Below are 57,671 nucleotides of genomic sequence, written 5' to 3'. Positions count from 1 at the left end.
CTAAATATCTTACATAACCATTATCTAATCCATTTCCTAAAGATGTTGGTGAGGCATGACCCGAAAATGCAAATGCATAATTGTTTCCATCTCCTCGAACAAACCTTCTTAAACTTGCCCCATTATCATTTGCAGCTGAAGCTGTATATGAATTATATCCCAATGAATTAAGGATAGAATTAATGTTAGATGCTGAACTAGTAAAATATTTTGTGTTTTTACCCTTATGTGTTCCATAATATGAAGCACCATCTTTTGATGCTGCAAATTCATCCCCGCCTATTATTTCACCAGTATAAGCATCAATCAAAACTGACAAATTATCAAATGTAACAACATATGAACAGTGCAGCGGTCTTTCTAACTGTCTATCGGCATATATTTCTAACTCATCATCGTTTAATACTTCAAGCGAATTATTTTCAAAATAGTCATTTTCTTTTCTAACTTCCAATTCTGTTGAAGGAGTCACAGAATAATCGCATTTTATATTATTATTTTCACAATAGTTAATTGCTATTTCCATTGCCTCATTGTTATTAATCTTTGGAAGACCATTCACAACATACTCATGGCACTGATTAAACCCTAAAACGGTATGCGTTTTAAAATCTACAGTTATTTTATATGCATCATAATAATTTGTTATATCGTATTGATTGTTTTTCAAACAGATAATCTGATGGAACCCGTCCATAATAGGTTTTACTTCAATTATATTGTAATCATTAGGTACATATTTAGATACTAATAAATTAACATATTCTTTATCTGTGTCAATAAAATACTTCTCACTTTCATCTGTTACAGATAAACTATCCGCAATATCATATTGATCGACAGAAACTACATCCAAACTTTCTGTTAAAGTAATTTCTCTTTTCCCTTGATCATGATATAAGACCATCATTTTCACTTATTTCTATATTTTCATCATTAATATCATTAGGATTTATACTAAAAAATTTTATATTAGTCTCTTGTGTTTTAAAATTAAAATCATTCAATATTTCATCTATTTTTGTTTCAATATCATTATCTAAATTGCTTTCCGCAAATGCAACAGTTGGTGCTGAAAGCGATATCAACACTAATAAGCATCCAATTAAATTTTTAATCTTTTTCATATTAACCTCTTGTAAATTATTTATTTATATATTTTATCCTTGTAATTTATGCACTGCAGTCTACATCTCCATTCTTATACCTCTGCGGATTTAAATATATCATTTAATTACCTCCTGACTCTAGCTCACAACGCTCACACTCAAACTTGTCAAAACCAAATAGTGTATAAATACACGTGTTTAGTTTATCTGCAATTTCTATTCCAACTGAAATCGTAGGTTGAGCCTCTCCTCGTTCTAAAAGACTAATGTATTGTCTTGTTACACTAAGTTCCTCAGCTAACTCTTGTTGAGTTAATCCTTTTTCTTTTCTGATCTGTTTTATTATATTTTCCAAATTATTTTAAACCCACCTATCTAACTTTCTTAATTTAATTTAAGTATAACATATTGTTTTTTACATTGCAAGTATATTTGCATAGATTGGCTGTTAAAAATATAAAACATATTCTACATGTATTGATATTTCTACATTTTTTACAAATTCTATATTTATATATTACTCAATGTGCTATAATGTTAGTATATTAGAAAAAAAGGTGAGGGATGAGATTACAGATTTCTAAGTCAAAAAATTCCGAGCCTTTTTTTATTATGGATTTGATTTATGTTGAATGTAAGATGAATAATAAAGAAATTGTGAATCTTGGCACTTCGGAGAATATTAAGAAAAATCATAAAAAAAGAAAATATTTTAGAAAATTTAAAGTCAAATACAAAGTATTGTAGCTTTGTTATTGTAGGTTTTACGGGACTTTTTATGTTGCTTCACTATTCAATTTGAGATTTTTATAGTTATAGAAATCTATATGTTTTTATTTGGGTCTTATTTTAAAAATTTAGGTTATAATAAAAATGGAACTGTTGCAAATTAATAGATAATTATCCTTCCATCTTTGGAGTGATTAGATGATTTGTTTAGGAATGATTTATCCATTTTACAACAGTTCCATATATTGTTAAATACTTACCTAGTTTATCCTCTCTGTAGTATTTCCATCAAAGAAGTGTAGGGCTTCTGGGTCTAGGGTGAAGTTGTGAGTTTCGCCTATGTTATATTCGAAATAGCCTGGTTGGCTTATTACTAGGTTTTGGCCGGCGCTTGTTTTGCCGTAGATTAGTTGTTCCTTGCCTAGCATTTCTATGACATCTATCTTGATTGTCGCAAGATTATAGTCTCTTTTTTCTGCTATAAATCTTTCCGATCTAATACCTAGGTAGACTTTTTTGCCTTCGTAGTTCTTTATTGCGGCTAGGTCTTTTTCTGCTGGTTTTATTACCACTTCTCCCTTATCGCTTACAAAGTTGGCATTTTCTATCTTTCCTTCTATGATATTCATGGTTGGAGATCCGATAAAGCCTGCTACAAAGAGGTTTTCTGGTCTCTCGTAGAATTCTGTTGGAGCTCCTACTTGTTGGATGACTCCCTTATCTAGGAGGACTATCTTTGTCGCCATGGTCATGGCTTCTGTTTGGTCGTGGGTTACATATATACTTGTGGTGTCTAGTTGGTTATGGAGTCTTACTATTTCCACACGCATGGACTCACGAAGTTTCGCATCTAGGTTTGATAGTGGTTCGTCCATGAGGAAAACTGCTGGATTTCTCACTATGGCTCGGCCTAGGGCTACCCTTTGTCTTTGACCACCGGATATGTCTGATGGCCTGTTGTAGAGGTAGTCTTCAAGTTGCAAGACATGGGCAGCGTTTTTTACTCGCTTGTCTATGACCTCTTTACTTTCGTTTTTCATATTTAGGGAAAAGGCCATATTATCATATACTGTCATATGTGGATATAGGGCATATGATTGGAATACCATGGCTATGTCCCTGTCCTTTGGTTCTACTTTATTCATTATCTTATCGTCAAAATAAAGTGTACCTTCTGTTATTGAGTTTAGCCCTGCTATCATTCGGATAAGGGTTGATTTACCACATCCTGATGGGCCAAGGATGACACAAAAGTCCTTATCATCTATGTCAAGGTCTATGTTTCTAAGGGTAAAGTTTTCTCTACCCTCGTATTTTTTACCAATATTTTCTAATTTTACTCTCATTTTCTTCTCCTATCCCTTAACTGCACCTGATGATAGTCCTGATACTAGCTCATCTTGTAGCATAAGGAATAACAACATTACTGGAACTGCTGAAAGGAAACCACCTGCTGCGAAGGCTGGTTGGTTCATATTTCTCATATCGTTGATTAGTGTAAACAAGCCTGTTGCCAATGTGTAGTCCATAGGGTTTGTCAAGAGGATTTTTGGCATCATATAGTCCAAAAATGGTCCTATGAAACATTGGAGTGCTATGATTGCTAGCATTGGACGGGCTAGGGGCATTATTATAAGCTTATAAACTTGGAAGTTGCTACAGCCGTCAATTCTTGCCGCCTCGTCAAGTTCTGGGGATATGCTATCTAGGTAACCTTTTAAGATAAAGGTATTGGTTGCTATAGCTCCACCAGAATAGATTAATATAAGCATGGCCGAACGGGAGAATGCTGGTATTATCCCAGATACTATGGAGTGAATTGCATAGTAGGCTGTGATTCCTGCAAAGGCTGGAATGATTTGCACTAGCATGATTGTTATAAGACTTGCTTTTTTGCCCTTAAATCTGAAACGTGAGTAGGCAAAGCCTGTAAATGACACGAAAATCAGAGTCAATATTGTAGTTGCTGCGGCAATCTTTAGGGTGTTTAGGACCCATCTTACAAAGTGAGTTTCTTCAAATAAATACTTAAAATTGTCAAAGCCAAAGACAAATTGTCCACTCATGGAAATGTATTGGCCTTGGTTGTTGTTAAAGGAACTAATAACCATAATCAGTAGTGGTAATAAGATTACAGCTGCCCACACCAAAAGAAGTATATATACTAAGCCAAGAGCAATCTTACCTCCAGTTGATAGGGGTTGGAGATCTGATAAGTATAGGTTATTATCTTTTTTATTTTTTCTCTTAAACATATTAATACTCCTTAAAGGCAGATGACTTTCTGTAGCCTAGGTAGCTTATAATTATAAGTATTATTGATATAAATACTGTAATTGCAGCTCCTATAGCCTGGTACTGACTTTCCATGGTCAACTTATATATATATGATATTAGGATATCAGAACTTCCCGCCAAGTTTCCATAAATCTCTGGGTTAAATGGTCCACCTTGGTTGTAGAGGTAGATGATGGAGAAGTTGTTAAAGTTAAATGTGTATTGGTTGATAAGCATAGGCGCAATTTGAAAAAGCACTAGTGGAATAGTGATTTTAAATGTTTGTTTCAAACCATTTGCCCCATCTATGCTTGCTGCTTCGTATAGGTCCTTTGGAATAGCCTGGAGTACTCCTGTAGTTAGTAGGAAAATATAGGAATGTCCCAGCCAACCTTGGATTAGTATGAGGGCAAGTCTAGTTTGGATAGTGTTATTTTTTATATCCAAACTTCTTCCTAGGATATTTGAGAAGAAATCTGCCAAAATTCCGCCACGGCTTGTCATAATTGAGAAAAACATGATGGTGATAAAGGCTGGTATTGCCCATGGTAATAGGTAAACTGTCCTAAAGAATTTCTTTCCTCGAACTCTCTCGTTATTTACAAGAAGAGCAAATACAAAGCCTAGAACTATGGCAAGGGTTGATGCTGCCAAGGTCCAAATTACTGTCCATCCAAATATAGACCAGAAGGCCTGGCCAGCTATACCCTCACCACGAGCTATAGTTACGTAGTTGTGGACGCCTATCCATTGGAACTTGTTTTGGTTTTGTGGATCCATATTTGTAAATGAAATCAAAACCGCGGTTATAATTGGTACCATTACTATGAAAATGATCACTAGCAAAGGTAGGATTGTGATAATGTATGGGAATCCATCAGTGCGCATAAATTTGCGTGTTTCAAACCAATTGTTTGGTCTGATGCCTAGTATTTCAGCTTTTTCAGTTTTTCTAGCATCTTTAAAGGCAGATACATAGATGAAAATTGAAATTAGAACAAAGACTACAGCCAAAATACCTTCGATCATAAATAGTATGGACCTATCAAGCCTACGTCCACCTTGGGCAAGGCTAATAAGACCAGATATACCCTCTCCTTGGTAATTGCCATAACCTAGAGCGTATGGGATAGCTATTAGGTAGATGAACAAGGTTCCTAGGAAAAATAGGAGGGCTTTTTGCCACTGGCCATTTAATAATTGTCCAAGACCTGGTATAGGAAGACCTACTATAGACCTCCATGCCGCTTTCTTTTCTGTTTCGACAGGAGTCCTACGTCTTACTTCTGCTATGTCTGAATCAAGGATTTTCATTGAATTCTTATAGTCTTGTTTTATCTTATAATTTATTGCTTTAATCTCTTCTTCTAAAGATTTTTTTGGATTTTTAAACTCGGCGGCTATAGAAGAGTCCTCAAAGCGTTTTTTGTATTTTTCTTTTTCACTCTTGTAAGCTTTCTTTGAGATTAGACCCTTGTTAAAGGATTCTTTGAGATTGGCTAAATCTTTGTCGTATTTTTCCTTAAGAAGGCCTTTGTCTTTTTCAACTTCTGCCTGGCCTTTTTTAATCTGATCATCACTTAGAGCTTCAAGCTTTGTGCTTTTAGCTTCCAGTTGGTTTTTTAGTGCCAAATCGTGCTCTATAATCTCTGGAATTTCTTTGATATATAAGTTTGCTTCTTTGTATTTTAGCTCTGCTTCATATGATAGGTCTTTGTTCTCTTCATAAAAGCTAAGCATCTTGTTTGCTATGTGATGTTTTTTGTTAAGATCTGCAAATTTCTTATCGGTTTGATGAGTATTTGCCCACTCATCTGCTTCTTTGCTAGCTAAATCTAAGAGTTCTTTTTCTTTTTTTTCATATTGGCTAAGTTTTTTGATGTATGGGTGGGAGTTTCTATCGGGATTTTTGCCAGCAATTTGATCTATAATATACTGGTTTTTCCTTGGATAAAGGTTGCCACGGTCATCAGCCAATTCTTTTTGGTATGCCATAAGCTAGTCGGTCCTTTCTTTTTTTACTATCACTATAAATAAAATTATATTTAAGATAATGACTAAATAATAAGTTATAGAGTTTAACCTAAATTGAAATAATGTATGCATAAGCGATATAAATGTTGAAAAGCAAAAAAATATCTTGTATATCTGGTTTATGCGAATTCTATCGATAGTAAAAAATGTGTATAGGGATATTATAATTGGATTTATTATAGCAAGTATCATGTTAAATAATACTAAATTTATATACTGGCTATAGGATAAGTCCTTGTAAACTTTGCTATAGTCTTCATAAAAATTGATATCTTTGGCATAAAAAAGTGCCTCAAGTGACACCACTACTATTATTGCCAGCGATACTGCCATAATTTTCTTTAAGAAGACTTGGTCTTCTTTTTTTCTTGTCGCTTTCATAAATGTAAGAAAAAGGCCAATTGCTTGGCCCCTTTTTCCTATCTTTAATTGAAGTTTGCCATCATTGATTCAAATGATGATTTTAGTTGGTTGTAAGCTTCTTCTTCGTTTGCAGGTTTTGTTGAGTTCCAAGATAGAATAGCGTTTTTGTATGTGTCCCAAACATCTCCCCATTCTCTAAATAGAGGTCTTGCTGGTGAGTTGTTGTAAGATTCGATTGTAGCTGAGATAATCTCTTTATCAGAATCTGGAAGATCGCTTTCTTCATATGTCTTAGCTTCAACATTTTCCAAAATCTTGCCTGTAGCTTTGAATAGGTCTACTGCGTATTCTGGGTTAACTATTTCTTTGATCATTTCTTCTGCTATAGCTGTTTTTGCTTCATCGCCTTCGATACGAGCATTCATTGATAGTCCCCATCCACCTTGCCAGTGAGCTAGTGGTTTGCCAGCTAGAGTAATGTGACCGATTGGGCTTATTTGTAGGTTGCCTTCGCCAGCTTGTTCGCTTATTGTAGCTGCATCCCATGCACCACCTATACGAGCAACACCACCGTTGCCAGTTGTAAATGTTTCGTCGATGTATGCCCAACCAGCATCTGGGTCAAATAGTGGTGTGTTAGCTTCGCTGTGTTTTTTCCAATATTCATATAGTCCCTTGAATGTTGCTTGTTTTTCTTCTTCTAGTTCTGAGAAGTCTTTGGTCATATCTGTAAATAATGCACCATCTTCACCCTTTCCAAGAAGTTCGATATTTGATGAGTTTGTTGCAGCTACACCATACCAAGCGTCAAATAGTGGGAATAGTACTGTAGATTCGTCAGCAACATCGTCAATTTCTATTGGATCGTCTGGGTTGATTCCTTTTTCTTCAGCATTTGCTGTGTTTACATAGGTGATTAGAGATTCGATATTGTATGGGAATGCAAAATATTCGCCATCGATATTGAAGTTTCCACCAATACCTTCATCAAAGTTGTCCCAACCACCGATCTCTTCTTGTAGTTTTTGAGAATCAACTGCAGCTAAGATATCATTGCCTACTAGACCATAAAGTCTATCAGCTGGAATAGCAAAAAGATCAGCTACATCTTCGTTTGTAGCATCTGTAGAATCTATGATGTCAAGGTGGTCAAAAGCACCAATTGTCTTAAATTCTATTTCAGCATTTGGATATTTTTCCTTAACTCTTTCAGCTGCTTTTTCATAGTGTGGAAGCCAAGCTTCTTCTACTTGTACAGAAAGTTTACCTGATATATCTTCGTTAACTTCAGCAGTTTCTGTTACTTCGGTGTTAGCACCGTCTCCTGTTTCCTTACTATCAGCTGGTGCGTCAGCTTTTTTGCCGCCACCGCAAGCTGTCAATACAAAGGCAAGGCTTAAAGCCATAAAGCCTTTAATAGCATTTTTCATATAATTCCTCCTTAAAATGAAAACGTTGTTATGCTAATATTATAAATAATATCGGGAAAATAGTCAACATCATATTTTAGCTTTGTTAATAAATTTTCATTTAAAAAACCGTCATTTAGACGGTTTTCCTAATTAAGAACTATTCTATTGTTTGGGTCGCCATGTTTTCTTCTATATCTTCTGCTGGCTTTTTTTCTATATTTTCAAAGTGAAGTTCTTCATCTTTTACACTAAGCTTTATTACAGCATCCCTATCTAGTTTGCCATCTAAGATATCTTCTGCAAGTCTATCTTCTATCATCTTTGTGATGTGGCGTTCTAGTGGTCGTGCTCCATATTCATCGTTGAATCCTTCTTTGGCAAGAAGTTTTACGACTTCTTTGTCGTATTCTATGTCTATGTCGATGTTATTTAGCCTATCACGAGTCTTATCTAGCATGAGACTTGTGATCTCTCCTATGTTTTCCTCGCTTAGTGGGTTAAACATTATCACTTCATCTAACCTATTTAGAAACTCTGGAGCAAAGGCTTCTTTTACTTCGCTTTCTATGATTTCTTTGGTTCTATCCTTATTTTTCTCTTCAACATTGCCAGTTTCAAAACCTATAGTTTGCTTTTGGTTAAGGCTTGATACGCCTACATTACTTGTCATAATTATGATAGTGTTTTTAAAGTCCACTGTGCGACCTTGGCCATCTGTAAGTCTACCATCATCTAGGATTTGTAGGAGTAGATTGAAAATATCTGGGTGGGCCTTTTCTATCTCGTCAAAGAGTATTACAGAATATGGATGGTTTCTAACTTGCTCTGTTAGTTGTCCACCTTCTTCATAGCCTACATATCCTGGAGGAGAACCCACAAGTCTGGATACGGCAAATTTTTCCATATATTCACTCATATCCATGCGGATTAGGTGGTCTTCTGATCCAAAGATACTAGCTGCTAGAGTCTTTGCCAGGTAGGTTTTCCCAACACCAGTTGGTCCCACAAATATGAATGAACCTATTGGTTTTGATGGATCTTTTAGGCCAACTCTTGCTCTTTTTATGGCATGGGCTACTGATTTTATAGCTTCATCTTGGCCTATGACAGTTCCTTTCATAGCTTTATCAAGATTTGCATATTTTTCTTTTTCATCTTCAGTAAGCTTTGTTACTGGAACTTTGGACCATGATGCAACTATGCTTGCTATGTCATCGTAGCCAATAAATTTGTTTGGCTTTTCCTTGTTTTTCTTTTCTCTTTCTGCCTCTAAGTCAAATTTGGCTTGGTTTATAATGTCCCTTAGTTCTGCAGCTTTCTCAAAATCTTGGTCTCTAACTGCTTGTTCCTTTTGACCTATGAGCTCATCAATCCTATCTTCTGGCTTTTTGTCAGTTTCTTCTTCTTGGTAGGTTGTTATCCTAACCTTACTCATGGCCTCGTCTATGACATCTATGGCCTTATCTGGCAGGTACCTATCGTTGATGTATCTATCTGTTAGCTCAACTGCCGCGTCTATAGCTTCATCGGTTATTTCCACCCCATGATGGTCTTCATACTTATCCTTGATACCACGAATGATCTTTCTACTATCTTCCAAAGATGGCTCGTCAACTTGGATTGGTTGCATACGGCGGGTTAGGGCTGAGTCTTTTTCTACGTATTTTCTGTATTCTTCTATAGTAGTTGCTCCAATTATTTGGATATCGCCCTTGGCAAGGATTGGTTTTAGGATATTTGCTGCATCCATTGATCCTTCTGCCGCACCTGCTCCAAGCACCATGTGGAATTCGTCTATGAATAATATAACATCATCGTGATGTTCTAGCTCGTCAAAGAGTTTTTTGAGCCTATCTTCAAAGTCACCACGATATTTGGTTCCTGCTATCATTGATGCCATATCTAGGGACAAGACCTCCTTATTTGCCATAATTCTTGGCACGAGACCTGTTACTATCCTTTGGGCCAAGCCTTCTGATATGGCTGTTTTGCCCACACCTGGTTCACCAATCAAAATAGGGTTGTTTTTTGTCCTACGCATTAGAATCTGGATAAGTCTTTCGATTTCCTTATCTCTACCTATTACTGGATCAATTTTGCTTTTTTCTGCTTCATTATTGAGGTTTACAGCATATTTGGTCACATTTTCTGACAAGTCTTCACTTTGTCCATCGTCCTTGTTTTCTTCTCTTAATAAAGCCTTTAAATTGTTTTTTACTTGTTCTTTTTCTACTCCTGATAGTAAAAACATTATATTTGTAAGGCTATCGTCATCAGAAAGTATTGCAAATAGAACATTTTCTTCTCCAGCAGATACTGAACCATACCTTGTGGCATTGATCCTTGCTAGTTCAAAAATTTCTCTGACTTTTTTGCTATATTCTGTAGCAGGCCTGATTGCCTGACCCTTGCCAATGTTATTTATCACAACTTGGCGAAGCAGGTCGTAATTTGCACCTGCTTTTTCTAGGGCCTTTGTAGCAACAGATCCTGTCTTCATTAGGGCAAGGAGCAAGTGTTCGCTACCTATATAATCGTGGTTTAAGGAGTAGCTTTCGCGCCTTGCCTGTTGGGTTAATTTGTTTAATCTGTTAGCTTCCATTGCCTCTCCTTCATATATGAGTTTAGAAACTCTATCCTTTGGGGGTCTTTCTTTCCCTTATATCTATCCTTAGTTAGGTTAAATATCAGATAATCTATCTCATTGTTGGTCAAATCTGTATTAAAACCTAAGTTGTTATATTTCTTTAGCCTATAAAGCTCCTTTGCAATAGTGTTAAGCGATATGAGCTTTTCACTATTTAAGTTATTTAAAGAAATATTTATCTCTTCTATAATATCGTCATCAGAAATCTTATTTAATATTTGATAATCTCTTCTAAATCTTCTTTCATTTCTGACTAGACTATCAATATTTTCTCCCATAGTTTCGATGTATTGGTCCATATCTGGCCTGTAGTTACCAAAGTTTTTGACCAAATATATGTCATTGACATAAGTGTCATAATATTTTGGTATATATCTTGTGGCATACATGGCTTGGGTCATCATAGCTTGCTTGAATCCAAAATATGATTCTTCTGGGTCAACTAGGCCAAATAGGAACATCTTAAGCCTTGCCTCGACCCCTGACCCAGCATTTCTGCCATCGCTTGTTAGGTAACCATATTCTGGAGAAAAGGCAAATTCTATCTTTTCGTCCAATTCTTTTTCTACTGCCAAGGCTATCTTATAAGCTTTTTTGATATTCATCTCAAAATTTCTTACATTGATCCCTATATGGTCCCTGTCATTTATTGTTAATATATAATCATCTTTAAAAACTAGGGCAATTTGAGCAAGTTTGCTATCGCAATCTTCTGACAATACCATATCATTTATAAGTTTATTTTTAGTATCATCGTCTATTTCTGCCAATAAAAGCACTTGGCCCGGGTAAATTTCCTTTAGCATATCCACTATCCTAAAGCTATCGTCATAGGTAATGGTTGTTGGAAAATCAAAGCCCTTTATATTTCTTCTGATAGATATATTAGAGTTTAAAATAATATCTTTTGCGTATTCTATCAACTTTTCACCTTCATATTCAAGTCATCTATGCGTTCTTTTAGATCAGCTGCTTGTTCGTAGTCTTCGGTCTCTACTGATTGTTTGAGTTTTTCTTGCAAAGTTTTAATCTCTAGGGCTACTTCCTTAAACTCCCTTTCTGCCTTTGGCATCTTGCCGGTATAGGTATCAAAGTTATTATAAGTTTTCAAAATCTTGTTGGTCAGTTTATCAGAAAGTTTGTAGCACTCGCTACAACCAAAGATTCCGGCCTTGATATTTGATTCTAAGTTACCACAATTTGGACAAGTATTTTGCTTTAAGCCTTCCATAAAGCTAAAGGCGTGGTTGTTCAAATTGTATTTATATTCATAATAATTATCTATAATATCATCTAAACCAGGCACAAATTGTTGGAGTAAGGACTCTAAATTTGCACTGTTAAGGTTGATTTTGTGAAATTTCCCATCAGAAACATCTTCTCCTGTAAATTCTGTATAGTGTTTTATACAGTCCTCACAAAGGTAGAAGTTGTGTTCATAGCCATTTACTATAGCCTTAACACTGAGACTGGCGTCTTTTCCGCATCTTTCACATTTCATAATTAACTCCTTGCTAGTACACTCAAAAGAATGTTTTTTATTATATCTGACCTAAGGTAATTTCTACTTTTTGCTTCTATCATAGAAAGTGCCTTGTCACTTGTGGCATATTTTGCCATCAAAAATTCATCCCTAGTAAAGTACTTTTTCTTATATAAGTCCATGAACAAAATATCAGCACTTGCTTCTGTCATTTGTTCATTTAAATTTTTTATCAAATAAGATATATAATCATCTTCTTCAACTATGGTAATGATCTTTATAAATCCATTGCCACCACGTTTGCTTTCTATTAGATACCCGTTATGAGGGGTAAATCTAGTAGATAAAACGTAATTTATTTGACTAGGTGCACAATCAAATTGCATGGCCAAATCATTTCTCCCAATCTCAAGCATACCGTCAGTTGATTCTTCCAGTAATGCCTTCAAAAATTTTTCTATATCAGATGTAAGACCTGCCATATATTCACCATCTTTCTTAAGTGTCTTATTCTACGTATTTAAAGGTCAATAAAAAAGCCTGACCTTTTGACTATCTCTGACCTTTTCTTTTTAAAAAATAGAATCAATAGATTCTTATTCTTATTTTACAATTCTCCATTAAATTTTCAAGCTAAAATTTTGCAAAAAAAGGCTCCAGGGTTTCTCCTGGAGTCTTTAGCTTATATTATTTGTCTTCTTTTTTATTTGTGTAAGCTAATGCGCTTGCTGAACTTGCTAATAGTAGAGCAAGACTAGAAATTCCCATAATACCTGTTTTTGGGTTCTTTGTACTAGCTTCTTTGTTTGTTACTGCAGCCTTTGTTTGTTTTTGTTGGCCTTGTTTAGTATTTTTTGCTTTTTCAGTAACTTCTTTTTCGATTTCTTTGATAGCTTCTTGTTGATCTTTGTCAAATTTGTAGTTTGGAAGCATAGCTAAAAGCTCTTCGCTTACTGCAAATGGCTTGCTGTGATCTCCATTTTCAATATAAGCTTTTACTTCGTCTCTAAATTTGGACATAATATTATATACTTGATCTGCAAGATTTATTGATATATCTGTTGCTTTTTGGCTAGCTAGTTCTGGATTTTCGTTTAGAAGTTTTAGCATTTGTGCATCAACATCTTTTTGTTGGTCGATTATTGATTGTTGAACTTTTTCTATATAAGCTTGCATACCAGAATCTAGGTCAAGGTCATAATTTGACATACCAAGAGTGTTTAGTTCGTTAAATAGGCCGTTAAAGTTGTCATCACCAACTTTTGTTACTTCTGGCTTATATTTTTCGTGAACATCGTTAATCATTGCTGCATAGTATGGAACATAGATTGTATATGATGCATCTGCGATTCCTAACCATTGAAGTGTTGCAAGTTCTTTTGGCATATTTTTACGTTGTTCTAGAACGTGAACTTCCATTTGATTTTTGTTGCCTATTGGATAAATATTTTTATCTTTTGTAGAGTCGTATTGTGTTCCGATTCCTCTTTGTTTTAGAATATTTAAAACTTCAAGAGTTGTAAGCTTTCTGTTAGCATCTCTAAACATATCTACGTTGCCAGAATCGTTTGTGATATCTTCTACTTTAAGATCTTTTGTAAGTTCAGGATCTATATAGTTTAGTCCTTGCCAATATCTTGTTGCGCTTCCTTTTGCAACTTCTGCTGCATAAGTTCTTGTAATATCAATATTGCCATTTTCATCTTTTACTAAGAAACCGTTTTTCTCAGCTAAGTTCATAAGGTCTTTTGAGTAGATAACATTTTCTGTATCGTTAAGGTCAACGCCTCTCATTACGAACATATTTGGTTGTACAACTACCTTATCTTTTGGCATTTTGATAGCTATATATTGGTGGCCAGATAGGATATCCATGTGCCAAACTTCATTTCCATCACCGATCATTAGGGAGTTGTTTTCGCCAGCTCCGTGTTCATCTATGATTTTTGCTATATTTTCTATACCTTCTCTAGCAGTTTTAGATTGACCAAGAGTTACACTTTGTAGAGAAACTTCTGTAAATCCACCTTCTACTAGTGGGTCAGCTTCTTTTGCTTTTTCGTTATAATATGTGGAAACTGTTGCTGTCATTCCAACACCGTGTTCGTTGACACCAACTTCTCCATAAGCTTGGCCAACTACATTTCCGTCTTGGTCAACTGGTTCTGGAGTTGCTTCGTTTGAGTCTCTTATATAGGTATATTTGTAAGTTTCTTCTGGCATTTCCATTTCAAAACCATCGGCATCCTTGTACATTGTGCCTTTATCGTATTTCTTTTCTTCGGAAATACCAAAGATTTTGGTTTGGTTGTCTGATAAGTCTTCACTTCTACCATAGTATGTACTACCGTTTTCAGACTCTTCACTTCCTACATATAGACCTGTACAAGCAAATACTGGTGTAGTCATTGAGAATACCAACATTGATGCTAGACCAATATTCATTATTTTATGAAACTTTTTCATTTTTCCTCCCTTAAAACTACTAATGATTTCGTTTTCATAGTTCTAATAAAAGTATAACAGTTGTATATTTTTTGTCAACACATTATGAAATATTTATTCCAAAATTTTCGCATAAATGTATAGTTAGTATCTTTTATTTATAAACATAAAAAAAGACTCCCAGGATAAGCCTGGAATTGAATCGAATTCAAATTTAAGATAAGCTCAAAAAATAGGATTTAACGCAGGGTTGTTTTTTGTTTGTTTAGGACGTATAATGTTATCGACTAAAAGAATAGAGTTCAATCATGTTGGACGCATAAAAAGACTGGAGTGGCTGCTCCAGTCTTTTTTTAGGCTAGTTATATTCACCGCTTCTATCTAGCCGTTTGCAGATGTAGTGACTAATTACTCCTGCCATGATAGAAACTGTAATAGAATAGAATAGGTCTATAAATAGATCCTTCATGCTGGACTCACCCCCTTTCTGTTACCAGATTTGGGGATAGTAACGAATATATTATACTATTTTCTAAATAAAAAAACTCCCAGGAATTTCCTGGAAGTCTTAATACTATTACCTAGTTTGCATCAGAAAAGTCTGATTGATATTGTGGTGCAAAAGCTTCAAGTTCTGCTTTAATATCTGCATCTGGATTTGATAGGATTTGTTCAAGTGTTGATCCTATGTCGTTATATGCTTGTTGACTGCCTGGTGCAAGTGGTCTAGAATATAAGTTTTTGGTTGCATCAGCTAGAATTTTTGCTATAGCTGAGTCACTATCTTTATACTTGCTATCTTCAACAGCACTTGTTCTTGCTGGCATATATCCAGTGTCAAGAGCAAATTGAATTTGACTTTCTTTTGATACTAAGAATTTCAAAAATTCAAAAGCAGCTTTCTTTTGATCATCGCTTGCATTTTCAAACATGTAGATATTTGTACCTTGTTGTACACTTGATTCTGCTGGATAAGGTGCAGCTGCGTATTCAAATTTGCCTTCTACCCCATCTTTTACATAAACTTCACCAGCGTTTGAACCGATGTAAGCTCCTACTTGTTCATTGGCAAATGGGCCAGACATATATTGGTCAGTTCCTGCTATCCTGAAGTATCCTTCCTTGATACCTTTTTGGTAGTATTCTACAGCTGCTACTGATTCGTCTCCCGCTACATCAAGATCTTGATCCATTTCCACGCCGTTATTGTGCATATATGTTGCATAGTAGTTAGGAAGTGAATCGAAACCAACTCCTGGTATGTCTTTTTCTTCCTTAATCTTTTTAGAAACTTCTTCTAGTTCTTCATAAGTTGTTGGTACTTCAAGTCCTAGTTCGTCAAACAAAGTTTTGTTGTACCATAAAACTTCTGTAGATTTGTTAAATGGAAGACCCATAATCTTGCCATCTTCTTCGATTTCTTCACGAACACCTGGAAGGATATCTTCGTAATCTTCGATGCCATTGTCACCCTTTACCATATCTGTAAGGTCTGTTACAAGGTCTGCACTTTGAAATTGTAACATCCAGTCAGGATATGCTTGAGTAATGGTTGGTAAGTCTTGTGGTGATTGCATAGTTGCAACTAAGATTTGGTTTAAATCTCCGTAGTTACCTTGGTTTTGTAGGTTAACTTTGATGTTTGGATTTTCATCTTCAAATTGTTTTACCAATTTTTCCAAAGCTTCACCTTGTCCACCACCCATTGCATGCCAGAATACTATTTCTGTAGCTTCGCCAGATGCGTTATCATCTGTCGCATCTTCTTCTTTGGCTTCTTCAGTATCAGCCTCTTGGTCAGTACTTTCTTCTTCTGTACTTTCTGCAGTTTCTTCTGTTTGTGTATTGGTTTCTGCAGGTTCTTTAGCTTCTTGGCCATTGTTGCCACAAGCAGTTAGAACAAATAGTGAGAGCATTAAGCTCATTAGTAATGAAGTAACTTTCTTTTTCATAAAATCTCCTTTTTTTCTTATCATTACACTTTTTTTATACCCATTAATTAAAATAATGCTAGCCTTTTAAACCTCCATAGGCAACTCCTTCCAATATTTGCTTTCTAAATATGAAATATAGGATCAATATAGGAAGTATTGTTATGGTAGATGCTGCCATCTGCAAGTGAATATAAGATCCTGCTTCGGTTGCAAAGGCTGATAAACCATTACTTATCATCCTCATATTTTTTGTATTTGTTACAAGTATTGGCCACAAGAAAGAATTCCAACCAGCTATGAAATTTAGTAGGCCAATGGTAAAGAGGGTTGATTTGGAAAGCGGAATCATAACTCTTCTTATAAATTCAAAATCACTTGCCCCGTCAACTTTAGCTGCATTGTAATAATCCATTGGTATAGACCTTAAAAACTGTCTTAGATATATTATATAGAAGACACTTGCCAAGAAAGGCAAGATCAAGGCCCAATAGCTATCCAAGAGTGAAAGCTTGGCAATGGTTCTAAAATTGGTAAAAACTATGATTTCAAAGGGAATCATAAGTAGGGATAGGAGAATATTTTCTATCCAATTTTTGTGTTTAAAGTTCAAAAAATTAATCGCAAAGGCTGCAAGCGTAGTAGTAGTAAGTGTTCCCAAAGTATTTATGACAGTTACAAAGACTGTATTTAGGAAATATCTGCCAAAAGGTGCCACCTTCATAGCTTCTTTGAAGTTTTCTAATTGTGGACTTTCTGGAATTAGCTTTGGAGGTATGGCTGTCACTTCTTGGAAAGTCATCAAAGCTGATGAAATCATATAAAAGAAAGGAAATAGGGTGACAATAGCCATTATTATAATAAAAATATATGAAATTACTTTTAAAACTTTATTCATAAGCCACCTATTTTGTTAACCTTTCTATGATCTTTCTCTGAGCAAAAGTTAAAACCAAAAGCATCAAGAACAGAATAACTGCTGCTGCCATGGCGTGCCCATATCGATATTCTACATAAAACTTATTGTAAATATAGAAAACTGCTGTAACAAGCCTGTTGCCAACACCTGCCTTGCCATTAAATAGGGCGAAGACTCCAGCGTATATCTTGAATGCTTGGATAAAGCTTGTCAAAAATAGGAAAGTTATAATTTCCTTAAGCTCTGGCAAGGTAATCCTAAAAAACTGCTCGCTCTTTGTTGCACCAAAAGTCTCAGCAACCCTATAATAGTTCTTATCGATCCCGCGAAGACCCGCCAAAATTACTATTATGTTAAAGGCAAGGGCATTCCATACTCCAAATATGATTAGAGCTGGCATATTATAGTCTCTATTGTTTAGGAAATCATAAGGCCCTACGCCAAAAAATCCCAAAAAATAATTTAAGAATCCATACTGGCCATTTAGTAGGTATCTAAAGACAATACCTATTGCTATGACACTTGTAAGGTAAGGGATAAAAAATATTGTTTCAAAAAACTTAGATCCTTTTACTTTCTCATAAAGTATCAGGGCAATTACCATTGAAATTATAAGTGATATCGGCACGACGGTTACTGCGTAGATAAAGGTGTTTTTCATAGCCAGCTTAAATTGCGGGTCCCTTAAAACTATGGGATAGTTTGAAAGACCTATAAATTTGGGATCTAGGATACTATTGGACTCAAGGGACATAAAAAAGGTCCTAAAAAGTGGGTAGATAGTAAAAATCCCTATGAAAATTATGGCTGGCAGTAGGTAGAGCCAAGCTCTAGGCGAGTTTTCCGCCCTGTAAGATCCTTTCCCTTTCATTAGTAAACTCTCTTTCCATCTTCTTCAAATAGGTAGACTGATGAATAATCTATGGCAATTTTTATAATATCATCCTTTTCAATTTTTAGCTTAGAATCGGCTATCATCCTTGATGGAATGCCATTTAAATTAAAGTGCAAGATCATATACCTACCTATCATTTCTATGTTTTCGACTTTTACACTTATGCCATTGTCATCAAATTTGAAATGCTCTGGTCTGATACCTATGGTATAAGTTTCCTTCTTAAGTTCTTCCTTGAATCTACCATGATCAAAGTCTAATATATCTAAGGAAAAATCTTTTGATATTAGCTTGCCATCTTGATATTTCATATCGTAGGTGTTTATAATTGGGTTCCCTATAAATTTGGCCACAAAAAGATTGGCAGGTTCCAAGTATAAGTTTTGTGGGATATCATATTGTTGGATGACTCCCTCATCTATTAGGGCTATATAATCAGAAATTGATAGGGCCTCTTCCTGGTCGTGAGTTACAAATATTGTTGTGACTCCAACATCTTTTACAATACTTCTAATCTCTTCACGAATAGATAACCTTAGTCTAGCATCGAGATTTGATAGGGGTTCGTCCATCAAAAGAGTCTTTGGATTTTGGACTAGGGCACGAGCAATGGCAACTCTTTGCTGTTGGCCACCAGAAAGTTGGGCTGGTTTTTTGTCCTTGTACTCCTTGATATAAGTAAGGTCCATGTATTTTTCAGCAACCTTGTTTGCTTCTTTTTGGCTAATCTTATTATCTCCAACTGTTAGGGGAAAAGTAATATTTTCCAGTACTGTCATATGGGGATATAGGGCGTAGTTTTGAAAGACCATGCCAATATTCCTATCTTTTGGGTGTTTGTTTATTATAGACTGGCCGTCAAATAAAATATCTCCGCCAGTTGGATCTAGGATTCCTGCTATAATATTTAAAATAGTAGATTTGCCACAACCCGAAGGACCAAGCAAGGTCACAAGGGCACCGTCAGGTATCTCTAGATCAATATCCTTTAAGGCTTCAAATCCATTTTCGTAAACTTTCTTCAAATCTTGAATCTCTATCATAATTTCCTCTGCTAATTTCCTTTATTTTTCTTTACTATATTCTATTTTATCAAACAAAGTAAAATGCTTGCAATAACTGGTCAAATATACCAATCCTGTTAAGATATACTTACCCTATATTAAGCTTAAAACCAAAAAACTGACCCTATAAAAGAGCCAGTTTTTACAAATTATTCTTTAGTTGTCACTATTTAAAAAGTCAATAGCATATTGGGCATATGTTCCTGCACCATTTGCAAGGGCAGATTCGTCGATATTGAATCTTTCATTATGATGTGGGTAGTCTGTGCCTAGGTCAGGATTTCTAGATCCTACAAAGCCAAAACAACCTGGTTTATTTTCAAGATAGTAAGAGAAGTCTTCTCCTCCAGTTGTCTTTTGCATATTTTTAAGTATGTCTTTACCAGCAAATTTTTCGATTGCATTTGTAGCTATAATTGAAGAAGCTTCATCGTTGATTGTTGGTCCTAGGATATATTGGTAATCAAGCTCGTATGTTGCCCCATAAGCATCACACACTCCCTTTATAACCCTTCTCATATCATCTTCTATTTTAGCGCCAATTTCTCTTGAGAAATATCTATTGGTTCCTTCCATAGTAGCTTCGCCTGCTATGATATTAAATCTATTGCCACTATGGAAAGATCCCACAGTTACTGTCACTGAATCAAGTGGAGAGTAGTTTCTCGCTACTAATTGTTGTAGGTTTTGAATAACTGCAGCTCCTACTACTACCGCATCTACAGTTTCATTTGGCAAGGAACCGTGGCCAGATTTTCCCTTTATAGTAATGGTAAATCTATCAGCAGCTGCCATCCTATCACCAGCTTCTACAGAAATCTTTCCTGTCTCTAGACCTGACCAGATGTGAGATCCGTAGATATTGTCAGTTTCTTCATACCAATTTCCTTGTCTTATCATATATTTGGCACCTAGACCAACTTCTTCAGCTGGTTGGAATATCAAATATACCTTGCCACAAAGCTCATCTTTAACTTCGTTTAGAATCTTTGCAGCGCCAAGAAGCATTGCCATGTGAGAATCGTGGCCACATGCGTGCATCTTGCCCTCGTTTTGTGACTTGTATTCCACATCATTTTTCTCGCTAACATTTAGGGCATCTATGTCTGCTCTTAGGGCAACAGTTTTGCCTGGCTTGCCGCCTTCTATCCGGCCAATTACACCAGTTCTTGGTTCTTCTTCTGGTATTTCATAAGGGATTCCCATTTTATCAAGCTCTTCTGCTATCCTTTTTGTAGTTTCAAATTCCTCAAAAGAAAGCTCAGGGTGCATATGGAAATATCTTCTCATTTCTACAATGTAAGCTTCATTTTTACTAACTAATTCTTTTATGTTCATTTTATCTCCTTATAATTTATCTTATATAGCAGGGCTAAGCATTGGTGCTAGGATTCCTGCTAATACAACAGAACCAATGGATACTGTAACAAATCCTGCTACTAACATTTTAGGCAAAATTTGCGATAATATCAACTCTCTATCTTCTTCGTTATCACTAACTCCCTTTGCAACTTCCTGGGAAACTATATAGGTTCCTGGAAAGCCAAAAAGGGCTGATAGGCCAATTCCAAAGGCCATCCAAGGTCTGATTTTTAGGATTTTGCCGACAATTATGGACATGATGCCTATGCCTATAGTTCCTATGATCAAACAAACAGCTATAGGGACTAATATTTCAAAGACATCTTGTGGGCTAGCACCAGCAAGGCCACCGTAGATAACTGACATGAGGGCGCCCATCAAAAATCCAAATGAATTTCCTTTGTTAAGTGGCTCTCTTTCCAAAAATCCAATTTCAGCAAAGATAATTCCAAACAAAAGTGCCATTACATTTTTGTCCACCCTTACAAGTGCATTTAAAATAAAGACTCCCGTGTCAATTCCCTTAAAGGAATCTGAAAGAATAGTCGCAACAAAGGCTATTAATATTGTTTTTGCCAAATAATAATTTGCTGTGACATATTTCTCCGGCAAATGGAAAAATGACTTTTTACTCTTTTCTTCCACTTCCTTATCTTCATCAAAGACATGGCCGGTCTTTTTTAGTTCCAATATACTATTGGCCTCTTTTCTAAGGCAAAAAGAGCAAAGTGGATAGCCGATAAAGCCTTGGAGCACAACCAGTAAAGTTGCCATCAATTTCAAATCACTTCTGCCAATAGCTTCAGCTGATTCCGACATTTGTAGGCCAGCTATAACCCCACCTGATATAGGAGGTGCTGCAACTATAGCAGTTTCCCTACCTACTATAGGGCTTCCAATAGAAAAAAGCAAAATAACAATGCCAACTATTCCTCCAAAGGAAATCAAGACTGTCTTCCATTGATTTGCCAGTTGTTTGGTGTTTAGCATAGATCCCATATGTACCAAAAGGCTTGTAATAGCTATGGCCCCTGTGTCGTATAATAAAGAATCTTTAAAGAGCGTCTCTGGGATTCCCAGCCAAAATCCGGCCAAAAATATAACTGAGCACACAAAAAGTGATGGAACTATACTTTTTGTAGCTGCAGCTACTATATCGCCAATCGTATAAACTATAAAAATAAATAATAATGCCAATAGAGCTTGCATATAATACTCCTTTCGTGCTTTTAATGGGTAAAGCAAAATAATATAAGGGTATTATATAGCTATGAATTTCTTTTGTCAATAATTATCAATTCTTTTGTATAAATTTTACTTTATTAAAACAAATAAAAACCTACCCCTAGGGTAGGTCGTGTATCTAGTCTCTATTTCTATTGCCAAAAAGTAGGAACAATCTTAAAAATTGTAGGGCTGTTGTAAGTGTGGCAGCAACATAGGTGTAGGCTGCAGCCTTTAGCATGGCTTTTGCGTGGGCGTTTTCTTCACCAATTAGCATGCCAGATTCTTCTAGGACTTGTAGGGCCCTAGCACTCGCATTAAATTCCACTGGAAGTGTCACTATTTGAAAAACTAGAGTCAGTGCAAATAGTACTAATCCTATATTTAGTAGATTTTGTTTTGACAAAATCATTCCCAAAAAAATCACTGGAAAGCTTAGCTTGGATCCAAAGTTAACTGCTGGGACCAACCAGGACTTTATTTGCAAAGGCATATAGCCTTCCTTGTATTGGATGACGTGGCCCAATTCGTGGGCAGCAACAGCAACTGATGCTATAGAAGTATCTTTCATAGATTCTGGGGATAGTGCAACTTCCTTGGTCGCAGGGTTAAAATAATCACCCATGGCATTATTTATTTGTTTGATTTTTATGTCATTATAACCACGAGTATCTATGATATAATCTGCAGCTTGTCTGCCTGTAATTTGTTTTTTGTTTTTATCTTTGAATATTTGGCAAAAGCCTTTTGTACATTTGCCTGAGCTAGCATACTTATAACTATGCCAATAAGTACTAAAATATATGTTCTATCAAATCCATAATAATAAGGCATAAAGTACCTCCTTAACTTTAATATAAATTATACCCTTTATTTTTAATAATTTAAATATAAAATTAATCTTTCTAATATTTTACACCAATTTTACAATTTAATTTAGTTTTACTATAAAATATAGGGTATTAATCAAATAAATATACTTAGGAGGAAAATTATGAACGCAGGATGGATTATTTTAATAATTGTTATATTACTAGCTCTTATTGTAGTTGGTATTTATAATTCACTAGTTAAACATAATGAAATGGTAGCAAATGCCATGAGCCAGATAGCAGCCCAACTTCAATCTAGGTGGGACGCCCTAAATAATCTTATAGATGCGACAAAAGATTATGCAAAATATGAGAGTGAAACTCTAGATAAAGTAACTAAAAACAGAACAGGAGTGAATAAAGATTCTAATCCAGCTGATGTAGCACGTGAAGAATCAGAATTCAAAAACGCCCTTACAAAGGTTTATGCTGTAGCAGAAAATTATCCAGAATTAAAGGCAAGTGAAGTTTATAGGTCTACTATGGATTCCATAAATAAATACGAAGACAATGTACGCCATTCTCGTATGATTTATAACGACACAGTTACAAAATTCAACAGATATATCAAAAGCTTCCCACAAAATATTTTTGCAGGAATGTTTGGCTATAGCGAAAAAACATATTTTGAAAATGAGGCCGAAACTAACCAAGTTCCACGTTGGAATAAATAATTAGTCCCTTTAGGAGGCTAATAATGAAAAAACTTAGAAAAAACCTAGCAAGGATTTTTATCCTTGCTCTAATATTATTCTTTCCTCATATTGCCCATGCTAATGAGCTTCATAGTATAGATATCAACGTTGAGATCGATCAAAATGGTATAGGCCATGTGAAAGAAACTTGGCAGACTAATGAGGAAAATGATGATGCGACAGAAAAATACAAGGTAATATCTGATTTAGGAGATATAAAAATCAGAAACTTCAAAGTAGAAAGCGACGATGGTTCATGGCAAGAAGTAAGTCCTTGGAATATCGACGCTAGCTTTGACGATAAGGCCTACAAGTATGGCATGGTAGAAGATGGAGATAGGGTTGAACTTTGCTGGGGAATCACAAACTTTGGCGAAAATACCTACCATCTTTCCTACGATATCGACCCCCTTGTAGTAGGCCTTAACGACTACGATATGGTCTATTTTAGATTTATAAAAGAAAACTTAGACCCCCTACCAGATAAGATTTCCATTACTATCAAAGGACCTAATAGCTTTGATGATGAAGTTTTGATGTGGGGCTTTGGTTTTGAGGGAGATGTCCACAATGTAGATGGTGAGATTGTTGCAAAAAGTGATGGAGATGTCCAATATGGCCAAGTTATGCTTCGCTTGCCTAAGGGAACTTTTGATACTTCCTACAATATAGACAAAGATTTTGATTTTTATGCAGATATGGCCCAAGAAGGATCTGATTATGGAAGCGCAGATGATGCTGGTGATTATGATGAGGATTATGAATATGGCGAATCGACACCCTTTAATCCTTTCCTATTTTTCTTAAGTGGAGCCTTATCTTTAATAGGACCTATTATTGGATTTATATTTTTTGGCCTAGCTTTTAAATCCTTAAAGGGATCTAGTGATTACAAGATAATAAACAAAAAAGTTCTAAAAAAAGCAAATAAGTTCAAAGACCAATACTACAGGGATATACCTTATGACGGACCTATAGAAGATACTTACCTTATAAGCCAAAACGCCAACGGTCTAAATATAAACTTCGAAAATTACATGACTGCATTTTTATTAAAGTGGGTTTATGGGGATGCTATAAGCTTTGGTGAAGAGGAAGAAAAAGTCTTGTTTTTTGATACAAAATCCTCATATATTACCATAAATCATGAGCCTACTAATATGAGCCAAGTGGAAAGTAAATTCTTTGATGTCCTACAAAGAAGTGAAGAATACACAGATGACGGGAAGATCAAACAAAAACACATAGAGAAATTTATCAAGAAAAACGAAAGTTTTATGGAAGATTATTTCGAAAGTTTTAGCGAAAATTCCCTAGACCAACTGGTAGACCGTGGATATTTAATAAATAACAAGAAAAAGAAAGCTTTATCAAGCAAATTCAACAACAAAATTACTATCACAGATACTGGTATCGACCTATACGAAAACTTTATTAAATTTAAGAACTACCTAGAGGACTATTCTCTAATCGAAGAAAGAGATATAAACGAAGTCAAACTTTGGGATGGCTTTATGATTTATGCAGCTATTTATGGCATAAGTAAAAAAGTTTACAGTAACTTTACTGAAATATACCCAGAATATGAAAATATGAGTGCCTTTGACTTCTATATGATATCAAATATTACTTCATACTCATCTGGAATTAGTTCAGCCGCATCAAGCAACCTCTCAAGCTTTGAGTCAGGTGGCTTTGGTGGATCATCATCCTTTGGCGGTGGTGGCGGAAGCTTCGGAGGAGGATCTGGAGGTTCTGGCGGAGGTAGTAGATAAAATAAACACAGAAAAAGAGCTAGGTGTCTAGCTCTTTTTCATTTAGAAAAGAATAAGTTAGTCCTAGTTTTCTAAGGGAAAACTATAAGGAATTAATAATGAAAAACCTAGCTATTTAATAGCTAACTATATTATAGCACAGATAAAAAAATATGCAAACATTTTCTTGAAATTTCTTTTCAATTAACTCCTCTTTGCATGAGCAAATTCAATACAGATTTTAAATATTCTTTTCTAGTTCTTTAGCGTTTTCACTAGTACCTATTAAAACTAGGATGTCATTTTCTTCGATTTCAAGGCTAGGATCAAAGTCTATTATCATTACCCCATCCCTTTCAAAAGCCACAACATTCATCTGATATTCTTTCCTAAAGTCTAAGTCTATCAAGTTTTTGCCTAACCATGATTTGTGAGCTTTGACTTCTATAATAGAAAACTCATCTGAAAACTCAATTACTTCTAATAAGTTAGGTCCTACAAGAGATCTTGCAAGCCTTTCGGCTGTATCTGCTTCCGGAAAAACAATATAGTCTGCCCCAATCTTTTCCAAAATTCTGGCATGAGATTCACTTGAAGCCTTTGCTATGACTTGGTTGATCCCGCTATCCTTACAAATTAGTGTAGCCTCAATGGACGCTTCTAGGTCTGACCCAGTTGCAATTATTGCTGCATCGTAATTATTGATACCAAGTGATCTAAGGGCTACCTCTTCTGTAATGTCGGCTTGAACAGCGCTTGATACCAAACTTGCTATTTTTTCTATTGTTTTATAGTTCAAATCAACTGCAGTAACATAGGCTCCTTTTTTGGCTAGTCTAGTTGCAACTGCATAGCCAAATCTGCCAAGGCCTAAAACAATTATATTTTTTTGCATAAATTCCTCCTAACCTATGCTTATAAACCCTTCTGGATATCTTATCAGTCTTACATCTGACTTTAAGCCAAATGATAGGGCCATAGTCATTGGACCTATTCTTCCCAAGTACATACAAAGCGTAATCAAAATCTTTGATACCGACGAGAGCTTATCTGTTATGCCAAGAGTCGCTCCTACTGTACCCAAAGCTGAAGCTGTTTCATACAAGATGTCTATAAAGGCAAAATCTTCTATAGCCGCAATCACAAAACTTACAAATATAACTATAGATAATGAAATGACAAATATAGACAAGGCTTTTTTTATTGTGTCATTGCTGATTCTGCGTTTAAATACTACTGGTTCTTTTTCATTTTTGATAACAGATATAACCGCTAGTAGCAAAACAGCAAAGGTAGTTGTCTTGATACCGCCAGCTGTCGATCCTGGAGATCCACCTATAAACATAAGGCTTATCAATAGTATTGCTGTAGAATCTTTAATCTTTGATAAATCTGCCGAATAAAATCCTGCTGTCCTTGCAGAAACAGATTGAAAAAACGACATCAATACCCCATCTCCTATACTTTCATTGTTCAAAACTCCACCCTTTAGTGATTCAAGTACGAAAAATCCCAAGGCACCAACTAATATTAGCCCTGCATTTGTCAATAACACTAATTTAGAATGAGTGGAAATATTTTTAAAATGTCTCTTATAGTAAATTTCACTTGTAACCATAAAGCCCAAACCACCGATTATAATTAGGCACATGATAGTTATATTAACTAGGTAATCACCCCTAAGTGGGTATATGGAATCTCCTAGTATGTCAAAGCCTGCATTACAAAAAGCAGATATGGAGTGAAAAACAGAAAACCAAATCCCCTTGCCAAGACCGTATGTTGGTACAAATCTTATAGAAAGAAAAAGAGCACCAAGCATTTCTACTGCCAGGGTAAAACCTAGTACGTATCTAAAAAGTCGGATTACCCCTTCCATACTCTCTATATTTAGTTGTTCCTTTAGTATGAGCCTAGATTTGATTCCAATCTTTTTTCTAAGTATCAAAGGAATAATAGAAGCAAGTGTCATTATACCTAGACCACCGATTTGTATTAGGATTATTATTACAACTTGACCTAAGCTATTCCAGTGCTCTGCAGTATTTACTGGGCTAAGGCCAGTAACGCAAGATGCACTAGCTGCTATAAATAACGCATCTATTGGATTTGTAGGATTGCCTGACCTTGTTACAAAAGGGGTTGATAAGATCAAAGCACCAATGCTAATTAGAATAAAAAATCCTAGAGTTAAAATCAAGGGTGGGCTCTCACTTAACCTATCTAAGAATTTTCCGTTAAACTTATTTTTCATTTACACGCCTTTCTTAAACAATAAAAGTCCCCCAAATAAGTTTTGAGGGCTTAAGTCTAATGAAATTTTACACCTCGTTTATCCAAAGTCAATAGATATTGATAAATGTTTTTTAATTTCTTCAAGCATTGAAATTTAGAGCTTATTTGTAGGTGAAAATCACTTTATTTTTCGAAAAAACATCAGCCAATTCGCTTTTCTTTTCCTTTTTATATCTTTGGATATCTATAGTCATTTTACCCTTTATTTTTATAGGATATTGGAGGTAGTCGCCATCATCCATTACCTTGATCGGATTTATCTTATCAAAATCAAATTCACGCACTAACATATAGGTGTTGCCAATAACATTTATACCATTTTTTGTAATGCCCCTGGCCCATCTAGAAGTGAAAATATAAAATAATATGCATATAGCCATGATTATTGAATTTCTAAGATCTGACTTCATCAAACGAGATACTATCATGAATAAAGCTCCAACAAATATAAGTATGCTTATATCCATCTTATTAATTCCAGGCCTTATTATAACCTTCTTACCTATGTATAAATTTACAAATCCAAGGGCTATCAAAATTCCCATAATTATGTATACCATAAATTCCTCCTTAATCATCAAAGCTTTTTACCATTATATAATAAATTATCCTAAGAGGGTATAAAAGTAGTGAAATAAGTTCTTTAAAAGGAGATAAAATGAAAAAAATCAAAAGAATATTTAGCTTTATCTTGCTAACTATAATAATACTTTTACCAAAATCAGTCCTTGCGGATGGCTTTAAGTACATAAATTTAGATGTAAATATAGATAAAAGTGGCAAGGCTTCTGTAAGCGAAGAATGGCAAATAGACGAAAGAGACAATGATTATAGTGAAAGATACAAGAGAATAGAAAATCTTAAGGGCATAAAAATCGAAAATTTCAAGGCAAGCCTCAACGGTGAAAATTTTAGCGAAAAAGATCCTTGGAATGTAGATGAAAATTTTGATCAAAAGACCTTTTACTATGGCAGAAACGATACTGATGATGGAGTTGAACTTTGCTGGGGGATTTCAGAGCGTGGTGAAAACAATACATATAAAATCTCCTATGACATAAATCCCATAATCATAGGCCTTAATGATAGCGATATGCTATTTTTCAAATTTGTAGGTTCAGACTTTGACCCCAAACCAGAAAAGGTAAATGTCAAGATTAATTCATACGAGCCTATAAGTAAAGATGTAAAGATGTGGGGATTTGGATTTGAAGGCGACATAAAGAATAATAATGGGTCTATTATAGCAAATTCTACTGGTGAAGTTGACAATGTAAATATAATGTTAAAATTCCCTAAGGGAACATTTGCCACAAGCTACACAGAAGATAAGTCCTTCAAAGACTATGCCAACCAAGCTGTCGAAGGAAGTGATTGGGAAGATAATGAAGGCGCAGTTCAAAAAGATGATTTCGGTCCAAAAGAATTCCTACTTGTCCTCCTAGGTATAGGGATAATGATTGGGATAGTAGTTGCAATAGTTAGTAAAATCGCAAAAAACAGCCCAACATACATAGCCAATCTAAAAGAGCTTCCAAAAAAGAAGGCTCTTAAAGACTATAGATATAGTGATATACCATATGATGGCAACTTGGAAGACTTGTATTTGATTGCTGTTAATGCCTATCCATTTAGTCAAAATGTCGATACTTTTATCAACGCTTTCTTTCTAAAGTGGATAAATGATGGGGCAATTACTTATTTTGAACGCGATAACGGATCAATCTTAAAAGATACTTTAAAGAAAGATAAAACTGGCGAGATTATAATAAATCACAGGCCAGAAAATATGGGTCAAACTGAAGAAAAAGTATTTGCCGTCCTAGAAAATATAGGCAAAGAAAACTCCCAAGGAAAAATCACAGAAAAGTCTCTCAAGAGATACTTGAAAGATCACGACAAAGAGCTTGATAAGTTGGCAGAAGAATTAGGAGAAAACTCAAAAAAAGCCTTGGAAAAATCAGGCTACCTAGAAATTATAAGAGGAAATAAACATGACCAAACAATCCTAAGTCAAAAAGGTAAAGATTTATACAAAAATTACATCGGCTTTAATAATTACCTTGAAAACTACAATGACATAGAAAATATAAATGATACAAAAACTTTGGATACTTTCTTAATCTATGCAGGTCTTTTTGGCATCACCAAAAAAGTGTATGAAGGTTTTAATAAAGCATATTCTGACTACAGCTTTAACAATTTCTACACCTACACCTATTTGAATAATATCCACTCATTTTCATCCTATGCTTCTGGCAATGGAGAGAGCTTTAGCTCAGCTGGAGGTGGAGGGTCAACTTCCTTCGCCGGTGGAGGCGGAGGTTTTGGTGGAGGAGGTGGCGGTGGCCGCTAAATTTGCCAATTTTTGAAATGCAATAATAGCTTGCATTATAGAATCTAAAAAATATTATATAATAAGTAAGGCTTTTAAGAGAAAAGGATAATATATGAAAAGGTTATATTTTAAGGAAAAATTCTTCAAAATTACAGACCACTATCCCATCTTGGATGAAGACGGACGTGAAGCTTACTATCTAGACCAAGACTTTACATTTTTGGGTTATGAGTCTAAGGTTACCGACCTAAATGCAAAGACTATTTTACAGATTAGTAGACAGATTCTTACTTTCCTACCAAGGTATACTGTAAGTATGCACGATGGAACTAGTATGATTGTTCAGAAAAAATTCGAGTTTTTCAAACACCGTGTAGACGTAAGTCTAGATGATGATGCCCTTTACTTGGAAGGGGATATATTCCATTTGAATTTTACTGTTACAAACAAAAACGGACAAACTGTTGGAGCTGTTAACAAGAAGTTTTTTGCCCTAACTGACAATTACGAACTCATAGTTTATGACCAAGATTACATCGAAGAGCTAATAGGCCTTGTCATTTGCTTAAATAATATGATCGATTTAGAAGAAGCTGCAAATTCTGGCAACTAAGGAGGAGAAATGAACCAAGAAATTATAAAATATATCGAAGAATTGTGCAAGACCCCATCCCCTACAGGATATACAAAAAGAGCAGAAAAATACCTTATAGACGAATTTACAAAAATGGGCTATGAGCCCTATCAAACAAATAAGGGCAATGTCATAGTTCCTATAAATCCAGGAGAGGAAAACGGCCTACTCCTATCTGCCCACGTCGATACCCTAGGACTTATGGTAAGGTCTATCAAGTCTAACGGTAGACTTAGGGTTACGACACTTGGTGGTTTCCCACTTTCTTATGTAGAGCAAGAAAATGTCACAATTATTACTCGTGATGGCAAAGAATTTACTGGCGTTATGAGACTAAACAATCCAGCAGTTCATGGATCAAACGACCCAAGAGAGGCCAAACGTGATGATGAACACATGGAAGTAGTTATAGATGAAATCACAAATTCTGCCGAAGAAACAGAAGCTCTTGGCATTGCTGCTGGTGATTTTATAGCCCTTGACCCAAGATTTAGGGTAGATAATGGCTTTGTGAAATCTCGCCACCTAGATGATAAGGCAAGTGCAGGTGTTTTGATGGCGCTCGCCAAAACTATCAAAGAAGAAAATATCACTATAAATCGTCCACTCTACCTAGCCTTTACAATCTATGAAGAAGTAGGCCATGGTGCAGCTAGTGGTCATCCAAAAGGCATCACAGATATGATTGCAGTTGATATGGGTGTCGTATACGATGACCTTAAGACAGATGAAACCAAAGTTTCAATTTGCGCCAAAGACTCATCAGGCCCATACAATTTTGATTTGACCAACGAGCTTATAGCAACAGCAAAAGCTTGTGACATAGACTACGCCATAGACATCTATCCGTTCTACGGATCTGATGCATCAGCAGCAGTAGCAAGTGCCAACGACTTCCGCCATGCCTTGGTTGGTGCTGGAGTTGCAGCAAGCCACGGCTATGAAAGAACTCACGAAAATGGTCTAAATGGACTATTTAAACTCTTAAAGACATATATCAGCAAATAAATTTATATCAATCATTGCTATTTACCTGTATTATTGGTATATTTATCATAGCAGAAAGGGAGTAGCCCAATTATTTAATCGTCAGAACGAATTTATTTCCGGTTAAATAAACCCTAAAAAGGTGGCAAGACTTTTGGCGAATCCGCCAAAAGTCTTTTTTATTACCATTTTGCAAATTATATTATAGGAGGAATTATGGACTACCAAGGTTCTAAAAAGGATTTATTAGAAAAAATTGGCGTAGACCAAAAAACTGGACTAAGCTCTAGCGAAGCAAAAACTCGTCTAGAAAAATACGGTCCAAATAGTATTGAATCATCAAACAAAAAATCTATGCTGCAAAAAATCCTAGACCAAATCATAGATCCCATGGTAATTTTGCTTATAGTTGCATCAATCATCTCAGCTTTTACAGGTGATAAGATTGAAGCTATTATTATCATTGCAATTGTTGTTGTCAATGCTATTATGAGTATTTACCAGGAGGGTCAGGCTGAAGACTCTGTAGCAGCTCTTCAAAAAATGTCAAGCCCCGAGGCGACCGTCCTTCGTGATGGCAAACGTGGCAATGTCAAGGCAGAAGAGCTTGTGCCTGGAGATATTGTAATACTTGAAACAGGAGATATAATCCCAGCTGATATCAGACTACTTGATTCTAGAAACTTAAAAATCGACGAATCATCTCTTACAGGTGAGTCAGTTGCAGTAGAAAAAGATGCCGAAGAAGAATACACTGAAGAAGTTGGTATAGGAGATCGTAAAAACTCTGCCTACTCATCTTCAATAGTAACATACGGCCACGGTGAAGGTGTTGTAACAAGCACCGGAAGTGAATCAGAAATAGGAAAGATTGCAACAAGCCTAGACTCAGTTGAGGAAAAGCAAACACCACTGCAAAAACAGCTAAATGAACTTTCTAAAAAACTTGCCATTCTTGTAATTATAGTTTGTGCCCTAGTTTTCATAGTTGGTTACTTTAGATCCAATATGACATGGCTAGAAAACTTCATGGTAGCCGTATCTCTTGCAGTTGCAGCTATACCTGAAGGACTTACAGCAGTTGTAACAATTGTTCTATCAATTGGTATGAACCGCATGGTTGAGAAAAAGGCCATTGTAAAAAACCTTGTTTCTGTAGAGACACTTGGTTCTACAACAGCAATTTGTTCAGATAAAACTGGTACTCTAACCCAAAATGAGATGACCATCACCAAGGTCTTCACAGATTTTAAAGAATTTGATGTTGATGGCTCTGGTTATGCTCCAGAAGGTAAGATCTCTCACGAGGATAAAGTTATAGATAGCCACGATCAAATCGAGCTATTAATGACAATAGCATCCCTATCAAACGATGCAAATCTAATAGAAAGATCTGGAACTTACGAAATCACAGGTGACCCAACAGAAGGCGCTATGCTTACCCTTTCCGAAAAATGGGACATAGTTCAAGAAGACTTAAACGAAGCACATCCTAGAATTGACGAAATACCATTTGATTCCGATAGAAAGATGATGACAACCTTCCATAAAATAGAAGACAGCTTCTATGCCATGACCAAGGGTGCACCAGATATCATCATCAAAAACTCTAGCAAGATCATGATTGATGGCAAGCTAGAAGACTTTACAGAAGATAAGAAAAACAAGGTTCTAGAAGAAAACACTAAACTTGCTAAACAAGCCCTTCGTGTAATGGCCTATGCCTTCAAACCATATGAAACTCTGGAAGGTGAAGAACTTACAACCGAAAATATCGAACGCGAGATGGTTTTTGTTGGTCTAACAGGAATGATTGACCCACCAAGACCAGAAGCAAAGGCAGCCGTAGAAGAATGTCACAGATCTGGCATCGATGTAATAATGATTACAGGCGACTACTTTGAGACAGCTCTTGCTATAGCAAAAGACCTTGGCATAGCCCAAAGAGAAGACCAAGCTATGCAAGGAAGCGAACTAAATGGCAAATCTGAAGAAGAAATCAGAGAAATCGTAAAAACCAAACGCATCTTTGCAAGAGTATCACCACAAAATAAGGTCCAACTTGTAAATGCCCTCCAAGCCAATGGCAACATAGTAGCCATGACAGGTGATGGAGTAAACGATGCACCAGCTATCAAAAACGCCGATATTGGTATATCTATGGGTATTACAGGAACAGACGTTGCAAAAGATACTGCAGATATGATCCTAGTTGATGATAACTTTGCGACAATAGTAAACGCAGTTGAAGAAGGAAGAGTAATATTCTCAAACATCAAAAAGTTTGTATCATTCCTTCTATCATGTAACATCGCCGAAGTATTGATAGTATTCTTATCAATCCTATTTGGACTTCCAAGCCCACTTACACCAATCCAACTATTATGGCTAAACCTTGTAACAGACGCATTCCCAGCCCTAGCCATAGGTGTTGAGCCTGCAGAAGCTGACATCATGGAACGTGCTCCACGTGACCCTAACCAAGGAATATTATCTGGTGAAACAGGACGCGGAGTAATCTTCCAATCAATAGCAATTACAATTGCAGTCCTAGCTTCTTATGTCATAGGACTTAAATACATCTTCCCAGGAAATATCGAAGGAGCTCACACAATGGTATTTGCAACACTTATCACAAGTGAACTTTTAAGAGCATTTTCTGTACGAAGTGAAAAATACACCCTAAAAGAACTAGGATGGTTCTCAAACAAGAACCTAGTAAAGGCAAACCTATTATCCTTTGCCCTACTACTTCTTGTAATGTATGTCCCTGTACTAAGAGACCTATTTGAACTAGAATTCATAAGCTGGCAATGGTGGGTAATCTTATTACTATCATTATTACCACTATTAATAGGTGAAATTAGAAAAAGAATAAGAAGATAGAAAACAAAACTATCATTAAAACTGACCAATTTAGATTTTTAAGCATCTAAAGAGGTCAGTTTTTATTTATCAATAAGAACTTGTTAATTAATTTTTAAAATATTATAATACCAGTGGAGATGGTATTTCTAGTGAAAACTATACTCTTTTACACCATTATATTTTACAAATGAGCTTATATAGGTAATGAGACTCAACATATTTATTAGTTACTTAGTCAAGGCCATTGATTTTTATTGTTAAAAAATAAATTATTAGTGTGCCTTGTTTTTTTAAGGGGAGATTATGGAAATAGAAATGTTACAAGCAAAGATACACAGGGCAACAGTGACTGAGGCCAATCTTAACTACGTTGGATCAATCACTGTTGATGAAGTATTGCTTGAAAAATCTGGTATAAGAGAATACCAAAAAGTACAGGTTGTCGATATTAATAACGGTGCAAGGCTAGATACCTACACCATAGCAGGAGAAAGAAATTCTGGTGTCATCTGCCTAAATGGAGCTGCTGCAAGACTAGCTTCTGCTGGTGATAAGGTGATAATTATGGCCTATGCCAATTATAGTGAAAATGAATTAGAAAAGTATAGTCCTAAAGTTGTTTTCGTGGATGATAAGAATAAAGTAGAAAAAGTTTCTACTTACGAAAAACACGGGACTTTGTCATAAATAATATATAATTTAGTGGTGTATGAGGCTATCTCTAATATATTTTAGAGGAGAATTATATGAAAATTGTCAAAAGTATTGACGAATTAAGAGAAGATTTGAAAAGATACAAATTGGAGAACAAAAGCATTGGCCTTGTTCCTACCATGGGATATTTGCATGAGGGACATGCAAGTCTTATAAGAAGGGCACGCAAGGAAAACGACATAGTTGTAGTGTCAGACTTTGTAAATCCTATCCAATTTGGTCCTAAGGAAGACCTCAATACTTATCCTAGGGACTTAGAAGCTGATAGCAAAATATGCGAAGAAATTGGTGTTGATTTTATATTCGCACCAGAATCTAGCGAGATGTATCACGATAGAAAAACTTTTGTGGATATAGAAGAAATGTCTGATAACTTATGTGGAGCAAAAAGACCAGGACATTTTAGAGGAGTTTGCACAGTTTGCACAAAATTATTTAACATTACTGGAGCTAATAAAGCCTATTTTGGCCAAAAAGATGCCCAACAAGTAGCTATTATTAAAAAGGTCGTAGAAGATTTAAATATTCCTATTGAAATCATCGCTTGCCCTATTGTAAGAGAAGATGATGGCCTTGCCCTATCTTCTAGAAACACTTATCTATCCAAAGAAGAAAGAAAAGCTGCTCTTTGCCTATCAAAGGCGATTTTTAAGGGAGAAGAATTAGCCAAAGCTGGTGCTAGCCTTGATGAAGTTTTAGGCAAAATGGAAGAAATAATATCTGCTGAAGATCTTGCCAAAATTGATTATATAAGTGCAGTAGACTTAGAAACTATGGAAGATGCAAAAGATATCGATGGAGATAGACTTATTGCCATAGCAGTGTATATTGGCAAAACTAGACTAATAGATAACTTCATTTACCGAGCTTAATATAAATAAACCATCAATTCTATCCGGATTTTTCATGGTTAATCAATACACTACTACGTTTTTGGCCTTAGCTGTAGAATTCGAGATGCAAAATACCAACCTAGCACCAATTTGAAATTGCAAAATTCGCCCTAAATCCAGGAGCAATATTCTCTATATGGCATAATATATCTGGATTCATATTTGCATCTATTAGAAGAAAAAATTAGCTGAAGTTAAATTAGCTTATTAACAATAAAAGGAGCTATCGTTTTATAGAATAGCTCCTTTATTTCCTTACTTTAACCCATCTTTATATTTCAAAAAAGCAAAGACTAGTTCCAAAATGCCAAAAACTATAAGAAGTCCAGGCCAAAAACTTATTTTCCCTTCATAGGAAATATTATAAATCCCTTGGAATATAAATAGTATGCCAAGTAATAGATTTATTATCGCCTGTATTTTCTTTTTATTCATAAAACTCCCACTAAACCAATACTTCCATAAATATTTCTTCAAATTTTTCTGTATCAATATCTGTCACAAAATTTACATTTTTACAAGCCTTGGATACGGCTCTCATGTCAGCTACGGTCATACCCCTTGTAAATTCTCCCTTTGTTTCCACGTCCATGTGAACCATGGTACTTTCAAAGATTTCTGGATTAGTATGATACATTACAGTAAGGGTGTCGTGCATATAGGTTGTATAATTTTCTTCAGCTCCAGTTTTTGCTATGCGTCGATCCATTATATCTGCTAGGATTTTATTTATTTTCTTATCTGACTTTTTAAACTTTTCGTGCATGGCAGTATTGTAGTAAGTCTTTGTTGTCACATTGAGGCCTACCATATTGACCCTGATTCCAGATTCAAAAACTATTTTTGCCGCCTCAGGGTCGGCGTAAATATTAAATTCTGCTACTGGTGTAGTGTTGCCTGTGCCTACTACTCCACCCATAATTGTAATCTCTGATATTTTCCCCTTTAGCTCAGGGTGAGCAAGTATAAGGGACCCTATATTTGTAAGAGGCCCAACAGCGATGATTAGAACCTGGTCATTTGCCCTTAGTACATCTGCCATAGCATCTATGGCTGGCTTATCTGATATGTCTGCTAAGGCATTCTCATCAAACAAATATCCTGAAAGTCCATCCACCCCATGGAATTCTTCTGCTAGCACTTGTGGACCAAAAAGCGGCTTAGCAAGTCCCCTATGTATTGGTATATCCCAATCCATGGCCTTTACTAGTCCTCTAAGATTTCTTGTAGTATTTGCAAGCTTTACATTGCCAGCAACAGATGAGACCATCTTTACATCAAAAATCTCACTTTCATGCAAATAGCTAAGGGCAAAGGCATCGTCTATACCTGGGTCTGTATCAAATATCGTAATAATTTTTCTCATCACAAGTCCACCTTATTTTCTTTTGCATATGCTTCAACTTCTTTTAGGCTCGGAATAGAAGCAGCTGCTCCTTCTTTGCTACAAGCAAGACCTGCTGCAAGGCTTGCTAGCTTTAGTGACTTTTTAATCTCTTCTCCCTTGGAGATATTTGCAAGAAAATATCCTAGGAAAGTATCACCAGCTCCTGTAGTATCAATGGCATTTGTCTTAAAGCCATCAAATTTAATCTTAGTATCTTTGGAAGAATAAATACCTCCATCTTTTCCAAGTGTTAGTAGAAGATTTAAATCCTGATATCCCTCCCTAAAATAATCTATTATATTATCTGGATCCTCACAGCCACTTATATCATAGGCTTCCGTTTCGTTTAGGATTAGGGTATCAATTTTGCTAAAATCAGTTGTCTTTAGTGATTCATCTACTGGTGATGGATTTAATACTATTTTCATTTTTCTTTTGCTAGCCACTTCAACTATGTATGGCAAGTTAGATATCTCATTTTGCAAAAGTAGAAAATCATCTTCATCAAATTCGGCCAATACTTGGTCTATATAGGACTTATCAATCTTTTTATTAGCCCCAGCTTCTACGATGATAGAGTTGTTGGCGTTTTTATCAACTTGGATTATGGCATGGCCGGATTCTCCAGAAACTTTTTCAACTAAAAAATTAACCTTATTTTCAGCCATATAATCTAGTAGTATATCTCCATCATCTTCTCCTACAAAACCCGCATGGATAAGGTCTGCACCAGCTCTCTTAAGAGCTATGGATTGGTTTAGTCCCTTGCCACCCATTCCTTCATTATAAGATATGGCAGATATAGTCTCACCTTCATTTACTATGTGATCTAGTGAATAAACTTTATCAATATTTAGTGATCCAAAGTTTAAAATTTGTGTCATATGTCCTCCCTACAAGGCAAAAACCACACCCAGAATTGCAGAAATTGCAATAATTGCAAGCGGGTGAATTTTCTTAAATTTTATCAAGGCAAATAAAAATACTGCAAACAAGACTATAGGAATAGGTCTTAATAAGTCTATAATATTTCCACTTGCCCTAAACAAATCAATATCAAAAAGGGTTAGAACCATAACAGAACTCATGGCTCCAAGAATAAGGCCGGCTGTAGCAGGTCTGATGGTAGTAAACATATTTTCTATAGTTTGTGAGTTCTTAAACTTAGCCATCATTCTAGATATGATAAGAACTATAATGATGGGTGCACTTATAAGCGATATGGTCGCGAGTATTGAACCAGGAATACCATAGGATTTGTAGCCTGCAAAAGTCGCAATATTTATCCCAATGGCCCCAGGCGTTGACTCAGAAACTGCAATCATGTCTAGTAGATCTGCTTCGCTAAACCATCCATAGTTTTTTGCCATTTCTTGCAAAAAAGGAATAGTTGCCATTCCTCCACCTATGGCAAAAAGTCCAGTCTTAAAAAATTCCCAGATCAATCTAAGCATCTTTCTTACCTCCTCTATTGCCAAGCAAAATCCCAAAAACTCCAACAGCAATGACAATTATAACTGGAGATATGGATAAAAATGCAACTGCTGCAAAAGTTAGCAAAAATATAGCAAATTTGAGAGGCGTGTTGGCATTTGACTTTATCATCTTAAGTACCGAATAAAAAACAAGGGCCGAAACTCCCACCCTAATTCCAGCAAAGGCATGTTTGATAAAAGAAAGATGAGAAAAGTTCTCCAAAAAGTTGGCAATAATCAAAATAATAATTATAGAAGGTGTGATAAATCCAAGGCTTGCAACAATACCTCCCAAGTCTCCAGCCTGGGAATAACCACAGAAAGTAGCAGTATTTACTGCAATAATTCCTGGTGTAGACTGGCCTATGGCATAGTAGTCCAAAATCTCATCACGGCTAGCCCACTTTTTATTATCGACAACTTCACGCTCCAAAAGCGGCAACATAGCATAGCCCCCACCAAAAGTAAATAATCCTATCTTGGCAAAAGTTATATATAAATCCCCTAATATATTCAAAACAAACTCCTTACATTAATCTAGTAATAGTATATCACAGCTGATATAAAATAGTATTTTATAATATTTATTAAATTAATTTTACAAAATTATAATTTTTTATATATTTGCTTTAATTAAACTTTACAAATAAAAAATATATAGCTAATAATTTGTTGCTATACTTCTAAATATCAGAGAAGAAAGGAGTAAATTATTGTTTAAATTACTAAATCCAAAGCGTTTTTATCATACAGTTGGTAAAAATAAGTTTTTTGAATTTATCTTATCGATAGTATTTTTTTTATTCTTTTATTTACCACTCTTAAACGCTGCTATGCTTGCTTTCGCAAACAAGTATCAATTTCCTTATATTTTCCCTAATGAATGGGGATTTAACTGGTGGAATTTTATTATTGATAGGGATAATCTTATATCATCTATACTTTCATCAGTTATAATAGCTATTTTAGTTACCATTTTTTCACTTTTGATTTGCTTACCAGCTGCTTATGCACTGGCTCGTTACGAATTTAAAGGCAAAAGTCTTGTACTTTTTTCTTATCTTTTGACAAATGCATTTCCTAAAATGGGACTATATGTTTCTATAGCTATCATTTACTACAAACTTGGCCTTATGGGTACTTATACAGGAGTTATAATTATACATATTATTAATACAATTATGTATATGGTTTGGCTACCTTTGGGTTCATTTAGGTCTGTTAGAAAAGAGCAAGAAGAAGCCGCCAGAGACGTTGGAGCATCTCCTTTGAGAACTTTTAAGGATATAACTTTACCTCTCGCAATGCCTGGTATTGCGGTTGCATCTGTATTTACCTTTCTAGCAAGTATGGATGAAGCTCAGGGAACTTTAGTTGTAGGTTTCCCACAAATTTCAACCATGGCAACAGAAATGTATGCAGTAATTATGGATTTCCCAATAACTGCCGGCGCCGTTTTTTCTCTGTTACTAATGATTCCTTCTATTATAGTTATTTTCTTATTTAGAAAATACATAACAGCAGATGCTATACAAATCAAATAGGTAATTATATGAGTGAAATAACAGTAAAAATCGAAGATCTTTCCGTTATCTACGATAATGGAGATGGTGTAAAAAACATCAATTTAAATATCCATAATAATGAAATCGTAACTCTTCTAGGGCCCTCAGGTTGTGGGAAATCTACAATTCTTCGTGCATTAGGTGGCTTCAATCCAGTTTCCAGTGGTCATATCTATATCGAAGGAATTGATGTTACTAATATCGCGCCAGAAAATCGACCTACATCAATGGTTTTTCAAGGGTATAACCTTTGGCCTCATATGACAGTTTATGAAAATCTAGCTTATGGATTAAAACTTAGAAAAGTTGATAAAAAAATTATTGATTCTGAAATAGAAAATATCTTAAAGCTTTTAAAAATGGTAGGCTTTGAGAAAAAATACCCATCTCAAATGTCAGGTGGGCAACAGCAAAGAATTGCCATAGGTAGGTCTTTGTTATTAAAACCAGCTGTGCTCTTACTAGATGAACCTTTCTCGGCACTTGATGCAAAAATCCGCCAGCAAATGAGAGCTGAACTTAGGCGCATCCAACAAGAATTGGGAATCAGCGTTGTATTTGTAACTCACGATCAGGAAGAAGCTATATCAATTTCTGATAGAATTGTTGTTATGGATAAAGGGGTTATATCTCAAATAGATACACCCGAAAACATCTACGAAAACCCAATAAATCCATATGTTGCATCCTTTATCGGTGAAATGAACTTTATAGATGATGGTAACGAAGTAAAAGCTTTTAGGCCAGAAGAAACTCATGTTTACACCGATAATACAGGTAAATACCTGGGCGAAGTTACTCAAATTATGCTAATGGGGCATTACTATCAACTTAGAATTTTAGTAAATGATAAAGAGTTTCTATCATTTGTACCAAAGAACTTAATAAGCGATATCAAACTTAAAGATAAAGTAAGTTTTGATATAACAAACTATAGAATATATAATAAGGAGAACTAATATGAATTTCAAAAAAATTATTTCAAGTGTATTGTCTATAGCACTACTTTCAACTACTCTTTCTGCCTGTGGAAACAACAATGGAACAGCAAATAATAGCGGAGAGAAGCAACAAATAACAGTCTGGACAAGTGGATCAGAGAATGTAAAAACAAGCTGGGAAAAATTAGCAGCAGGCTTCAATGCAAATGAAGAATATAATCAAGGTAAATACCAAATGAATCTACAACACGTTTCATCTGGTACAGGTGCAACCAGCTTATCTGATAGGGTTATATCCCAATATAAATCTGGTCAAGAAAATTCAGAATTTGACTTAATTGAAGTTAACGGAGGAGAATTTGAAATCTACACCAAAGAAGGTGGTGAAGACATATTCCAAAAAATAGATAACAATAAATTAAAAAATTCTGATAGAAATATCTCTTCACAGCTTGCTACAGGTGGAGATTACCAAGTGCCTTATAGAGGAACAACTGTAGTTTTAGCTTATAACGAAGATATGGTTAAAAATCCTCCAAAAACAGCTGAAGAACTTTACAAATGGATTGAAGAAAATGACGGACAATTTGCTTATTGCACTCCAGGTACAGGTGGATCAGGAGATTCTTTTGTAGCAACCGCTATATATAACAAACTACCGGAAGAAGCACTTCATAGCTCTGATGAAAAATGGAAAGATGATTGGGATGAAGGATTTGATTTGCTAAAAGAACTTCATCCACACCTATACCAATCTGGAGGCAAAGTTGTATATCCTCATAAAAATCAGGGATCATTAGACTTATTAGCTAACCAACAAATAGCTATGACACCTGCTTGGGTAGATATGCTTATATCTCAACTACAGCAAGGAACTTTACCTGAATCAATTAAAATGACTCAAATTGATCCAGGATTTACTGGAAGCCTAGTAAATCTTGCAATACCTGGTAACACAAAAAATGCTGATGGTGCTTATGCAATAATAGACTATATACTATCAGATGAAGCACAATCAATACTACTTGATGAGATGGGAGCTTTTCCAGTAGTAGATATGACAGGATTAACGTCTGAAAATAAAGATTTAATGAGCACATTCGATATTAAAAATTTCAGAACTATAGATATTGGCGAACTAGGAACTGATATTACTGAAAAATGGGATAAAGAAATAGGCACTCTTAACTAGGAGGTTTCCTTGAACAAGAAAGAAAATAAATTTCTACCTTACTTGATGGTCTTACCATCACTTATAATGACTATCGGATTTGTACTAATCCCTATAATAAACTCAATCGCTAGATCTTTTAATAATCCCGAAGGTATTGGTTTTACACTTGATAACTACACTTACTTTTTTACCGATCCTTTAATGAAAGCTAACATATTATATACACTAGAAATAGCACTAATAACAGTAGTATTATCAATTATTTTTGCATATCCATTTGCCATATATGTAAGATTTTCAAACTCAACAATAAGCAAAAAATTATACAACTTGACACTTATGCCGAGATTTATCCCAGGCATAGTTGCTGTCTATGCAATTATGCAAATCATAGGTGATGCTGGTCTTATAGCAAGAATTGGTAAAGTTTTTGGTCAGACTTGGCAATTAGGGCTAATGTATAATAAAAGTGGTATTATATTTACTAACCTATGGTTTAATATTCCTTTTGCTACACTTATAATAGCTCCCTCACTATCTGCAATTTCTTGGGAATCCTTAAACTCAGCTAGAGATATAGGGGCAAATAAGTGGAGTATATTTAAAAATATAATTTGGCCCTTAAGCTATAGAGAGGTACTTGTAGCTGCAACATTCGTATTTATGTCAAATGTAGGATCATTTACAACCCCATACCTAATTGGAGCAAACAATCCAAAAATGCTAGGAGTTACACTAAATGATATCTTCAGCGTATATAGAAATTTTGAACAAGCCGCTGCACTTTCTGTAATCATGTTTTTAATATGTGCAATATCAGCTGTTGCCTATATCCTTTCAAATATGAAGAAAAAAGAACGGGAGATAAAATGATAATACTTGATGAAAAACTTAAGCTAGATGACAAAGATACTTTGACACATTTAAGATATCCTTTTAGCCTGGATAGGGACTATAAAGCAATAAAGATCAACTTAGACTATGATCCAACCAATGTTCCAAAGGAATATAGCTTGGAAAAACTAAGGGAATGTGCCGATAAATATATGCCAAAAGAAGACTACAGCCAAGAAGATCGAGATGACATCCTAAATAGTGAGATAGCAAATCTTATCACTACTTCACTTTTGTATGAAGGAAAATTTGTAGGAGCCTACCACAACAAGGATAACCACCAAGAGATAATAGTTTCAAAAGACAAATCCTCTCCTGGTTACAAGAAATTTGCGGTAAAAAAGGGCGACTACGAATTTATCCTAAGTATGCACAGCTCAAATTCGAAAATTAATGCACATTTTTCACTGGAGGCCATAGATGACTAAGCTAACTTATAGACCAATAGAACTTCACACCCACACTATAAATTCTGATGCCAAGTTCTCACCAAGAGAACTACTTGAAGCAGCCAAAGACTTTGGATACGAGGCAATTTTTGTAACAGACCACAACACAAACGCAGCCCTTGAGCAAATTTATGAGGCAAAACTTGATGAGGAAATCCTACCAGCCTTTAAGGGGAGCGAGTGGACAACCTTCTATGGCCATATGGTAATCCTTGGCAACGAAGAGATGGGAGATTATACCAAGGCAACAATTGACAATATTTCAGAATGCATAGATGAGATTAGGGCAGATGATAGTAATATAGTAATCGGCATAGCCCACCCATATGATATAGGTAATCCTTTCTGTACAGGCTGCCATTGGGAGTTTGAAGTCGATGACTGGTCCAAATTTAATTATATAGAGCTAGCCAATAGTGGCAACCCTCAAGATAGTATTGCTAATGAAAAAGCCTACCAAAAATGGATTGAATTAATCGGCAAAGGCTATAGGCTTGCCGCCCTAGCTGGTCGTGATTGGCACAGCCCTTCTTCCAAAGACAAAAACTTTGCTATCAATATGCTAGGATTTGAAGGTGATCTTTGTGAGGAAAACGCCCTTGCTGCCATAAGAAACCTTAACACCTACATCACTTACGGCCCTATAATGGATTTAGACCTTGAAAATATGAACTTAGGCGATGAAATCAGTGAAAATGACCATGTCAAAGGCTCTGTAAAACTTGCTAAGCCGAAATTTAAAAACTACGAAAACTTCAAAATCGACCCAAAAAGATTTGTAATTTACAACAACGAAGAAATAATATTTGACAGTCAAATATCTTACCAAGAATCAATTAACTTTGATATTAAGGGAAAATCTGGGTATATTAGATTTGAAGTGATAGGAGATTTGAAGGAAAAACATGACTACCATTTAGTGGTAACTTCTCCTATTTTTGTAAGATAAGGATATGTGACACCCCTTAGTGTCACTTTTTTATTAGGAGGATAAATGAAATTACTTTTTGACTGCGATGGCACAATACTTGATTCCATGCACATATGGAGCGAACCAATTAATGGAATTTTTGAAAAATACGGCTTTAGCTTCGAAGGGCTTGATAAGGAAGAAAAGGGCAAAATTGAAGCCCTTCCAATGGGTGGAATGATTGATTATATAGCAGAAAATATAGCCAAAGATATGAGCCGAGCAGAAGTTAGTAAGTATTTTGAAGATGTTATCGAAGATGGCTACAAAAATCACCTGATGCCAAAAAAAGGCGCCTTGGAAATATTAACAAAGCTCAAAGAGGCAGGTTATGAGATGGCCATAGCTTCTTCAACTGATTCAATATACCTTAAACTTGCCTTCGAAAGACTTGGTATCAGCGATTACTTTAGCTTCTTTACCACCCCAGATTTGACGGACCTAAACAAGGCAGAAGACGCTTACTGGCAATACGCTATAGACAAATTTGCTGTGCCTGCAGATCAAATCATCCTCTTTGATGATGCCCTCTATGCCATAAATGCAGCAAAAAAACTTGGTATCAAGACCTGTGGGCTAAAAGATTTCCCTTACAATGAGAGAGAATGGGAATATATCATAGAAAGCGCAGACCAAGTTCTAGATACAATTGCTGATATAAATATTGAAGAATTGGAAGGTTAATTATGTTTTCATATAATGATTTAATTTGGAATACCCACGGAAATACCAACTACAGATTTAGCCTACTTGTATTTTATGTTTTACAAATAATAGTATGGTGGAGACTTTTTGAAAAAGCTGGAGAAGAGGGCTGGAAATCTATTATACCAATCTACAATGTATGGATAGCCTATAACATTGCCAATCCAGGTAGTTCAAATAACATACTTTGGTTTATAGGATCCTTTATTCCCCATATCCAAGTATTAGTCTTTATCTTTATGGGCTATAAATTCGCATCAAAGTTTACAGACAATATTATAATAAGAATTTTATACATGGTATTCCCATTTTTTACAGGCTTCCTACTAGCATTTTCAGACCAATTCCAATACTCACCATATGACCAATAAACATTAAAATCCCCAAATCCGTATTATAGATTTGGGGATATCTTTTAGCATATTTATAATTTTTGCATTATATTATTTATCCATTTTGTGGTATAGGTATATTCTTAATAGCCTTACTTTATATCAGTTTATAAATCGCTTAGATCTACTTTCTTATTAAAGGAATATTCTTCACTTGGAAAGGCTCCGCTGACAGATTCATCGTGGTAGGCATTGAGGCCTTTTAGCATTTCTTCTCTAACATTTGCAAAGATTTTTACAAATTTTGGTTTAAAGTCAGGATACATCCCTAGGACATCTTGCAATACTATAACTTGACAATCCACGTCTTTACCCGCGCCTATTCCTAATATTGGAACCGATACGCTTTCAGCAATTTTTTTGCCGACAACGCTTGGAACACACTCTAGTACTATAGAAAAACATCCAGCTTCTTCGAGAGCCTTAGCGTCTTCAATTAATTTTTTAGCAGATTCAGTAGTTGTCCCTTGAACTTTAAATCCTCCTAACATAGTAGAAGATTGAGGTGTAAGCCCAATATGGCCCATTACAGGCACACCTGCTTTTATGATAGCCTTGATTGTATCTACATATTCACTTCCACCCTCAAGCTTTACGCAATCACAACCTGTTTCTTTAAAAATTCTCACCGCATTTTTAACAGCTTCTTTTTCAGAAATTTCATAAGATCCAAATGGCATATCCACTGTTATAAAAGTGTTTTTGGCTCCTCTAACAACAGCTTTCCCATGATGAATCATATCATCAACAGTTACTGGCACTGTGGAATCATACCCTAACATAGTCATCCCCAATGAATCCCCAACTAGGATAACTTCAACATCACTCTCATCTACAATTGAAGCCATTGTATAGTCATAAGCAGTCACATAAGCAAATTTTCTTTTTTCTTCTTTATACTTTTTAAAGTCTAGTATAGACATTTTCTTTTTCATATTTCTCCCTCTTTTGCCTTTATAAGCAAGCTTACAGCTTCATTATAAGGACTTTTTTTACCTTTAGCTTTAGCTTTTTCTACAATAATTTTGTTTATCTTATCGATTTCGCTCTCGTTTCCTTTTAGTAAATCAGCTCTCATAGACGAAGTATTTTTTCCTGTTTTTTCTGAGGTTAGAATAACCTTTTCAAATATTTTCTCTTTATCAAAATCAAAACCATAAAGATTAAAAATGTCACAAGCTTCATAGACAAGATTTTTTGCCATCTCTTTTGCGTATTTATTTTTATAAATACAAGAATTTTCCTTATCCAAAAGTGCTGTAATAGCATTTATACCAATATTTATAAATAGTTTTTCAATAACAAGCTTGTTAATATCATAACTTACTTCCAATTGTAAACCTGATTTAATAAGTATATCTTTTACTACATCAACACTTTCTTTATTAAAATCATTTTGGCCCAAATAAGTCATTCCACTTCCTGCATGGAAAATTTTCCCATAAGATTTCTGAGTTGCACCATGTGTGGTAGATCCTATCACAATCTTGCTTTTATCCTGGAATTTCTCCAAGTCCTTATCATTCCCATATCCATTTTGTAAGCTCACCAAAATGGTTTCATCAGCAATTAAATTAGAAATATTTTCTAATGCTTCTAAGTTTTTGATAGATTTTACAAATACAAAAATGATATCAGGCTTTGGCAACTTTTCACTATACAAATAGCAAGGCACTTTATAAGTATGGATCTTCCCGGTATTTTCGATAAGTTCTATACCACATTTATTAATCTTATCTACCTTATCTTTCCTATGATCAATGAGGAAAACATCATCACAAGCGGATAAAAAACTTGCAAACAAAGACCCCATAGCACCTGCACCAAGTAAGGCTATTTTCAAAACATCCTCCATAAATCTATAAAATATTTAATAGAAAACAAATCAAAACAATAATTTTAAAAAAACTTTATGTAGTTTTTATCAAATGTCAACTCCTTAACCATATACATAAAAACGTTGTAAATTTAGTTAATTTTTAGTCTATCTTTATTAATTATAACAAGAAATCCTTATTTTTCAAAAATAAAAGTACAATTTTCAAAAAAATCTTCTGAGTGTATTATTAACTAGCCTACCTTTGACTTTAGATTTGATTGATTTGCGAAAAATAGTGTCTTTATTTGAGTATTTTTATATAAAAACCCCCGTCAATTGAACTGACCCCTTAAAGTTGTACCAAGCAACTTAAGGAGGTCAGTTTTTTTATGGCAAAATATAGTACTGAATTCAAGTATGAAGTAGTTAAAAGATATTTAGAAGGTAATGAAAGCTATAGATCTTTAGCCAAATCATTTAATATCTCAGATAGAAAATTAATAAGAGTGTGGGTTAATGCATATCAAACACTGGGTTATGAAGGATTAAAAAGATCTAGAGAAAAACAATCATATTCTTCAGAATTTAAAAGAAATGTAGTAAAGTTGTACTTAACAGGGGAACGGTCCTATCAAGAACTAGCCAATAATTTAGGCATTTCAAATCCATCTATGATATGTACTTGGGTTAGCAAATATAGGAAGTATGGTATTGAAGGACTAGAACCCAAAAAACGAGGAAGGCCTTCAAGTATGACTAAAGAAGATAAAAAAGCTATTAAATTAACAGATAAACAATATACCCAAGAAGAAAAAGATAGAATCAAAGAACTAGAAGATCAAGTATATTGGCTACAAATGGAAGTAGATTTCTTAAAAAAAAAGAGAGAATTGAGACAAAGGGACAAACTCAGAAAGAAGAAATAGCCAGGATAATACATGAACTTAGATCAACATACAAATTGAAAGATTTACTAAAGAAATTCAACTTCCCAAAATCAACATATATGTATTGGCAAAAAAGATTCGATAGAATTAACAAAGATGCTGATTTAGAAGAAAAAATAATAGATATTAGAGCTAATCATAAAAATTATGGCTATCGTAGAATATATGGTCATTTAAGAAACCAAGGAATAATAATAAACAAAAAGAAGGGACAAAGATTAGTCCAAAAGCTCAAACTACAAGTTACAAGCTTTGGAAGAAAATCTAAGTATTCATCATATAAAGGAAATATAGGAAAGTTATCAGACAACCTAGTAAATCGTAATTTTAAATCAGAACTACCGCATCAAAAGATAACAACAGATACATCAGAATTTAAATATTACACCACTGATGATAAAGGTAATATGAGAGTAGGTAAACTGTACCTAAATGCATTTCTAGATATGTATAATAGTGAGATAATATCATATTCCATAAGTAAAAGACCAACAATGCAAGCAATCTTAACTCCACTAGAAGAAGCCATCAATATAACAAGCGACTGCAAAGAAAGAAGAATATTTCATTCAGATCAAGGATGGGGATATCAAATAAATCAATACACACAAAGACTAAAACAATATGGAATAAGTCAAAGTATGTCAAGAAAAGGTAATTGCTTAGATAATGCTCCTATGGAAAACTTCTTTGGAATACTAAAACAAGAAATATATTATGGTCAAACTTACAAATCCTATGAACAACTAAAACAATCCTTAGAAATGTATATCAAATACTACAATGAAGAAAGAATAAAAGAAAAATTAGGATACTTATCACCAGTAGAATATAGAAGAAAGAATGCTGTTTAAAAAATCGACTTTCCCCTAGGGGAAAGTACAAACAAAAAACATCAGACACAGATATAAATCTACGTCTGATGTTAAGTCCAACTTTTTGGGGTCACCTTAAATCCGTATTCTGGATTTCGGGGGTGATATAGACTAATATATTTTTATACCATATTTTCTGGATTTACGTATTTGTCAAATTCTTCTTCGCTTGCAAAGCCTAGTTCTCTGTTGGCTTCTCTAAGGGTTAGTTTATTTTCATAGGCGTATTTGGCTATTTGGCTGGCCTTGTCATAGCCTATGTGTGGAGAAAGGCTCGTTACTAGCATTAGTGAATTTTCAAGATTGTTTTCTATTTCTTCTTTGTTTGCCACAAGTCCTACTAGTAGATGTTCTCTAAAGCAAGCTAGGGACTTGCTCATGAGGCTTACAGTTTGGTCCATATTATAGATTATTAGTGGCATGTAGGCATTTAATTGGAGTTGTCCTTGGCTGTTGGCCATGCTTATTGCCATATCATTTGCCATAATTTGAATGCTTACCATGGTGATTGATTCCACTTGTGTTGGGTTTACTTTGCCTGGCATAATTGATGAGCCTGGCTCATTGGCTGGTATGATTAGTTCTCCTATACCGCATCTTGGGCCACATGATAAGAATCTTATGTCGTTTGCAATCTTATACATATCGCTTGCAAGAGCTTTTATACTTCCATGGACATTTACTAGGGCTGACTTGCTTGCTAGTTGGTAGAACTTGTTTGTATCGCTTTCAAATTCTAGGTCCAATTGCTTTGTTAGCTCACTTGCTACTTCACTGCCAAAATCTTTTGATGCATTGATTCCAGTTCCTACGGCTGTTCCACCTATGGCAAGTTTTCTTAGAGCTTGGCTTGCATTGTGTATGGATTCCAAATCTCTTTCTACCATAGTTCTCCATCCAGAAATTTCTTGGGAAAGCTTTAGTGGTGTGGCATCTTGCAAGTGGGTTCTTCCTGTCTTGATGATGTCATTTTTTTCTTCCAAATCTTTTAAGACTTCAATTATTTGTCGGATTTCTGGCAAGAGCTTTTCTTTAATTTTTAATATTGTTGAGATGTGCATAGCTGTTGGAAAGACATCATTTGATGATTGGCTCATATTTACATCATCGTTTGGGTGGATGATATCTTCTCCTGCTTTTTTGTTAGCTATGTGGGCTATAACTTCGTTGACATTCATATTTGTCTGGGTGCCAGATCCTGTTTGCCACACTGTTAGTGGGAATTGATCGTCATAGTAGCCTAACAATATTTTATTGCAGGCAAAGACAATGAGTTCTCTTTTTTCTTCATTTAGCTTTCCTTGCCTGTTATTTACTATGGCTGCAGCTTTTTTTATATTAACTAGGGCATAAATTACTGATTTTGGCATAAGTTCAGCATCTTGTGGGAAGTTTTCAAAAGATCTTTGACTTTGTGCTCCCCATAATTTGTCAGCTGGAACTCTTACCTCTCCAATACTATCCTTTTCTATTCTATAATCCATTTTTATTCCTTCTTAAGGGCATCTTCGTCCAAGATACCTGGTTTTATCATTTCTTTGAAATCTAATATTTTTTCAAGTTCTTCTTTGCTCAATAATCCATCAGAAAGAACCAATTCTCTAATTGATTTGCCAGTTTCTAGGGCCTTGTGAGCTATATCACTTGCCTTTGCATAGCCTATGTGTGGAGCAAGGGCTGTAACTAGTCCGATTGATTTTTCTACTTGTTCTGATAGCTCACTTCTATCAGCTGTGATATGGTCTATACAATTAACTCTTAGTGTATAGATAGCATTTTTGAGTGTCTTTAGCGACTCAAAAAGATTGTAGAAAATAATTGGCTCAAAAGCATTTAGCTCAAGTTGTCCTGCCTCAACAGCCATAGTTACAGTCATATCATTGCCTATAACATTGAAGGCAACTTGGTTTACAACCTCTGGTATTACAGGGTTTACCTTACCTGGCATGATTGATGAACCAGCTTGGGTTGGTTTTAATTTTATATCGCCAATACCTACTTGTGGGCCAGAGCTCATAAGTCTTAGGTCATTTGATATTTTTGATAAGTTTGCTGCAAAGGTTTTTAAAATACCTGAAACATACAAAAATCCATCCAAGTTTTGAGTTCCATCTATCAAGTCTTCATTTTGTTTCAATTTCAAATCAGTTACTTCGCTTAGTACTCCAACTATTTCTTCAACATAGGTTGGATCTGCGTTTAAGCCTGTACCAATAGCTGTACCACCTAGGTTTACATGGCTTAGACTATCAACAGCAAGGTCAAATCTTTCCAAATCACGGGTGATTACCCTAGCATAGGCCCTAAATTCTTGGCCAAGGCTTATTGGAATCGCATCTTGAAGTTGGGTACGTCCCATTTTGTAAACGTCTTTAAATTCTTCAGCCTTTTTCTCAATAGATCTGATTAATAAAATTGTTTCATCAATTAGTTCATTAAAATATCTGATAAGGGCTATCTTACCACTAGTTGGTATAACGTCATTGGTAGATTGGCCCAAGTTTACATGGTCGTTTGGGTGAACATTTTCATATGTACCTAAACCGCCACCCATGGCAGTATTTGCAACATTTGCAATTACTTCATTGGCATTCATATTAAAACTTGTACCAGCCCCACCTTGGATTGGATCAACTATAAAATTATCCCTGTGTTGGCCAGCCAAAATCTGGTTACAAGCTGCAACAATTGCATTTTCTTGAGTTCTTGTCAAAAGACCAATCTTCTCATTTTCAATAGCACAGGCTTTCTTAACCTCAACGATTGCATTTATCATCTCACTATCCATTGATAAAGATGTAATATTAAAATTATTTCTAGCTCTTAGAGAATTTGCCCCATACAAGGCATCATAAGGCACTTCAATTTCGCCTATAGAATCGCGTTCTTTTCTATAATCTGTCATCACTATCCCTCCTAGTACCATTATAGTTAATACTAATGATACTTACAAGTTTTATAAAAACGTTTTACAAAATAAATGCTATTTCTTCAACTATTGATGATTTTTATATAAAACAACCAAATAAAAAAAACAATTTGATGCTGTTTTAAAATATAAAAAGGCTCCCTTTCGGGAGCCAACTATAAGAGAGTTATTCACTTCTATTTTAATCTTGTACAAATCTCTATTATTCGCTTAACATAAGTCCAGCTAAATAAAAGATTAAGATTACTAAAACTCTTACTTCCATTGAATAAGAATTCATTTTGATTTATTTCTCTTTGTTATTCTTACTTAAATATAATCCTACTGCTGACAAAGCTGCTAATGCCAATACATTTTCTAGTCCACTAATTCCTGTTTTTGGGCTATGTGAATTACCAAATTTATTGTCATTTTTTTTCTTTTCCACTTGTTTAATTTCCTTAGGCTTATTTGTTTTATGGTCAGTGTTAGTATTATTTGGCTTATTTGGCTTTTTCGGTTCATTCGGTGTTTTTTGTTTGTCTGGTGATTTTGGCTCTTGTTTGTTAGTTACTTTGAAACCGTCTTTTGAGTTTCCGTCGTAGCTTACTTGGTATTTGTTGTCACCAATTGTTATTTTACCAGTTTCTTCTCCGACTTCTTTTACTGTATATTCGTAGGCTTTTTCTGAGTCTACTTTTTCCAATACATCTAAGTCTTTGAATTCTCCACTCCACTTGTTGGTTTTGTTTAGTTCTAACTTTTTGCCTGTAGCTTTTCCATCTCTGTATAGTTCTACTTCGATCTTGTCTTCTGGAGCGTCTATAACTTTGCCATCTTTTCCTTGCCAGATTTTTTCTACTTTGATGTCTGTCTTTGATGGTGTTAATGGTGTCCATGGTTTGTCTGGATCTTTTGGTTTATCTGGTGTTTTTGGCTCTTCTTTGTTGATTACCTTCAAACCATCTTTTGCGTTTCCTTCATAGCTTACTTGGTATTTATTCGTACCAATTGCTATTTTGCCATTTTCTTCGCCGACTTCTTTTACTGTGTATTCATAGGCTTTTTCTGAGTCTGTTTTTTCTACTATATCTAAGTCTTTGAATTCTCCGCGCCACTTATTTTCTGCATTTAAAGTTAACTTCTTATTTGTGGCTTTTCCATCTCTATAGAGTTCTACTTCTATTTTTTCTTCTGGAGCGTCTATAACTTTGCCATCTTTATCTTGCCAGATCTTTTCTACTTTAATGTCTTCTTTTGATGGTGTTAGTGGTGTCAATGGTTTATCTGGTTCTTCTGGCTCATCTGGTGTTTTTGGTTCTTCTTTTTTGTTAGTTACTTTGAAACCGTCTTTTGAGTTTCCTTCGTAGCTTACTTGATATTTGTTATCACCAATTGTTATTTTACCAGTTTCTTCTCCGACTTCTTTTACTGTATATTCGTAGGCTTTTTCTGAGTCTACTTTTTCCAATACATCTAAGTCTTTGAATTCTCCACTCCACTTGTTTTCTGCATTTAAAGTTAACTTCTTATTTGTGGCTTTTCCATCTCTATAGAGTTCAACTTCAATTTCTTTTACTGGGGCTGTTATTTCTTTACCCTCTTTGTCTTGCCAATTTTTTTCTACTTTGATGTCTGTCTTTGATGGTGTTAGTGGTGTCAATGGTTTGTCTGGATCTTTTGGTTTATCTGGTGTTCCTGGCTCTTCTTTGTTGGTTATGCTAAAGCCTTTTTCTTCTGTTCCAGCGTAGCTTACTTGGTATTTGTTGTTGCCAATTGCTATTTTACCATTTTCTTCGCCGACTTCTTTGACTGTGTATTCATAGGATTTTTCTGAGTCTACTTTTTCTAATGTGTCTAAGTCTTTGAATTCTCCACTCCATTTGTTAGACTTGTTTAGTTCTAGTTTCTTATCTGTCTTTTCTCCATCTCTGTATAGTTCTACTTCGACCTTGTCTACTGGTGCGGATATTTCTTTTCCATCTTTTCCTTGCCAAATTTTTTCTACTTTTATATCTGTTTTTGATGGTGTTAGTGGTGTCCATGGTTTATCTGGTGTTTCTGGCTCTTCTTTGTTGATTACTTTGAAACCATCTTTAGTGTTTCCTTCATAAGTTACTTTGTACTTATTATCACCAATTTCTATTTTATTATCTTTGTCTCCAACTTCTTTGACAGAATAATTTGATTTTAAATCTTCTTGATCTTCTACAAACGTTAAAAAATTAGTCCAATTATTAGATTGGCTTAACTCTACTATCCTGCCAGTTGGTTTATTATTTTTATAGAGTTCTACTTTTACACTTTCTTCAGGACTCTCTATATTTTTTCCATCTGCATCTTGCCACTTTTTACTTATACTTATAAGATCTGGTAATTTATTATATACAGAATTTGACTCTCCAAATTTATCTTTCGTACTATAACTTACATAAGATTTATTAATAACTTTCTTTTTTGCTAAGCTTTTATCTAATGCTGGAGCTCTAACTGGAACGTCAAATGCAACGCTCTCATATGGATTAAGAAATTTTCCTTCGACCAACTCTATATAAAATGCAGTCACTTTACTAAAATCGCTTGGATTGTCTATCCACTTTAATTTTGAAAACTCAGTATTCGGATTATTTCCATCTACAGAATCAGTCGTATAATAGATTTTAAACCTATCTTTTCCCTCACCTTCAACTTGAATTGGTCCAGCAAGTTCATTGCGTTTATTAGTTCCTTCATAAAACTCTAATCGATCAAAAACATATAGTCTACCAATATTTTTATTAGTATTATTAAAAGTCTTTAATTGATATTCGAAATACTCTCCAAAATTAGTATCAATGCCTGTCTTTAACCAAGCAGTATCATGTGCACCAGGATCATATATTTCATTATCCTTATTCTTTTCATTAGCTTTAGTTCTCTTAATATATTTATAAGATTTTAGTTCTGCAGCCAATTTTGCCATAAAAGTAGAATTAGCACTTATTAGTTCATTTGTAGTCGAATCATCATCTACATCCCAAGTATCAGCTCCTTTATTATTATCTGAAGCAAGATTTACAAAGTCTTTATTATTCTTTTCATATAAAAAAGCCGTATTTTTATTTTTTTCTTCATGACCTTGGACGGCTGTCGTCGTAGCATTTTCGTTAATTTTAGCCTTAATATTTATCCAAGGATTTTTGAATTCACTTACTTGCATATCTTTAAAGTGGATCAAAACTGCTGTTCTTCCAGTATCTTTGTAATTATCAATGGTTTCTACATTTTTAATAGGAGTATCTCCTACAATATTTTCGGTAGCATAACCTGTATAAGTAACTCCAACTGGCAGTAAATCAAAGGCTACTAAATCTTTTAAAGATCTAGCTTTGCTTAAACCATCAGTATTAATTTTTAGGGTAAATAATATTTCTTCTCCAAGCGAACCAGTATTGTTGTATCTAGTATCTTTAGTAAATAGGATTTTCTCTTTTTTCTTTTTTAAAAGTCCTATATCACTAGAATCGAAGTCAAAATGTTCAAGGTTATTATTTAGAGCAACATCTCCTCTTATTGATGCATTATTATAAGTTTGATCTTTTACCTCTTCGCCTGTAATAATAATATTATATGGATCAGTCAATTTCATTTCAACCAGTAGATTTAATTTCCTACCGGGTTCTAAAATAAAATCATCTTTCATAACAATTTCAATTTTTTTATATTTTGCTGGAACATTTGGCACCTTGCTTTTATCCATATCCCCAGATTCTACTTTTTTGACATATTCTTCTATTTTTTCTGTTGTTGGCTTATCAAGATCTATAGATAAATTGTTTGAATTAGGATCAAAAGCAATCTTTTCTTTGTTTCCATTTTCTAAAATCCCATTGATTTCTTTGATTTGACTTGGTGGTATATTAGACTGAGTAATTTTGCTCGCATATACCCTTTTATCAAAATTACCTTCAGTTATAACGATATTCTTGATTGGATGATTCAAATTATTACTTACAGCAATATTATAAGAATCACATGAATGATATGGTGCATCATTATCATATACAAAAGTTCTCTTTGTATTCGATGTCTTTTTAAAAATTCCTGCTCCATAAAATAAATCACCACTTAAATAAAAGTCTATATCATCTGTTAAATTGGGTGATTGTTCATCTGAAGTTTGATTTTTATAAGTTGGTATCAAGCTAACATTATTTTTTATTAAATTTCCATTATCATAATCACTCGTTGGTGCTCCTGGAAATTTTAATTTTAATCTTACAGAATCTCGAAGATTTACATCTGCACCATTTTCATTATCTCTTTCTCTTACAAGATATGAAACGCTTTTGCCATCTTCTGACAATTTCCATCCTGGATTAGAATTAAGATCAAAATAAGCTGTTCTTTTTTTCCCATTTTTATCAGTATATATTGGTAAAGTATCTACAATTTTTATAGATTCTATCTGTCTTATTTTGTTAATACCTGGATTATAGGAAGCCGGATCTCTATCTTTCACAGTATTTGTTAAATAGGTGAAAATAACTTCATCAAGTTTAGATGTATCGTCTGTTAAATATTTTGCATTATTTGGATCAAGTTCTCCACCATATTCGTACTTCTTATTTCCGAAATAGTGACCTTCTCCTAGAGTTTTATAGGCTATTGGATCATCATAGATAATTTTTAATTCACTTTTGTCTTCGGGATTTGCAGTGGAAACTTTCACTTGTTCTTCATTGTGCAAAGTAACATGTGGCAATATCTTATAACCATTGGGTGTTACCCTCTTTTTTACAGTCATATTTATTGGAAAAGAAATATGTGTAACTGAGTTGATTTCAGTGTCAAGATAAACTCTTAATATTATCGTATTATCGTTATTATTAATAATTTCATGTGACTTAACGCTTTCGGATTTTAAGACATTAATCGATTCAAAATACTCACTAGGTACAGCAATGTCAATATATCCATTTTCTAAATAGCTTTTATCTTTAATACCAGTTCCATCAATATTTATATCCCAACTTAGGACTTCATAAGAATAATACTCCGTCTTCTTACTAAATTGGTTGTTTGAAATCGAAAATTTTAAGCCTTCTAGGCTAGATTGAGTATTGTTAGAAGCGTCAAGTAAATTTGGTTTTATCTCTGAATCTGCACCTTCTTTGTCAGCAGGAGTCTCTTCAGATGATTTTTTTTCATCGTTCGTATTAATAGCATTGGTTGTACTATTATCAA

51 protein-coding genes (2 of these 51 running past the window's edge) are annotated in these 57,671 nt (G+C 34.8%); 18 read left to right on the top strand and 33 right to left on the bottom strand.

The features are described from left to right. From BN38_RS04740 to BN38_RS11620, 20 genes are all read right to left on the bottom strand, one after another. Nucleotides 1–856, bottom strand: partial view of a hypothetical protein gene (locus tag BN38_RS04740; RefSeq protein ID WP_230197724.1) — the 5' portion only. The gene continues 302 nt to the left of window position 1, outside the view; 856 of the gene's 1,158 nt are visible here — the first part of the coding sequence; the start codon lies at nt 854–856; the stop codon falls past the left edge of the window. 34 nt (nt 857–890) lie between these two features. Continuing rightward, nucleotides 891–1,127 (bottom strand): hypothetical protein, encoded by a 237-nt coding sequence (locus BN38_RS04735; protein WP_044565842.1) that lies wholly within the window; start codon nt 1,125–1,127, stop codon nt 891–893. A 103-nt stretch (nt 1,128–1,230) separates the two neighbouring features. After that, nucleotides 1,231–1,464, bottom strand: a complete 234-nt coding sequence (locus tag BN38_RS04730; RefSeq protein ID WP_044565841.1) for a helix-turn-helix transcriptional regulator — start codon at nt 1,462–1,464, stop codon at nt 1,231–1,233. Nucleotides 1,465–2,098: 634 nt separating this feature from the next. Next, entirely contained in the window at nt 2,099–3,184 is a 1,086-nt protein-coding gene (locus BN38_RS04720; protein WP_044565839.1) for an ABC transporter ATP-binding protein, read from the bottom strand. Nucleotides 3,185–3,193: 9 nt separating this feature from the next. Continuing rightward, on the bottom strand, nt 3,194–4,093 hold the full coding sequence (locus tag BN38_RS04715) for a sugar ABC transporter permease (RefSeq protein ID WP_044565838.1): 900 nt from the start codon (nt 4,091–4,093) through the stop codon (nt 3,194–3,196). Nucleotide 4,094: 1 nt separating this feature from the next. After that, nucleotides 4,095–6,110: a carbohydrate ABC transporter permease gene (locus BN38_RS04710; protein ID WP_044565837.1), complete on the bottom strand. Its 2,016-nt coding sequence runs from the start codon at nt 6,108–6,110 to the stop codon at nt 4,095–4,097. A gap of 464 nt (nt 6,111–6,574) precedes the next feature. Continuing rightward, nucleotides 6,575–7,942, bottom strand: a complete 1,368-nt coding sequence (locus BN38_RS04700) for a sugar ABC transporter substrate-binding protein (protein ID WP_044565834.1) — start codon at nt 7,940–7,942, stop codon at nt 6,575–6,577. Between the two features lie 139 nt (nt 7,943–8,081). Then, nucleotides 8,082–10,526: an ATP-dependent Clp protease ATP-binding subunit gene (locus tag BN38_RS04695; protein WP_044565833.1), complete on the bottom strand. Its 2,445-nt coding sequence runs from the start codon at nt 10,524–10,526 to the stop codon at nt 8,082–8,084. Continuing rightward, on the bottom strand, nt 10,508–11,494 hold the full coding sequence (locus BN38_RS04690; protein WP_044565832.1) for an ATP--guanido phosphotransferase: 987 nt from the start codon (nt 11,492–11,494) through the stop codon (nt 10,508–10,510). The genes BN38_RS04695 and BN38_RS04690 overlap by 19 nt, the downstream gene beginning before the upstream one ends. Further along, nucleotides 11,491–12,072 carry a UvrB/UvrC motif-containing protein gene (locus BN38_RS04685; RefSeq protein WP_044565831.1) on the bottom strand — a complete coding sequence of 194 codons (582 nt, stop codon included), beginning with the start codon at nt 12,070–12,072 and terminating at the stop codon, nt 11,491–11,493. The genes BN38_RS04690 and BN38_RS04685 overlap by 4 nt, the downstream gene beginning before the upstream one ends. A gap of 2 nt (nt 12,073–12,074) precedes the next feature. Next, nucleotides 12,075–12,536, bottom strand: coding sequence for a CtsR family transcriptional regulator (locus BN38_RS04680; RefSeq protein WP_044565830.1), 462 nt, complete (start codon nt 12,534–12,536; stop codon nt 12,075–12,077). Between the two features lie 205 nt (nt 12,537–12,741). Next, nucleotides 12,742–14,520 carry a C69 family dipeptidase gene (locus tag BN38_RS04675; RefSeq protein ID WP_044565829.1) on the bottom strand — a complete coding sequence of 593 codons (1,779 nt, stop codon included), beginning with the start codon at nt 14,518–14,520 and terminating at the stop codon, nt 12,742–12,744. A 560-nt stretch (nt 14,521–15,080) separates the two neighbouring features. Continuing rightward, entirely contained in the window at nt 15,081–16,451 is a 1,371-nt protein-coding gene (locus BN38_RS04670) for an ABC transporter substrate-binding protein (RefSeq protein WP_044565828.1), read from the bottom strand. A 58-nt stretch (nt 16,452–16,509) separates the two neighbouring features. Continuing rightward, nucleotides 16,510–17,328, bottom strand: coding sequence for a carbohydrate ABC transporter permease (locus BN38_RS04665; RefSeq protein ID WP_044565827.1), 819 nt, complete (start codon nt 17,326–17,328; stop codon nt 16,510–16,512). 7 nt (nt 17,329–17,335) lie between these two features. Beyond that, on the bottom strand, nt 17,336–18,220 hold the full coding sequence (locus BN38_RS04660) for a carbohydrate ABC transporter permease (protein WP_044565826.1): 885 nt from the start codon (nt 18,218–18,220) through the stop codon (nt 17,336–17,338). Next, nucleotides 18,220–19,287 carry an ABC transporter ATP-binding protein gene (locus BN38_RS04655; protein ID WP_044565825.1) on the bottom strand — a complete coding sequence of 356 codons (1,068 nt, stop codon included), beginning with the start codon at nt 19,285–19,287 and terminating at the stop codon, nt 18,220–18,222. The genes BN38_RS04660 and BN38_RS04655 overlap by 1 nt, the downstream gene beginning before the upstream one ends. Nucleotides 19,288–19,464: 177 nt before the next feature. Further along, complete coding sequence (locus BN38_RS04650) at nt 19,465–20,646, bottom strand: amidohydrolase (RefSeq protein ID WP_044565824.1); 1,182 nt, start codon at nt 20,644–20,646, stop codon at nt 19,465–19,467. A gap of 21 nt (nt 20,647–20,667) precedes the next feature. After that, nucleotides 20,668–21,879, bottom strand: a complete 1,212-nt coding sequence (locus BN38_RS04645) for a hypothetical protein (RefSeq protein WP_044565823.1) — start codon at nt 21,877–21,879, stop codon at nt 20,668–20,670. Between the two features lie 154 nt (nt 21,880–22,033). Further along, entirely contained in the window at nt 22,034–22,600 is a 567-nt protein-coding gene (locus BN38_RS04640; protein ID WP_407636500.1) for a zinc metallopeptidase, read from the bottom strand. Then, nucleotides 22,567–22,728: a zinc metallopeptidase gene (locus BN38_RS11620; RefSeq protein ID WP_407636492.1), complete on the bottom strand. Its 162-nt coding sequence runs from the start codon at nt 22,726–22,728 to the stop codon at nt 22,567–22,569. Before BN38_RS11620 ends, BN38_RS04640 begins: the two co-directional genes overlap by 34 nt. A 160-nt stretch (nt 22,729–22,888) precedes the next feature. Here BN38_RS11620 and BN38_RS04635 point away from each other — a divergent pair, with 160 nt between their 5' ends. Together BN38_RS04635 and BN38_RS04630 are read left to right on the top strand one after the other, a co-directional pair. Further along, entirely contained in the window at nt 22,889–23,440 is a 552-nt protein-coding gene (locus BN38_RS04635) for a LemA family protein (protein WP_044565822.1), read from the top strand. 23 nt (nt 23,441–23,463) lie between these two features. Next, a complete protein-coding gene (locus BN38_RS04630) occupies nt 23,464–25,236 on the top strand; it encodes a DUF2207 family protein (protein WP_044565821.1) in 1,773 nt (590 codons plus the stop codon). A gap of 220 nt (nt 25,237–25,456) precedes the next feature. On the opposite strand, the gene BN38_RS04625 is transcribed toward BN38_RS04630, so the two are convergent. The 3 genes from BN38_RS04625 to BN38_RS04615 form a co-directional block, all read right to left on the bottom strand. Continuing rightward, a complete protein-coding gene (locus tag BN38_RS04625; protein ID WP_044565820.1) occupies nt 25,457–26,110 on the bottom strand; it encodes a potassium channel family protein in 654 nt (217 codons plus the stop codon). 9 nt (nt 26,111–26,119) lie between these two features. Further along, nucleotides 26,120–27,469: a TrkH family potassium uptake protein gene (locus tag BN38_RS04620; RefSeq protein WP_044565819.1), complete on the bottom strand. Its 1,350-nt coding sequence runs from the start codon at nt 27,467–27,469 to the stop codon at nt 26,120–26,122. Between the two features lie 142 nt (nt 27,470–27,611). Then, nucleotides 27,612–28,070, bottom strand: coding sequence for a hypothetical protein (locus tag BN38_RS04615; RefSeq protein ID WP_044565818.1), 459 nt, complete (start codon nt 28,068–28,070; stop codon nt 27,612–27,614). A gap of 98 nt (nt 28,071–28,168) precedes the next feature. On the opposite strand from BN38_RS04615, the gene BN38_RS04610 reads away from it, so the two are divergent. From BN38_RS04610 to panC, 6 genes are all read left to right on the top strand, one after another. Beyond that, nucleotides 28,169–29,866, top strand: a complete 1,698-nt coding sequence (locus BN38_RS04610; protein ID WP_044565817.1) for a DUF2207 domain-containing protein — start codon at nt 28,169–28,171, stop codon at nt 29,864–29,866. Between the two features lie 94 nt (nt 29,867–29,960). Then, a complete protein-coding gene (locus BN38_RS04605) occupies nt 29,961–30,461 on the top strand; it encodes an LURP-one-related/scramblase family protein (protein WP_044565816.1) in 501 nt (166 codons plus the stop codon). A 9-nt stretch (nt 30,462–30,470) separates the two neighbouring features. After that, entirely contained in the window at nt 30,471–31,490 is a 1,020-nt protein-coding gene (locus tag BN38_RS04600) for a M42 family metallopeptidase (RefSeq protein WP_044565815.1), read from the top strand. 195 nt (nt 31,491–31,685) lie between these two features. Continuing rightward, nucleotides 31,686–34,355, top strand: a complete 2,670-nt coding sequence (locus tag BN38_RS04595; RefSeq protein ID WP_044565814.1) for a calcium-translocating P-type ATPase, PMCA-type — start codon at nt 31,686–31,688, stop codon at nt 34,353–34,355. A gap of 285 nt (nt 34,356–34,640) precedes the next feature. Continuing rightward, nucleotides 34,641–35,024, top strand: a complete 384-nt coding sequence (gene panD / locus BN38_RS04590; protein WP_044565813.1) for an aspartate 1-decarboxylase — start codon at nt 34,641–34,643, stop codon at nt 35,022–35,024. Nucleotides 35,025–35,083: 59 nt separating this feature from the next. After that, the gene (panC, locus tag BN38_RS04585; RefSeq protein WP_044565812.1) at nt 35,084–35,923 is read left to right on the top strand and encodes a pantoate--beta-alanine ligase; all 840 of its coding nucleotides are present in this window, start codon (nt 35,084–35,086) and stop codon (nt 35,921–35,923) included. A gap of 276 nt (nt 35,924–36,199) precedes the next feature. Here panC and BN38_RS04580 read toward each other — a convergent pair whose 3' ends face one another. From BN38_RS04580 to BN38_RS04560, 5 genes are read right to left on the bottom strand one after another with little or no spacing between them, the layout of a single operon-like run. Continuing rightward, on the bottom strand, nt 36,200–36,379 hold the full coding sequence (locus tag BN38_RS04580) for a hypothetical protein (protein WP_044565811.1): 180 nt from the start codon (nt 36,377–36,379) through the stop codon (nt 36,200–36,202). A 10-nt stretch (nt 36,380–36,389) separates the two neighbouring features. Further along, nucleotides 36,390–37,310 carry a nucleoside hydrolase gene (locus tag BN38_RS04575; protein ID WP_044565810.1) on the bottom strand — a complete coding sequence of 307 codons (921 nt, stop codon included), beginning with the start codon at nt 37,308–37,310 and terminating at the stop codon, nt 36,390–36,392. Continuing rightward, on the bottom strand, nt 37,310–38,215 hold the full coding sequence (locus BN38_RS04570; protein ID WP_044565809.1) for a ribokinase: 906 nt from the start codon (nt 38,213–38,215) through the stop codon (nt 37,310–37,312). Before BN38_RS04570 ends, BN38_RS04575 begins: the two co-directional genes overlap by 1 nt. A gap of 9 nt (nt 38,216–38,224) precedes the next feature. After that, complete coding sequence (locus tag BN38_RS04565) at nt 38,225–38,785, bottom strand: chromate transporter (RefSeq protein WP_044565808.1); 561 nt, start codon at nt 38,783–38,785, stop codon at nt 38,225–38,227. After that, nucleotides 38,778–39,323 (bottom strand): chromate transporter, encoded by a 546-nt coding sequence (locus BN38_RS04560; protein WP_044565807.1) that lies wholly within the window; start codon nt 39,321–39,323, stop codon nt 38,778–38,780. The genes BN38_RS04565 and BN38_RS04560 overlap by 8 nt, the downstream gene beginning before the upstream one ends. 196 nt (nt 39,324–39,519) lie before the next feature. On the opposite strand from BN38_RS04560, the gene BN38_RS04555 reads away from it, so the two are divergent. The 8 genes from BN38_RS04555 to BN38_RS04520 are packed head-to-tail and all read left to right on the top strand — an operon-like array spanning nt 39,520 to nt 45,875. Continuing rightward, on the top strand, nt 39,520–40,350 hold the full coding sequence (locus tag BN38_RS04555) for an ABC transporter permease (RefSeq protein ID WP_044565806.1): 831 nt from the start codon (nt 39,520–39,522) through the stop codon (nt 40,348–40,350). A gap of 8 nt (nt 40,351–40,358) precedes the next feature. Beyond that, on the top strand, nt 40,359–41,330 hold the full coding sequence (locus BN38_RS04550) for an ABC transporter ATP-binding protein (RefSeq protein ID WP_044565805.1): 972 nt from the start codon (nt 40,359–40,361) through the stop codon (nt 41,328–41,330). 1 nt (nt 41,331) lies between these two features. Next, nucleotides 41,332–42,504: an extracellular solute-binding protein gene (locus tag BN38_RS04545; RefSeq protein ID WP_044565803.1), complete on the top strand. Its 1,173-nt coding sequence runs from the start codon at nt 41,332–41,334 to the stop codon at nt 42,502–42,504. A gap of 9 nt (nt 42,505–42,513) precedes the next feature. Further along, nucleotides 42,514–43,359 (top strand): ABC transporter permease, encoded by an 846-nt coding sequence (locus tag BN38_RS04540; RefSeq protein ID WP_230197723.1) that lies wholly within the window; start codon nt 42,514–42,516, stop codon nt 43,357–43,359. Then, entirely contained in the window at nt 43,356–43,808 is a 453-nt protein-coding gene (locus BN38_RS04535) for a hypothetical protein (RefSeq protein ID WP_044565802.1), read from the top strand. Before BN38_RS04540 ends, BN38_RS04535 begins: the two co-directional genes overlap by 4 nt. Beyond that, complete coding sequence (locus BN38_RS04530) at nt 43,801–44,778, top strand: CehA/McbA family metallohydrolase (protein ID WP_044565801.1); 978 nt, start codon at nt 43,801–43,803, stop codon at nt 44,776–44,778. The genes BN38_RS04535 and BN38_RS04530 overlap by 8 nt, the downstream gene beginning before the upstream one ends. 45 nt (nt 44,779–44,823) lie before the next feature. Next, the gene (locus tag BN38_RS04525) at nt 44,824–45,483 is read left to right on the top strand and encodes an HAD family hydrolase (RefSeq protein WP_044565800.1); all 660 of its coding nucleotides are present in this window, start codon (nt 44,824–44,826) and stop codon (nt 45,481–45,483) included. Between the two features lie 2 nt (nt 45,484–45,485). Then, entirely contained in the window at nt 45,486–45,875 is a 390-nt protein-coding gene (locus BN38_RS04520) for a DUF5684 domain-containing protein (RefSeq protein WP_044565799.1), read from the top strand. Nucleotides 45,876–46,003: 128 nt separating this feature from the next. On the opposite strand, the gene panB is transcribed toward BN38_RS04520, so the two are convergent. Beyond that, nucleotides 46,004–46,831, bottom strand: coding sequence for a 3-methyl-2-oxobutanoate hydroxymethyltransferase (gene panB / locus BN38_RS04515; RefSeq protein WP_044565798.1), 828 nt, complete (start codon nt 46,829–46,831; stop codon nt 46,004–46,006). Next, nucleotides 46,828–47,739 (bottom strand): ketopantoate reductase family protein, encoded by a 912-nt coding sequence (locus tag BN38_RS04510; RefSeq protein ID WP_044565797.1) that lies wholly within the window; start codon nt 47,737–47,739, stop codon nt 46,828–46,830. Before BN38_RS04510 ends, panB begins: the two co-directional genes overlap by 4 nt. A 365-nt stretch (nt 47,740–48,104) precedes the next feature. Between BN38_RS04510 and BN38_RS04505 the strand changes: the two genes are divergently transcribed. Both BN38_RS04505 and BN38_RS04500 read left to right on the top strand, forming a co-directional pair. Next, complete coding sequence (locus BN38_RS04505; protein ID WP_044565796.1) at nt 48,105–48,641, top strand: helix-turn-helix domain-containing protein; 537 nt, start codon at nt 48,105–48,107, stop codon at nt 48,639–48,641. Next, complete coding sequence (locus BN38_RS04500; RefSeq protein ID WP_084593749.1) at nt 48,563–49,516, top strand: IS3 family transposase; 954 nt, start codon at nt 48,563–48,565, stop codon at nt 49,514–49,516. Before BN38_RS04505 ends, BN38_RS04500 begins: the two co-directional genes overlap by 79 nt. 143 nt (nt 49,517–49,659) lie before the next feature. Here BN38_RS04500 and BN38_RS04495 read toward each other — a convergent pair whose 3' ends face one another. From BN38_RS04495 to BN38_RS10740, 3 genes are all read right to left on the bottom strand, one after another. After that, nucleotides 49,660–51,021 (bottom strand): class II fumarate hydratase, encoded by a 1,362-nt coding sequence (locus tag BN38_RS04495; protein WP_044565795.1) that lies wholly within the window; start codon nt 51,019–51,021, stop codon nt 49,660–49,662. Nucleotides 51,022–51,023: 2 nt separating this feature from the next. Then, the gene (locus BN38_RS04490; RefSeq protein ID WP_044565794.1) at nt 51,024–52,442 is read right to left on the bottom strand and encodes an aspartate ammonia-lyase; all 1,419 of its coding nucleotides are present in this window, start codon (nt 52,440–52,442) and stop codon (nt 51,024–51,026) included. A gap of 310 nt (nt 52,443–52,752) precedes the next feature. Next, nucleotides 52,753–57,671, bottom strand: the 3' portion of a protein-coding gene (locus BN38_RS10740) for a Cna B-type domain-containing protein (RefSeq protein ID WP_049944443.1). Its footprint extends 313 nt past the window's final position; only the last 4,919 of its 5,232 coding nucleotides appear in the window; its start codon lies off the right edge, out of view — the gene reads right to left on this strand; its stop codon occupies nt 52,753–52,755.

This window comes from Anaerococcus provencensis (genome assembly GCF_000312365.2).
Taxonomy (GTDB): domain Bacteria; phylum Bacillota; class Clostridia; order Tissierellales; family Peptoniphilaceae; genus Anaerococcus; species Anaerococcus provencensis.
This window is presented reverse-complemented; position numbering and strand designations above follow the sequence as displayed.

Coding starts and splice junctions, on each gene's coding strand:
- BN38_RS04735 (WP_044565842.1), bottom strand. CDS start 1,127: ATGAAAAAGATTAAAAATTTAATTGGATGCTTATTAGTGTTGATATCG.
- BN38_RS04720 (WP_044565839.1), bottom strand. CDS start 3,184: ATGAGAGTAAAATTAGAAAATATTGGTAAAAAATACGAGGGTAGAGAA.
- BN38_RS04715 (WP_044565838.1), bottom strand. CDS start 4,093: ATGTTTAAGAGAAAAAATAAAAAAGATAATAACCTATACTTATCAGAT.
- BN38_RS04710 (WP_044565837.1), bottom strand. CDS start 6,110: ATGGCATACCAAAAAGAATTGGCTGATGACCGTGGCAACCTTTATCCA.
- BN38_RS04700 (WP_044565834.1), bottom strand. CDS start 7,942: ATGAAAAATGCTATTAAAGGCTTTATGGCTTTAAGCCTTGCCTTTGTA.
- BN38_RS04695 (WP_044565833.1), bottom strand. CDS start 10,526: ATGGAAGCTAACAGATTAAACAAATTAACCCAACAGGCAAGGCGCGAA.
- BN38_RS04685 (WP_044565831.1), bottom strand. CDS start 12,072: ATGAAATGTGAAAGATGCGGAAAAGACGCCAGTCTCAGTGTTAAGGCT.
- BN38_RS04680 (WP_044565830.1), bottom strand. CDS start 12,536: ATGGCAGGTCTTACATCTGATATAGAAAAATTTTTGAAGGCATTACTG.
- BN38_RS04675 (WP_044565829.1), bottom strand. CDS start 14,520: ATGAAAAAGTTTCATAAAATAATGAATATTGGTCTAGCATCAATGTTG.
- BN38_RS04670 (WP_044565828.1), bottom strand. CDS start 16,451: ATGAAAAAGAAAGTTACTTCATTACTAATGAGCTTAATGCTCTCACTA.
- BN38_RS04665 (WP_044565827.1), bottom strand. CDS start 17,328: ATGAATAAAGTTTTAAAAGTAATTTCATATATTTTTATTATAATAATG.
- BN38_RS04660 (WP_044565826.1), bottom strand. CDS start 18,220: ATGAAAGGGAAAGGATCTTACAGGGCGGAAAACTCGCCTAGAGCTTGG.
- BN38_RS04655 (WP_044565825.1), bottom strand. CDS start 19,287: ATGATAGAGATTCAAGATTTGAAGAAAGTTTACGAAAATGGATTTGAA.
- BN38_RS04650 (WP_044565824.1), bottom strand. CDS start 20,646: ATGAACATAAAAGAATTAGTTAGTAAAAATGAAGCTTACATTGTAGAA.
- BN38_RS04645 (WP_044565823.1), bottom strand. CDS start 21,879: ATGCAAGCTCTATTGGCATTATTATTTATTTTTATAGTTTATACGATT.
- BN38_RS11620 (WP_407636492.1), bottom strand. CDS start 22,728: ATGCCTTATTATTATGGATTTGATAGAACATATATTTTAGTACTTATT.
- BN38_RS04635 (WP_044565822.1), top strand. CDS start 22,889: ATGAACGCAGGATGGATTATTTTAATAATTGTTATATTACTAGCTCTT.
- BN38_RS04630 (WP_044565821.1), top strand. CDS start 23,464: ATGAAAAAACTTAGAAAAAACCTAGCAAGGATTTTTATCCTTGCTCTA.
- BN38_RS04625 (WP_044565820.1), bottom strand. CDS start 26,110: ATGCAAAAAAATATAATTGTTTTAGGCCTTGGCAGATTTGGCTATGCA.
- BN38_RS04620 (WP_044565819.1), bottom strand. CDS start 27,469: ATGAAAAATAAGTTTAACGGAAAATTCTTAGATAGGTTAAGTGAGAGC.
- BN38_RS04615 (WP_044565818.1), bottom strand. CDS start 28,070: ATGGTATACATAATTATGGGAATTTTGATAGCCCTTGGATTTGTAAAT.
- BN38_RS04610 (WP_044565817.1), top strand. CDS start 28,169: ATGAAAAAAATCAAAAGAATATTTAGCTTTATCTTGCTAACTATAATA.
- BN38_RS04605 (WP_044565816.1), top strand. CDS start 29,961: ATGAAAAGGTTATATTTTAAGGAAAAATTCTTCAAAATTACAGACCAC.
- BN38_RS04600 (WP_044565815.1), top strand. CDS start 30,471: ATGAACCAAGAAATTATAAAATATATCGAAGAATTGTGCAAGACCCCA.
- BN38_RS04595 (WP_044565814.1), top strand. CDS start 31,686: ATGGACTACCAAGGTTCTAAAAAGGATTTATTAGAAAAAATTGGCGTA.
- panD (WP_044565813.1), top strand. CDS start 34,641: ATGGAAATAGAAATGTTACAAGCAAAGATACACAGGGCAACAGTGACT.
- panC (WP_044565812.1), top strand. CDS start 35,084: ATGAAAATTGTCAAAAGTATTGACGAATTAAGAGAAGATTTGAAAAGA.
- BN38_RS04580 (WP_044565811.1), bottom strand. CDS start 36,379: ATGAATAAAAAGAAAATACAGGCGATAATAAATCTATTACTTGGCATA.
- BN38_RS04575 (WP_044565810.1), bottom strand. CDS start 37,310: ATGAGAAAAATTATTACGATATTTGATACAGACCCAGGTATAGACGAT.
- BN38_RS04570 (WP_044565809.1), bottom strand. CDS start 38,215: ATGACACAAATTTTAAACTTTGGATCACTAAATATTGATAAAGTTTAT.
- BN38_RS04565 (WP_044565808.1), bottom strand. CDS start 38,785: ATGCTTAGATTGATCTGGGAATTTTTTAAGACTGGACTTTTTGCCATA.
- BN38_RS04550 (WP_044565805.1), top strand. CDS start 40,359: ATGAGTGAAATAACAGTAAAAATCGAAGATCTTTCCGTTATCTACGAT.
- BN38_RS04545 (WP_044565803.1), top strand. CDS start 41,332: ATGAATTTCAAAAAAATTATTTCAAGTGTATTGTCTATAGCACTACTT.
- BN38_RS04535 (WP_044565802.1), top strand. CDS start 43,356: ATGATAATACTTGATGAAAAACTTAAGCTAGATGACAAAGATACTTTG.
- BN38_RS04530 (WP_044565801.1), top strand. CDS start 43,801: ATGACTAAGCTAACTTATAGACCAATAGAACTTCACACCCACACTATA.
- BN38_RS04525 (WP_044565800.1), top strand. CDS start 44,824: ATGAAATTACTTTTTGACTGCGATGGCACAATACTTGATTCCATGCAC.
- BN38_RS04520 (WP_044565799.1), top strand. CDS start 45,486: ATGTTTTCATATAATGATTTAATTTGGAATACCCACGGAAATACCAAC.
- panB (WP_044565798.1), bottom strand. CDS start 46,831: ATGAAAAAGAAAATGTCTATACTAGACTTTAAAAAGTATAAAGAAGAA.
- BN38_RS04505 (WP_044565796.1), top strand. CDS start 48,105: ATGGCAAAATATAGTACTGAATTCAAGTATGAAGTAGTTAAAAGATAT.
- BN38_RS04495 (WP_044565795.1), bottom strand. CDS start 51,021: ATGGATTATAGAATAGAAAAGGATAGTATTGGAGAGGTAAGAGTTCCA.
- BN38_RS04490 (WP_044565794.1), bottom strand. CDS start 52,442: ATGACAGATTATAGAAAAGAACGCGATTCTATAGGCGAAATTGAAGTG.